The sequence below is a fragment of the Coprobacter fastidiosus genome, from assembly GCF_030296935.1.
Classification (GTDB): domain Bacteria; phylum Bacteroidota; class Bacteroidia; order Bacteroidales; family Coprobacteraceae; genus Coprobacter; species Coprobacter fastidiosus.
This window is the reverse complement of record NZ_AP028032.1, coordinates 2,595,215-2,652,885: the sequence shown is the minus strand read 5'-3', so window position 1 is coordinate 2,652,885 and position 57,671 is coordinate 2,595,215. Positions and strand designations below refer to the sequence as shown.

General features: G+C 40.0%; 38 protein-coding genes and 4 tRNA genes (2 of these 42 running past the window's edge). 12 read left to right on the top strand and 30 right to left on the bottom strand.

Features of this window, described 5'->3' with window-relative positions; genetic code table 11:
* The 4 genes from QUE35_RS10505 to QUE35_RS10490 all read right to left on the bottom strand — a co-directional run.
* Positions 1-195: the beginning of a glycoside hydrolase family 95 protein gene (locus QUE35_RS10505; RefSeq protein WP_432416277.1), read on the bottom strand. 2,211 nt of this gene lie to the left of the window's left edge; only the first 195 of its 2,406 coding nucleotides appear in the window; it begins with the start codon at positions 193-195; the stop codon falls past the left edge of the window.
* 474 nt (positions 196-669) lie between these two features.
* Positions 670-744: transfer RNA gene (locus QUE35_RS10500), tRNA-Val, on the bottom strand.
* A 53-nt stretch (positions 745-797) separates the two neighbouring features.
* A tRNA-Val gene (locus QUE35_RS10495) sits at positions 798-872 on the bottom strand.
* Between the two features lie 62 nt (positions 873-934).
* Positions 935-1,009, bottom strand: a tRNA-Val gene (locus QUE35_RS10490).
* A gap of 147 nt (positions 1,010-1,156) precedes the next feature.
* Here QUE35_RS10490 and purB point away from each other — a divergent pair.
* A complete protein-coding gene (purB, locus tag QUE35_RS10485; RefSeq protein WP_009319157.1) occupies positions 1,157-2,503 on the top strand; it encodes an adenylosuccinate lyase in 1,347 nt (448 codons plus the stop codon).
* Positions 2,504-2,632: 129 nt separating this feature from the next.
* Here the strand turns inward: purB and QUE35_RS10480 are convergent, their stop codons facing one another.
* Both QUE35_RS10480 and QUE35_RS10475 read right to left on the bottom strand, forming a co-directional pair.
* A complete protein-coding gene (locus QUE35_RS10480; protein ID WP_009319158.1) occupies positions 2,633-3,013 on the bottom strand; it encodes a MerR family transcriptional regulator in 381 nt (126 codons plus the stop codon).
* A 10-nt stretch (positions 3,014-3,023) separates the two neighbouring features.
* Complete coding sequence (locus QUE35_RS10475) at positions 3,024-3,995, bottom strand: M23 family metallopeptidase (protein ID WP_009319159.1); 972 nt, start codon at positions 3,993-3,995, stop codon at positions 3,024-3,026.
* 356 nt (positions 3,996-4,351) lie between these two features.
* Between QUE35_RS10475 and alaS the strand changes: the two genes are divergently transcribed.
* Positions 4,352-6,973 (top strand): alanine--tRNA ligase, encoded by a 2,622-nt coding sequence (gene alaS / locus QUE35_RS10470; protein WP_031258358.1) that lies wholly within the window; start codon positions 4,352-4,354, stop codon positions 6,971-6,973.
* Between the two features lie 110 nt (positions 6,974-7,083).
* Here the strand turns inward: alaS and QUE35_RS10465 are convergent, their stop codons facing one another.
* The 7 genes from QUE35_RS10465 to QUE35_RS10435 form a co-directional block, all read right to left on the bottom strand.
* Entirely contained in the window at positions 7,084-7,395 is a 312-nt protein-coding gene (locus QUE35_RS10465; protein WP_009319161.1) for a heavy-metal-associated domain-containing protein, read from the bottom strand.
* Between the two features lie 36 nt (positions 7,396-7,431).
* Complete coding sequence (locus tag QUE35_RS10460; RefSeq protein ID WP_022600672.1) at positions 7,432-9,648, bottom strand: TonB-dependent receptor; 2,217 nt, start codon at positions 9,646-9,648, stop codon at positions 7,432-7,434.
* Positions 9,649-9,858: 210 nt separating this feature from the next.
* Positions 9,859-10,257, bottom strand: coding sequence for a hypothetical protein (locus QUE35_RS10455; RefSeq protein WP_022600671.1), 399 nt, complete (start codon positions 10,255-10,257; stop codon positions 9,859-9,861).
* Between the two features lie 142 nt (positions 10,258-10,399).
* On the bottom strand, positions 10,400-11,170 hold the full coding sequence (gene cdaA, locus QUE35_RS10450; protein ID WP_022390499.1) for a diadenylate cyclase CdaA: 771 nt from the start codon (positions 11,168-11,170) through the stop codon (positions 10,400-10,402).
* 3 nt (positions 11,171-11,173) lie between these two features.
* Positions 11,174-12,034 (bottom strand): dihydropteroate synthase, encoded by an 861-nt coding sequence (gene folP / locus QUE35_RS10445; protein ID WP_022600670.1) that lies wholly within the window; start codon positions 12,032-12,034, stop codon positions 11,174-11,176.
* 158 nt (positions 12,035-12,192) lie between these two features.
* A complete protein-coding gene (locus QUE35_RS10440) occupies positions 12,193-12,528 on the bottom strand; it encodes a hypothetical protein (protein WP_009319167.1) in 336 nt (111 codons plus the stop codon).
* Positions 12,529-13,872 carry a sodium-dependent transporter gene (locus QUE35_RS10435; RefSeq protein WP_022600669.1) on the bottom strand — a complete coding sequence of 448 codons (1,344 nt, stop codon included), beginning with the start codon at positions 13,870-13,872 and terminating at the stop codon, positions 12,529-12,531. It lies immediately after the preceding gene.
* A 365-nt stretch (positions 13,873-14,237) separates the two neighbouring features.
* Between QUE35_RS10435 and QUE35_RS10430 the strand changes: the two genes are divergently transcribed.
* Complete coding sequence (locus QUE35_RS10430) at positions 14,238-14,669, top strand: VanZ family protein (protein WP_081705613.1); 432 nt, start codon at positions 14,238-14,240, stop codon at positions 14,667-14,669.
* A gap of 56 nt (positions 14,670-14,725) precedes the next feature.
* Here the strand turns inward: QUE35_RS10430 and QUE35_RS10425 are convergent, their stop codons facing one another.
* From QUE35_RS10425 to QUE35_RS10405, 5 genes are all read right to left on the bottom strand, one after another.
* The gene (locus tag QUE35_RS10425) at positions 14,726-15,742 is read right to left on the bottom strand and encodes a glycosyl transferase family 90 (RefSeq protein ID WP_432416276.1); all 1,017 of its coding nucleotides are present in this window, start codon (positions 15,740-15,742) and stop codon (positions 14,726-14,728) included.
* 672 nt (positions 15,743-16,414) lie between these two features.
* A tRNA-Leu gene (locus QUE35_RS10420) sits at positions 16,415-16,496 on the bottom strand.
* A gap of 61 nt (positions 16,497-16,557) precedes the next feature.
* A complete protein-coding gene (locus QUE35_RS10415; RefSeq protein ID WP_009319171.1) occupies positions 16,558-17,574 on the bottom strand; it encodes a S41 family peptidase in 1,017 nt (338 codons plus the stop codon).
* A gap of 113 nt (positions 17,575-17,687) precedes the next feature.
* A complete protein-coding gene (locus QUE35_RS10410) occupies positions 17,688-18,566 on the bottom strand; it encodes a DUF3316 domain-containing protein (protein ID WP_022600665.1) in 879 nt (292 codons plus the stop codon).
* Positions 18,567-18,568: 2 nt separating this feature from the next.
* A complete protein-coding gene (locus tag QUE35_RS10405; protein ID WP_022600664.1) occupies positions 18,569-21,262 on the bottom strand; it encodes a DNA gyrase/topoisomerase IV subunit A in 2,694 nt (897 codons plus the stop codon).
* A 232-nt stretch (positions 21,263-21,494) separates the two neighbouring features.
* Here QUE35_RS10405 and QUE35_RS10400 point away from each other — a divergent pair, with 232 nt between their 5' ends.
* Genes QUE35_RS10400 through bamJ form a run of 3 tightly spaced genes read left to right on the top strand, consistent with a single transcriptional unit; the run spans position 21,495 to position 24,219 of the window.
* Positions 21,495-23,045 (top strand): glycine--tRNA ligase, encoded by a 1,551-nt coding sequence (locus QUE35_RS10400; protein WP_009319174.1) that lies wholly within the window; start codon positions 21,495-21,497, stop codon positions 23,043-23,045.
* An 11-nt stretch (positions 23,046-23,056) separates the two neighbouring features.
* Positions 23,057-23,647, top strand: coding sequence for a LemA family protein (locus QUE35_RS10395; protein ID WP_022390492.1), 591 nt, complete (start codon positions 23,057-23,059; stop codon positions 23,645-23,647).
* 26 nt (positions 23,648-23,673) lie between these two features.
* Positions 23,674-24,219 (top strand): BamJ family beta-barrel-assembly machinery protein, encoded by a 546-nt coding sequence (gene bamJ / locus QUE35_RS10390; RefSeq protein WP_022390491.1) that lies wholly within the window; start codon positions 23,674-23,676, stop codon positions 24,217-24,219.
* A 135-nt stretch (positions 24,220-24,354) separates the two neighbouring features.
* Here bamJ and QUE35_RS10385 read toward each other — a convergent pair whose 3' ends face one another.
* From QUE35_RS10385 to QUE35_RS10375, 3 genes are all read right to left on the bottom strand, one after another.
* Positions 24,355-25,956 (bottom strand): DUF4932 domain-containing protein, encoded by a 1,602-nt coding sequence (locus tag QUE35_RS10385; RefSeq protein ID WP_022600663.1) that lies wholly within the window; start codon positions 25,954-25,956, stop codon positions 24,355-24,357.
* 119 nt (positions 25,957-26,075) lie between these two features.
* Positions 26,076-26,276 carry a PG1828 family lipoprotein gene (locus QUE35_RS10380; protein WP_009319178.1) on the bottom strand — a complete coding sequence of 67 codons (201 nt, stop codon included), beginning with the start codon at positions 26,274-26,276 and terminating at the stop codon, positions 26,076-26,078.
* A 130-nt stretch (positions 26,277-26,406) separates the two neighbouring features.
* Complete coding sequence (locus QUE35_RS10375; RefSeq protein WP_022600662.1) at positions 26,407-28,080, bottom strand: AMP-binding protein; 1,674 nt, start codon at positions 28,078-28,080, stop codon at positions 26,407-26,409.
* 148 nt (positions 28,081-28,228) lie between these two features.
* Between QUE35_RS10375 and mtaB the strand changes: the two genes are divergently transcribed.
* The 3 genes from mtaB to QUE35_RS10360 are packed head-to-tail and all read left to right on the top strand — an operon-like array spanning position 28,229 to position 31,494.
* On the top strand, positions 28,229-29,554 hold the full coding sequence (gene mtaB, locus QUE35_RS10370) for a tRNA (N(6)-L-threonylcarbamoyladenosine(37)-C(2))-methylthiotransferase MtaB (RefSeq protein WP_022600661.1): 1,326 nt from the start codon (positions 28,229-28,231) through the stop codon (positions 29,552-29,554).
* 10 nt (positions 29,555-29,564) lie between these two features.
* Positions 29,565-30,461 carry a lysophospholipid acyltransferase family protein gene (locus QUE35_RS10365; protein ID WP_009319181.1) on the top strand — a complete coding sequence of 299 codons (897 nt, stop codon included), beginning with the start codon at positions 29,565-29,567 and terminating at the stop codon, positions 30,459-30,461.
* A gap of 34 nt (positions 30,462-30,495) precedes the next feature.
* The gene (locus tag QUE35_RS10360; protein ID WP_022600660.1) at positions 30,496-31,494 is read left to right on the top strand and encodes a glycosyltransferase family 2 protein; all 999 of its coding nucleotides are present in this window, start codon (positions 30,496-30,498) and stop codon (positions 31,492-31,494) included.
* A gap of 198 nt (positions 31,495-31,692) precedes the next feature.
* Here the strand turns inward: QUE35_RS10360 and QUE35_RS10355 are convergent, their stop codons facing one another.
* The 4 genes from QUE35_RS10355 to QUE35_RS10340 all read right to left on the bottom strand — a co-directional run bounded on the left by QUE35_RS10355 (position 31,693) and on the right by QUE35_RS10340 (position 38,107).
* A complete protein-coding gene (locus QUE35_RS10355; RefSeq protein WP_022600659.1) occupies positions 31,693-32,574 on the bottom strand; it encodes a fimbrillin family protein in 882 nt (293 codons plus the stop codon).
* Positions 32,575-32,593: 19 nt separating this feature from the next.
* A complete protein-coding gene (locus QUE35_RS10350; RefSeq protein WP_081705611.1) occupies positions 32,594-34,423 on the bottom strand; it encodes a fimbrillin family protein in 1,830 nt (609 codons plus the stop codon).
* 218 nt (positions 34,424-34,641) lie between these two features.
* Positions 34,642-37,110 carry a bifunctional UDP-N-acetylmuramoyl-tripeptide:D-alanyl-D-alanine ligase/alanine racemase gene (locus QUE35_RS10345; protein ID WP_022600657.1) on the bottom strand — a complete coding sequence of 823 codons (2,469 nt, stop codon included), beginning with the start codon at positions 37,108-37,110 and terminating at the stop codon, positions 34,642-34,644.
* Between the two features lie 4 nt (positions 37,111-37,114).
* A complete protein-coding gene (locus tag QUE35_RS10340) occupies positions 37,115-38,107 on the bottom strand; it encodes a GSCFA domain-containing protein (protein WP_022600656.1) in 993 nt (330 codons plus the stop codon).
* Between the two features lie 525 nt (positions 38,108-38,632).
* Here QUE35_RS10340 and QUE35_RS10335 point away from each other — a divergent pair.
* Positions 38,633-39,205, top strand: coding sequence for a hypothetical protein (locus tag QUE35_RS10335; RefSeq protein ID WP_009319185.1), 573 nt, complete (start codon positions 38,633-38,635; stop codon positions 39,203-39,205).
* Positions 39,206-39,245: 40 nt separating this feature from the next.
* On the opposite strand, the gene QUE35_RS10330 is transcribed toward QUE35_RS10335, so the two are convergent.
* The 5 genes from QUE35_RS10330 to QUE35_RS10310 all read right to left on the bottom strand — a co-directional run bounded on the left by QUE35_RS10330 (position 39,246) and on the right by QUE35_RS10310 (position 53,665).
* Complete coding sequence (locus tag QUE35_RS10330; RefSeq protein WP_022600654.1) at positions 39,246-41,255, bottom strand: glycoside hydrolase family 97 protein; 2,010 nt, start codon at positions 41,253-41,255, stop codon at positions 39,246-39,248.
* A 135-nt stretch (positions 41,256-41,390) separates the two neighbouring features.
* Positions 41,391-43,694 carry a CotH family protein gene (locus QUE35_RS10325; protein ID WP_122329744.1) on the bottom strand — a complete coding sequence of 768 codons (2,304 nt, stop codon included), beginning with the start codon at positions 43,692-43,694 and terminating at the stop codon, positions 41,391-41,393.
* Between the two features lie 93 nt (positions 43,695-43,787).
* Positions 43,788-48,140 carry an endo-beta-N-acetylglucosaminidase gene (locus QUE35_RS10320; RefSeq protein WP_022600292.1) on the bottom strand — a complete coding sequence of 1,451 codons (4,353 nt, stop codon included), beginning with the start codon at positions 48,138-48,140 and terminating at the stop codon, positions 43,788-43,790.
* A gap of 213 nt (positions 48,141-48,353) precedes the next feature.
* A complete protein-coding gene (locus tag QUE35_RS10315; RefSeq protein ID WP_022389613.1) occupies positions 48,354-50,234 on the bottom strand; it encodes a SusD/RagB family nutrient-binding outer membrane lipoprotein in 1,881 nt (626 codons plus the stop codon).
* 20 nt (positions 50,235-50,254) lie between these two features.
* Positions 50,255-53,665: a SusC/RagA family TonB-linked outer membrane protein gene (locus QUE35_RS10310; protein WP_022600290.1), complete on the bottom strand. Its 3,411-nt coding sequence runs from the start codon at positions 53,663-53,665 to the stop codon at positions 50,255-50,257.
* A gap of 379 nt (positions 53,666-54,044) precedes the next feature.
* On the opposite strand from QUE35_RS10310, the gene QUE35_RS10305 reads away from it, so the two are divergent.
* Together QUE35_RS10305 and QUE35_RS10300 are read left to right on the top strand one after the other, a co-directional pair.
* Positions 54,045-57,287: a SusC/RagA family TonB-linked outer membrane protein gene (locus QUE35_RS10305; RefSeq protein WP_022600288.1), complete on the top strand. Its 3,243-nt coding sequence runs from the start codon at positions 54,045-54,047 to the stop codon at positions 57,285-57,287.
* Between the two features lie 19 nt (positions 57,288-57,306).
* A protein-coding gene (locus tag QUE35_RS10300; RefSeq protein WP_022600284.1) for a SusD/RagB family nutrient-binding outer membrane lipoprotein crosses the window boundary here: on the top strand, positions 57,307-57,671 show its 5' end (the start). Its footprint extends 1,060 nt past the window's final position; only the first 365 of its 1,425 coding nucleotides appear in the window; it begins with the start codon at positions 57,307-57,309; its stop codon lies off the right edge, out of view.

Genomic DNA, 57,671 nt, shown 5'->3' with positions numbered 1-57,671 from the left:
TGTTATACGTTCTGTCTTAACCGATCCCAAAATATTTCCTCCGAAACTGCCATTCCCTATCGGAAAAGATCGCTGTTCCCACGCAAAATCGGGATTAGAGCCAGAGTTCCCGTTACTCACAGTCCAAATTTCTTTCCCCGAAAGATCATTCGGAGTATCGAACCAAACAGATAAACCTTTAGTATAATCGACCATATCGCAAGCGATTGCAACAGAAGTTTGTTCTGCATAACACTCTTCGGCTCTGATATACACACACGATAACCAGAAAATGCATCCAATTGCCACTACAACTCTTCTCATGTATAATTTAGATTTAGTTCAAAGAATAATCATCAACAATATTTAGAGCCTATCTAAATTTTCCGACAAAAAAGACTATCAGGTCATTTTTGTGTTTTCTTCCGGTCTTTTCCCCCGTTTTCCCTCGTCAAATAGCTCGCTATCATCCTCGTAAAAATAGAAAAACATACACGGAAAAAATTCTCAAAACCTGACCCGAGTAAAATTTAAACAGACTCTTATTGTATAGACAATCCATAATTAGAAAAAACGACTTTTTATGAATAGTCTTCTAACATCCGAAAGCTTAACCGATCTTTTTGATTTCCGGACAAACACAAAAAAAGCGAAAGCATGTCTAACTCGACATGCTTTCACTTTAGAAAGTGGGCGTTGACGGATTCGAACCGCCGACCCTCTGCTTGTAAGGCAGATGCTCTGAACCAGCTGAGCTAAACGCCCTCGAAAGAGTTCTCTGAAACGAGAATCGTATTGTGATTGATTTTGTGAAAGAGTGGGCGTTGACGGATTCGAACCGCCGACCCTCTGCTTGTAAGGCAGATGCTCTGAACCAGCTGAGCTAAACGCCCCTTTCTAAAAAAAGAAAATCTCTCTCGATTCTTTTTATCGTACAATTTCAAAAATTTTCCGGTGGGCGTTGACGGATTCGAACCGCCGACCCTCTGCTTGTAAGGCAGATGCTCTGAACCAGCTGAGCTAAACGCCCGGAGGATTGCTTATCAAAAGCGAGGCAAAGGTAAGACATTTTTTTTAACCTCAAAACAAAATCTTCCTTTTTCTGCAAAAAAACGTTTTTTTTTGGGGAAATCAGACAGATAAGTTACTTTTGCAAAAGAAAATGAAAAACCTTCTTATGGAACTGACAACCCTTACTGCAATCTCGCCCATCGACGGGCGTTATCGGGGTAAAACCGCCCCACTTTCCGAATATTTTTCAGAATTTGCCCTTATCCGTTACAGGGTACGTGTAGAAATCGAATATTTCATTGCTCTATGTGAGCTCCCTCTACCGCAGCTGGCAAATATAAACTCTGATATTTTTCCGAAATTAAGAGCGATATACAATGATTTTACAGTAACCGATGCCGAACGAATCAAAGCAATCGAATCGGTCACAAATCATGATGTAAAAGCCGTAGAATATTTTATCAAAGAAAAGTTCGATGCGTTAGGAGGGCTTGAAGCATACAAAGAATTCATACATTTCGGACTGACATCTCAAGACATCAATAACACTTCTGTTCCTCTATCTATAAAAGAAGCTCTGGAACATGTTTATTATCCGATGCTCGAACAAATGATCGGTATGGCAAAAGAGTATGCCGAAGCATGGAAAGATATTCCTATGCTGGCAAAAACTCACGGACAACCGGCATCCCCCACTCGTCTGGGAAAAGAAATGATGGTCTTCGTTTACCGCCTCGAACAACAGCTGAACGCCTTAAAACAGATTCCTATCAGCGGAAAATTCGGAGGGGCCACCGGCAACTTCAACGCCCACCATCTGGCTTATCCGGAATATGATTGGAAAATTTTCGGAGCTCGATTCCTTAAAGAAAAGTTAGGCATCGAACGTGAAGCATGGACTACCCAGATATCCAATTACGACAATTTAGCCGCTTTATTTGACGGAATGCGTCGAATAAACACTATTCTGATCGACCTTGACCGGGATTTCTGGCAATATATTTCTATGGAATATTTCAAACAGAAGATCAAGGAGGGAGAAGTCGGCTCTTCTGCCATGCCGCATAAAGTCAATCCGATCGATTTCGAAAACTCTGAAGGAAATCTCGGAATAGCAAATGCCATACTCGAACATCTTGCTTCAAAATTACCGATCTCACGATTGCAAAGAGACTTGACCGATTCTACCGTACTACGGAATATCGGTGTACCCCTCTCCCACATGCTCATCGCACTGCAAAGCACGATGAAAGGGCTCGGGAAACTGCTTCTTAATGAAAAAGCAATTTACAACGATCTCGACAACATGTGGAGTGTCGTAGCAGAAGGTATTCAAACAGTTCTTCGCCGCGAGGGGTATCCTAAACCTTATGAAGCATTAAAGGCTTTGACCCGCACCAACGGTATCATAAATGAAGAAGCTATACATGCGTTTATCGATACTTTGAATGTTTCGGACAATATCAAGGCCGAATTGAAAACCATCACACCACACTCCTATACAGGGATGTAATATATTTATAAATATAACAAAAGCCACAAGAAATCTCCGACAGAAATTCCTTGTGGCTTTTGTTATCATTCAAAACCGGACCAGTAAAAAATAAAGGAAAACCGCCTGTATAAGTTTTACAATAAAAAATCACAAATCAGCCTCATCCGATTCATTGTGACCGGAAACATCGATTTTTGCCAACTCATTCCGTATTCCGCAAAGCTCTTCACGAACACTCTTTAAACGTGATATGATCTCATTACTCCGGATAACCCCAGATCGGTTTTCTCTTAACTGTTTCTTTGCGCCGGCAAGGGTCAGGCCTTTCTCCTTCAATAGATAATAGACTAACCGGACATTATCAATATCTTCCTGATTATAAAAACGTACACCCCTTGAAGAACGACGAGGTGTAATAATATCAAACTCGTCTTCCCAATACCGGAGAGTAGATTCGTTTACCCCGAAATATTCAGCGACATCTCCGATTGTATAATAAATCCGTTTCTGTTTCTTCTCCGTATCCATTCTTCAAAAATTAATCCATTACCCGTCCTTGATTTTCGGCAATCTGTATCATGCGGTCATAGTCAGCAGGACTCAAATCAAAGAAATAATAGTTAATCGGATTATCATGTTTGCCTTTATAAATTACTTCATAGTGAAGATGAGGGCCTGTCGATTTACCGGTATTTCCCACTAAACCGATCTCCTCTCCCCGAATAACCTTTTGTCCGTTCCGCACAGAAATATGGCTCAAATGAGCATAACGGGTTTTATATCCATACCCATGATTGATGACAATCGTTTTTCCATACCCCTGTTTCCAACCAGTCTCGACAACCGTACCGTTTCCCGTAACATATACCGGAGTTCCGATATCTGCGGCAAAATCCATCCCCTCATGAAATTTACGGGTTTTATAAATAGGGTCTATGCGCAGCCCATATCCCGAAGCCGTTCGCTTCAAATCTTTGTTCGACACAGGCTGAATTGCCGGCAAGCAATTTATCCTATCTTCATTCTGCTGTCCCAATTTCACCAATTCATTAATCGAATTAGTCTGCACATATAACTGTCGGTTAAGCTGTTCAACCTTCTGTGTCGTAGCAACAACCAAATCTGCATCCGAAAGGTTCATCAAATCCTGATAACGGGACACATTATCCGTTCCGGCATTCCAAACTGCCGCACTAATCGGATCTGCTTGCAAAATAACCCGGTACAGATTCGCATCTCTTTCTCTTACATCGGCCATAACATCCAGAGCTTCATCCAAACGACGAGAAAGCAACTTATATTGAGACCGCATCTGCTGATTCTCCCGTTTCAACATTTTCTCACGGGGAGAGTCCACAAAATAGTTCAACACCGAAAACAAAATTCCTCCCAATATAATTCCGCTCAACAAATGACGAAAAACCGTAGCCATACGTTTTCTGAACGATGGATACACCCGTTCATAACTCAACGTATTGGGATTATATACATAAAAGACTTTTTTTCTCATAACATTTTGCTCAATACATTCGGGTCATAATCACTGGCAAGACATACCGTCCCCGTTCTATAAAACGCAAAATACCGATATATTAATACCTGTCTTTCCTGAAAAAACATATTTTTAACAGCAAACTAAAAAACAGGGAAACAGACCGAAAACAAGCCTGAAAAAAAACGACAAAATTACTTTACCGGAATTTTTAAACAGGCTCTTAGTAATTTTTTGCGCAACAATAGCCACAAAAATAATATTTTAGGCTATTTTTGCAAACTGTTTTTCAGAATATTAAATAACAACAGACTTATTTATCGGCTCTACTGAAAAACAACTGCTTAATAAACGTAAACTATAAATCATTAAATATGCTCACAGCTAAGGAAATTCGCGAATCGTTCAAGAGCTTTTTCAACTCCAAGGGACACCAGATCGTTCCTTCCGCTCCCATGGTAATAAAAGATGATCCCACATTGATGTTCACCAATGCAGGAATGAACCAGTTTAAAGATATTATTCTCGGAAATGTTCCGGCACGTTACAAACGGGTCGCCGACTCCCAAAAATGTCTTCGGGTCAGTGGAAAACACAATGATCTCGAAGAAGTAGGATTGGATACATATCACCACACTATGTTCGAAATGCTGGGGAACTGGTCGTTCGGAGATTATTTTAAAAAAGAAGCTATAGACTGGGCTTGGGAATACCTTGTGGATATTCTCAAAATAGATCCGGACAGATTATATGCCACCGTATTCGAAGGTTACGCCCCCGAAGGTCTGGAACGTGACAACGAAGCAGCATCGTATTGGGAAAAACATCTCCCCGCTTCTCATATCATAAACGGAAACCGTAAAGATAATTTTTGGGAAATGGGCGATACCGGCCCTTGCGGTCCTTGTTCCGAAATACACATCGATTTGCGAAGCGATGCAGAGCGGGCTCAAATAGACGGTGTAACGTTGGTAAATGAGAGTCATCCTCAAGTAATAGAGATATGGAATCTCGTATTCATGCAATACAACCGTAAAGCCGACGGATCTCTCGAACCTCTGCCGGCCAAAGTTATCGATACCGGAATGGGATTTGAACGCCTTTGCATGGCTCTACAAGGAAAAACATCGAACTATGACACCGATGTATTCCAGCCGATAATCGGAGCAATCGGGCAACTATGCGGCAAAAAATACGGAGAAGACCGGCAAGCCGATATTGCCATGCGGGTTATTGCCGACCATGTGCGCACCATAGCGTTTTCTATCACCGACGGACAATTACCGTCAAATGCTAAGGCAGGATATGTAATTCGTCGCATCCTTCGCCGTGCCGTACGTTACGGGTACACATTCCTCGGTCAACATCAAGCGTTTATATATACGCTCATACCGACTCTTATCGATACGATGGGAGATGCCTACCCTGAATTAATTTCTCAAAAGATATTGATCGAGAAAGTCATTAAAGAAGAAGAAGAATCTTTCTTACGCACTCTTGCTACCGGAATGAAATTGTTGGATAAAGTAATGGCAGACACCAAAGAAGCCGGAATGGATTGCATCAATGGAAAAGACGCATTTACTCTTTACGACACTTACGGATTCCCGCTCGACCTCACCGAATTGATTCTTAAAGAAAACGGATTATCGGTAGATACAAAAGAATTTGATGCTCAAATGCAACAGCAAAAAGAACGGGCACGAAACGCTGCTGCTATCGAAACCGGAGACTGGGTAGTCGTAAAAGAAGGTGAACCTCGTTTTATCGGATACGATTTTACCGAATGTGATGCAGAAATACTCCGTTATCGTAAAATCAAACAAAAAAATAAAGAATTATATCAAATCGTTCTCGATCAGACCCCGTTCTACGCAGAAAGCGGAGGACAGGTAGGTGATACCGGAACTTTAACCGGCGAAGGCGAAACGATAAAAATAATCAATACGAAAAAAGAAAATAACCTGAGTATTCACATCAGCGAAAAGCTCCCGAAAGACATCACCGCTACACTTCGGGCGGTTATCAATAAAGAAGCCAGACTTGCAACAGCTTGCAATCACTCGGCGACTCATCTGCTGCATGAAGCTCTTCGCACGGTACTCGGCACACATGTAGAACAAAAAGGATCATTGGTAACGCCCGATATACTGCGTTTCGATTTTTCTCATTTCCAAAAAGTAACTGATGAAGAATTGCGATTGGTAGAACAACTTGCTAATCGGAAAGTTCGTCAAGCTATCCCTTTGAACGAGCACCGCAATGTTCCTATTGCAGAAGCAAAACAAATGGGAGCAATGGCGCTATTCGGAGAAAAATACGGAGTTGAGGTTCGAGTTATCCAGTACGGTTCTTCTATCGAACTCTGTGGAGGTACTCACGTTGCAAATACAGGAAATATCGGTATGATCCGTATCATTTCCGAAAGTTCTATCGCTGCCGGCGTACGTCGTATTGAGGCTGTCTCCGCTGCAAAAGCTGAAGAGCTGGTCGATTTCCAACAAGACACATTAAAAACAATCCGACAAATTTTCAACAATGTTCCGGATATTACCGCTGCTATCAGAAAAGCGATAGATGAAAATGCTGATTTGAAAAAACGGACAGAAGAATTTATCAAAGAAAAAGTCGCTTTGATGAAAGAATCTCTACTGAAAAATATGAAAGAACGTTCGGGAATGAAAATCATACTCCTCAAAGCCGCAACTCCGGCAGAGGTAGTAAAAGATATTGCTTTCCAAATACGAGGTGAAGTTCCCGAACACCTTTTATTCGTTGCAGGAACAGTAGATGAGAAAAACAAGCCGTTACTTACCGTAATGTTAAGCGATGACCTTGTTTCTGCAGGGCTTAATGCATCGGCTCTCGTTCGTGAAGGAGCAAAATATATACAAGGAGGTGGTGGTGGACAGCCTCATTTTGCTCAAGCCGGAGGGAGAAATCCGGAAGGAATATCCGTAGCCATAGATAAAATTATTGCACTGGCAGAGAAATAAATTTTAACAGCAAAAAGCCGTCATTTTACGATTAAAATGGCGGCTTTTAGTTTAATGAAAATTTAGAATGGCTCTTTATCGATAGCCATGTTTCATCATATAATACAGCTTTATTTCTTTTTCTCTTTCTTGGTTTCTTTTACAAATTCTGCCTCATAATTGAACTTTTTGAATCCTTCTTTCAATTTTTCAACAGTCGTTTTATCAGCATCATAGGTAATCGAAGCCGTCTTTTCTTTTAAATCGGTAGAGATCTCTTTTACTCCTTTCTCAAAACGGATATTGTCTTTTACTTTCCGTTCACAATTTTCGCAATACATTTGAGGAACTTTAAACACGACTATCCGGAGATCTTTCGCCACAATCACCGTCACACTCAATAATGCCATTACTAAAACGGCTGTAAATCTTTTCGCTTTCATAACTTTATTCCTTTTTTATTAAACATATTGATTTCTCTAATTTCGAGCCCAGTTAAAACGAATTCCTATATAAGCTTTCGCCCCGTGTACAGACCCCCATATCATCGTAGAGTCAAAATTTTCTCCCCACGGATTGGCCGCATCGATAATCGGATTTTTCTGTTTAAAATTCGTCAGGTTCTCTCCGCCCACATAAATAGACCAACGACGGAAGTAACGTGTAATTTGCACACTAAGCTGCTCAAAAGAACCATAGCGGGCACTCCATGAAGGAGTCCCATCTTCCAGAATATACCGACTCGGCATCCGACCGCCTCCGTTCAACTGAAGAGTCGCATCAAATTGCCATATTTCAAGAGGTGTCTTATAGGATGCCGTCACCAGTCCTTTATACCTGCTTGTCAAAGGTCTTTCTTTAAGCTCTCCGTTATAAGTAGTCTTCGCATCTGTAAAACGATAAGCCGCCGTAAGAGTAAAGCCTTTGAAAAGAGGATAATTCGCCTCTACCTGAAAAACATGAGAATAAGAACGTCCGTTCAGATTATAAAATGCTATTTCATGCGGATCTGTATCCATATCTACAACTACTTGCTTCAAAAAATCCGTATAATAATATTCTGCATTAAGGTTCAAGGTCTTACCGAACAAAGGGATATACGACGAAATACTTGCTCCGTAATTCCAAGCCTCTTCTTGATCCAAATCTCCGGCAATTCTTACTTTTCGACTGCTGGCAAGCAAATAATTATTTTCTGCCAACACATGATTGGTTCGATATCCTTTCCCTGCCGAAAGACGGAAATTTACAAACTCATTCGGATTATATTTGACATGTGCCCGAGGGGTAACAAAAAAACCGTGCATACTACTGTAATCTCCTCGTATTCCACCCATAAGTATCAATTTATCTTCCAAATTATAGGTATATTGCACATAAGCTCCCGGAACAGATTCTTTTTCAAAAGATTTAAGACGAGGGAGCTCTACATCGTTCGTCAAACGGTATCGCTGATCATATCCGTCATAATTAAAACTCAAACCGGTAGAAAGACTATGCCGTTTACTAAATTCAGTCTCGAACAACAATGAAGCATACACATTGGTCTGATCCACATCATAAAGTTTATGCCCATAAACGGCATCCTGATTATGAAAAGTTCCTTGGAGAATAAGAGCCAGATTCGTATTCTTTTCTTTATTAAAGATATAAGCGTTTTTGGTAAAAGCTTCATAGCGTCGAGTATCGATTCCGATTTTATACAACTCCTGTCCCGGATTTCCACCATGATTTACCTGACCGCTATTCCGCCATTCAGAAAGAGCTTTAATACCGGCTTGAAAAACATAATGATCCCCCATATACGCCCAACGATTCCAAAGATTATATTGCTCTACTCGAGGAATATCCGCAAAACCGTCATGATTGGCATCATGAGCCATCGTTTCATTTTCATAATGAGCTAAAAGCGAAGTACTCCAACGCTTAGACAGCTTTAATGTAGCATCGGCATTGGCCTCATAACGCCCCGTACTGCTGGCAAACAGATTGGCAGAAACCCAATCAGCTTCCGGTAACTGGGGCTTCTTAAATTCGACATTAATCTGTCCTGTAATAGACTCGTATCCGTTTTTGACAGACGAACTACCTTTACTCACCTGAATACTCTGCATCCACGGTCCGGGAACATATCCCAACCCATAAGGAGCTGCAGCACCTCTGTAATTAGGGATATTCTCGGTCATCATCTGCACGTATGTACCGGACAACCCCAATAATTTAATTTGCTTCGCACCCGTAGCAGCATCTGAATAACTCACATCGACAGATGGATTTGTTACAAAACTTTCACCCAAATTGCAACATGCCGCACGACTTAATTCTGCACTACTGATAATATCGACATTCATGGCACTACTTCTTAATTTTGTAGTTCCGAACCTGCGTCTTACGACATTAACCTCGCCTAAAGACAATCCCTCACGTAAAACTATTTCCAATTTTACATTTTCACTATCGACATGGATCGTATCATTTTCAAACCCTATATAACTAATAACCAACGTTTCGCTATCCTTAGGTTTATCAACAGAAAAGCTTCCGTCTTCGGCAGTAACCGTAAAAATCTTTGTATTGACCCATGCTACATTAGCTCCAGGTAACGGCTCTCCTGCACTATCTTTAACAACACCCCTTACCTTAGCCTGTACCGGGTACAAAAGCAAAGAGAAAAATATCAAAAATATATATTTCATATATGACAGTTTATTTATTACTCAAAAACTCAGTCTTTCCATAACGCCCATAATCACAAAGCCTTTCCCGTTCATTGAGATATGTCCGGCAACTCGACTTGCAATAGGGGAAATACAAAATCACGCATCTTAAAATAACTCAAGACACGCTGCACAGGAACAAGCAGACTCTTCCCAAAGAGACATTTGCTTATCCCCCCACAATAAATTCTAAATAAGAAAAACTGAATAAAGAGCAAGATAATAACGTGTACATACCGGATTAGGAGGAATATCCCGTATCTCGACACGTTCGGAATCAACAGATGAAAGATTTTTTTTCACATCTGGCGACAAATAACAGAGAATTTGCGCAAAAGGAACAGAAACAGAACATCCACAAGACTGTTTCACCAAATCTACCTTATAAACAGTGGCAGAACATCCTTCATCCCCACAAGAGTCATTCGATAAAAAATTTGTATCACGGCATTTTTCACAACCGGCAACACAGCATTTCTGTTCCGCTTCACATCCGGGACAGCAATAGTGCATAATAGAAACCCCTACTCCCGCAAAAACGATCAGCAGAGACAACGAAACAGCCAATATATAACGAAAACTTCTCATAGTACGCTGCAAAAATAAAAAGATTCGTTCGTTATGACCATTTAATTTTCCCTTTTTATTTATTACATTTATTAAATATATAAATATACAATTACTTAATTATCTCACCAAAAATTACGATTCTACGTCCTTGAAATAACAATTATTCTGCAGTTTCGGACAAAAAATGTTCCAAGTCCTTACCAGAAAGACGCAAGTGCAATTTACCATTACGTGCAGCCGAAATGTTTCCGGTTTCTTCCGATACGATAACAGCCGTAGCATCCGACTCTTGAGTAATACCCAATGCCGAACGATGCCTCAATCCCAAAGACTTAGGAATATCGTTATTATGAGACACTGGCAATATGCAGGCAGCCGCCACAATACGATTATCCGCAATAATCATAGCTCCGTCATGCAAAGGACTGTTCTTAAAGAAAATATTTTCTATAAGACGCGAATTGACATCGGCATTTATAATATCTCCCGTCTGCTCATAAGCTGTAAGCGCCATATCTTTCTGTATTACGATAAGAGCACCGGTTTTGGTCTTGGACATATTCATACACGCATACACTAAAGGCATGATATAAGATTGCTGATCTGTATTTTTTTCTTTATCGGGGAGGAATAATCTGAAAAAGAACCGCCATCGTTTATGAGATCCCAATTCGACAAGAAAACGACGGATTTCATCTTGAAACAAAATAACTAAAATCAAGACCCCGACACTTACCAGCTTATCCATTATCGCCCCGAGCAAACGCATATCCAAAATCCGAGTAACAACGACCCAAACTCCGATAAAGGCCATAACACCGGCAAAAATATTGATCGTGCCGGAATCTTTCATCATCTTGTAGATATTATAGAGCAACAAGCCGACAAGCAAAATATCTAAAGCATCTTTTATTCCGAAATGAACAAACATAAACTATCTTGTTGTTAAAGTTTTCGTAACGATCTTCACTGTTTCCACAGCTTCTTTGACATCATGTACACGTAATATATCCGCACCTCCCAACAAAGCAAGAGTATTCAGTACAGTCGTACCGTTCAGGCTCTCTTCCGGAGATGTTCCCAACAATTTATAGATCATGGATTTTCGAGATATTCCTGCCAAGACAGGGAATCCCAACACTTGGAACTCAGACAATCCATTCATCAATAAATAGTTATCATCTAACGTTTTACTAAATCCGAAGCCGGGGTCTATAATAATATCATTCACACCCATCAACCGGAGTTTATCCGTCTTTTCAGAAAAATACATTAACAAATCGGCAATGATGTCACCATAATTCGTATATTCCTGCATGGTTCGGGGAGTTCCGCGCATGTGCATCAATATATACGGTACTCCGAGAGAAGCAACAGTTTCAAACATCTTATCATCCAGTTCTCCTCCCGATATATCATTAATCATCGTCACTCCGAATTCCTCTACACAACGACGGGCTACCTCTGCACGAAAGGTATCTACAGAAATATAAACATCCGGATATACCGACCGAATCAGCGAAAGAGCTCGTGATAAACGGTTCATCTCTTCTTCTTCCGGGACATCCTCTGCCTGAGGTCGAGAAGAGTAAGCCCCTATATCGATAATCGCACCACCCTGTTCGACAATCTTTCTCGCACGAGATATTACAGCAGTTTCGGTATTACAACGACTTCCAGCATAAAACGAATCGGGAGTAACATTTAATATCCCCATTACCAAAGGCGGAGTCAGAGCTACCACATCTCCGTTCAGGTTTATAGTAAATGAAGGTTTGTCGCAAACAACATTCATAAACGATCTTTTTATTTATAATGAACGAAGATAGACCTTTTTATTTAAAAAGTCTATCCGAGACAATGTATATTTTCGTACAAATTACAAAATAGGCTTTCTTCATAATTCGAAATTCTAACTATTTGCTTATTTACGTAAGCACAGAACTCCACTACTCAATTTCCGGAATTCTGATTTTGCACGGTATTCTCTAAAGATTCCCGTTCGACTGGAGCGAACGATTGCTCTTGAGGGCGATATATAGGAGTTACTTTCTTTTTAACGGAATTTTTCTTATGCCGAATAGTATCTTTCTTGATTGAAATTTGCTTCTTAAAGTCCGATATTTCGGTTTCGAACTGCTCGAAATCGGAAGTCTCCGGCTCAGCCTGTCTTGTTGTACCATAAAAACGCACGACAAGAAGTATCGCAATGCTGCATAATAATAAGATTACGGCAAAACGTTCTCCTCGACTGAAATTCCAAAAACGATATTTTTCAGATTCCTTCATCTAAAATAATCCAAGTCCGGATAAAAAAATCAAAAATATAGCTACGGGTGCGACAAAGCGCATACAAAACATCAATATACCAAAATACCATACACGAGAAACCCCGTGATTACTTAATTCTTCTTTTATAAATTGCCGGTCAAGTTTCCATCCGACAAATATAGAGATAAGCATTCCTCCTGCAGGCAACAATATATTCGAAGCTAAAAAGTCACAAAAATTAAATATGGAAAAACCTAAAATATAAAAATCGCTCAACGGGCCGAATGACAATGAACAAAGAGTACTCATCACCAGACAGATAAAAATGAGAATTTGCGATGCTCGACGACGTGTAAAATGAAATTCCTCATGCAAAAAAGCGATAGCGACTTCACACAACGAAATAGTAGAGGTCAGAGCTGCAACCGTAATGAGAACAAAGAATAATACAGACCAGATATAAGCGCCCGGTATTTGTTGAAATACATTCGGCAATGTAATAAAAATCAACTCCGGACCTTGAGAAGGGCTTATTCCAAAAGAAAACACCGCCGGGAAAATAATGACTCCGGCCAATACAGCGACAAAAGTATCTAAAGAAGCTACCGTAACCGCTGTCTTAGGCAACGAAGTTTTATCGGAAAAATAGGAAGCATACGTTATCAGCGTGCCCATTCCTAAACTCAATGAAAAAAATGCCTGCCCCATAGCCCGTAACACTACTCCTGAATCGATCTTCGAAAAATCCGGATGAAACAAGAAAGAAAGCCCTTCCTTTGCTCCGGGCAAGAAGAGCGACCGTACGCAAAAAGCTATCAATATTACAAAAAGTAATGGCATTAAAATATTAGAAGCACGCTCTATCCCGTCACTGACCCCTCTTGAAACAATAAAATAATTCATCCCGAGAAATAGAAATATCCAAAATAACGGACGAATAGGCGATGCCGTAAATTCGGTAAAAGCAGTAGCAAAATATTCGGGGCTTTTCTGACTCATCCCGAAAGTAGCCGCCTGATAAACATAATCTAATGTCCATCCGGCAATCACAGAATAAAAACCCATAATAAACACCGGAGCAAATACCCCCATATACCCGATGATATTCCAATGTGTTCCGGGAGCTAATGTCAAGAACGAACGGTTCACATTTGCCTTGGCACTACGTCCTACGACAAACTCGGCAAGCATGACAGGCAATCCTAAAAACAATACACAAAGAATATACACCAACAGAAATGCAGCACCCCCGTTTTGCCCGGTTTCGTAAGGAAACCTCCAAATATTTCCCAATCCGACAGAAGATCCCACAGTAGCAGCAATAACACCCAATTTTGTAACAAATGTCGCTCGTTTTGCCATAAACTCCCAGTTTAAATTACATTAATACAAAAATAACATTTATATATCTTTTTATCACATTTAACCCCATAAAAATTAATTCTTGCAACAAATCAGAATAAATAAGAAGCAAAAAAGAAGCTAAAGTGCGTAAAAAACAAAATTTGCCATATAAAATATACTATCTTTGCAACATCAGAGTTTGTCTAAATTTTGATCGGTTCAGGCTAAAAAAGTTCTTTCCGGGAATTTCTGTTCTTACGCAAATGATAGCGAGCTATCTGACAAGTGAAAACGGGAAAACAGATCAAAAAAAAACACGAAGATGACCTAACAATATTTCCTTATCGGAAAATTTAGACAGACACTTAATCAATATAACAATTATGAAAGTAATACGGTTTTTATCGAGGTTTATTCCTACAATGCTGGTAGGTATCATTATATTATATCTTTCTCTTTCTCATGTTACCTCTCCATATAATGTACCCAACATACAGAATTTAGACAAAATAGTTCATTTTACAATGTATATGGGATTAGTTTCCGTTTTTTGCTTCGACGTGTATCGTTCCAGTTGGCTTTCACGCTATGACGGATCTATACTGCTATCGGGATGGATACTTGCCGTTTTATGGGGTGGTCTGATGGAACTATTCCAAAAATACTTTACTGAATACCGAACAGCCGACTGGTTCGACTTTTTAGCAAACACGGTGGGCGCTTTCGCAGGGATCTTAATAGGGGTTTTCATTATACGCCCCCTCATTCGACGATACAAAAAAACAAATAAAAGACAAAACGCCCCTATTCTATAACCAAATACTCAGAGCCTGTCCCAAAGCCCTCTTAAACAAAATTTTTCTGATTATTTTCAAAATGTCACCAAATTGGTTTCTTCAAAATATTTTTTCAAAACAAACAAAGAAACAAGTCTTTCTCTTTCCGGATCTTTAAACTGCTCTACATATTCATGTGCATGTCTAATGATCTCTTCTGCTTCTTGAGGATGTGCAATATAGTAATTAAGCCGCTCTTCCAAATCCGAAAAATCAGGCTTGATCTCTACATAATGATAATTCGGGATGAGTCTCCCTTCCATAAACCATGTCTCACATGTAGGTCGAGGCATAACGGCCAATGAATTAGACGACATCACCCATTTCAAATTACTTGCTACATCATTCCCCTCCAAAGACAAGATAAATTTATAATCAAGGTGTTGTCGCAATGTCATTTTTTCCACTATCCACTGCTTATTCGGATGCCGCCCTTTGATCTCCCCCAGATTGCACATAGGGTGTCCCCAATATTTTTCAAGAAATCGATAACGATTTTCTTTAAACCCATTTGTCCCGGGTACTCCGATTTTTCCACGAAAAACCACCATATTTTTCTTTTCTACAAAGCTTTTTTCGTCTTTGATAAAAATAAAATGGCGAACTTTATCCAATTTCATGATAACCGAATTCTCGTTACCCGCTACAAGAGGCCGGCTTTTAACAATAGACGGAATGTTCGGGACAGAAACCAAGTCACCCGGGCATAACTTCCACTTCAAAGATTGAGGAAACCAACGAGTATATTCGAAAGTATCGAAAAAATAAACCTTCTGTTTACACATCGGCTGCCTCCTCAAGGGTATAAGTTCATCCCTCCAACTATCATAAGCCGCAGATAAAGATAAGGAATCTCTATCAAGTTGATTATAATAGTTTACACGCTGCATAATATAGTCTTTATCTGTCGATTTATTTAATTTTTCCAGTTCCTTTTTCAACCGAATTCGAAAAAAGAACTTAGGAATCATCAACCTCAGATAATTAACCCCATAATACACAAATTTGGGATTTTTCCCATTTCGCAATAAATAGGAAAATTTAGAATTTATCATAAAATCCGATTTAGCATTCAAAAAAATATGAATGTGATCCTATTTCCAATAACAGCATCAGTATAAACATACTTACTCAACGACACGATCAACTATCTATATTTTCCATGATCGCAATCAAAACCGCAAAAAAATAGCTTAGATTGCGACGAGGCAAACCTACATCTCCTCTTTTTTACAACAAAGATAGAAATTATCTCTACCTTAACAAACATTTGTATGCATTAGGTTAATATTGTGCTATTCTGCCATATTAGAAGCTGTTCAAATTCTGTATAGGTATTTTTTGAGAATGATTTTTCGAAAGTGTTTTTCATCCGATAAAAAGCGAACAAGCATGTAGGTATACAGAAATTGGAAAACATACCACCGAAAGAGAGATTAATAGAGCACAAATATTCAGGGAATAAAAGCCTGTTTAAATTTTGCCCGGGTCAGGTTTTAAGAATTTCTTCCGAGTATGTTTTTCTGTTTTTAGGAGGATGATAGCAGGCTATCTGACGAGGGAAAACGGGGAAAAAGATCGGAAAAAAACGTAAAATGAGCTGATAGTATTTTTTATTGGAAAATTTAAACAGACGCTAAATACCCAAAATTTCTTTTTAAAGCTTAGCCGGCCCGGACTAACTAAAAAAACAAAAGCCTGCAGAATATTTTCTACAGGCTTTGTGCGGATGAAGGGACTCGAACCCCCACGGCTTTCGCCACTAGATCCTAAGTCTAGCGCGGCTACCAATTACGCCACATCCGCGTTTTGCTCTGCAAAGGTAATCGAAGTTTACGAATTTGCAAACATTATTCGCTTTTTTTCCTCATTTACCTCCAGACATAATCCATTCCTTCGCACGTTCTATGATCGCATCCCGATCTGGAGTATCTGCCATATTCACAAAAATATCGGGAGCAATCCCAAATTCAGTGTGTTCTTTATTAACATTATAAATGGGAGAAGCGGAAAAACGCACCGACCAGCCGTTCGGCAATTCAGAAGATACAGGAAGACCGCTTCCACCTCCGGTATAATCTCCTATAATTTTTACTTGCGGCAACTCTTTCATTACCGATACAAAATTATTCGTTGCACTATAACAACGGCGATTTGTCAGTACGGCAACGGGCTTCAGATAATGTATCCGATCAGAAGGAGCTGTTTCTAACCTGATTTCATGAAAATCGGAGAAGGCATCATGAGCCGGACCGGTTTTATGCCGAATATAACCGCAAATCCGATCTTCTGTAATAAAACGAGAGGCTATACGATTTACTGTCGTCAGTATTCCTCCGCTATTGTCTCTCACATCGATAATAATCCCGTCACAAGACGAAAATGCAGCAAATATCTGATCCAGATTACTCTCTCCCACTCCTGAAGAAAAACTCGCATAATATATATATCCGATGTTCGTATTTGCTAAAATACGATATTTCATACCTCCGGCTATTTGATAATCGGGCTGCTGCAAATAATATTTATTGACAATCTCTTCATTAAAGTTTACCGGATAGTCTTCGAACCATTTCCAATACCGGGCCATATCGAACGAAGAGGATAGGTTCACATGTCCGTCTTGCAACTCCGCCAGCATATCCGCCAATACACCGAACAACTCCTCATCTGTCATATTCTGTGCAATTCGCGACCGATAACGTTGATGAACTTCATTCCAGTCTATATTTTTATAATCGAAAAAACAATATCTTTCGTCCATAATAGACCACAAAGCCTCAAAATTACCTTCTGGATCATCTGTAAAATCCGATTCGGGAATACAAGAAGAAAAAAGAAACAACATCCCGAACGAACAAACCATAAAAATCCGGTTAAGCATTTTACAAACTTTACCTCGCAAAAATACATTAGAGGAAAAATATTCCGCCATATCCCGACATTCGAGAATATATTTAAAAAGTATCCGCCCTTTGACTATCATAGTATACCATATCAATAAAATGCAGAAATCGAAGAAGCTGCCGACATCACTTTTCTACGCTGACTACGTGTTACAAACTCCGTTGCGATTCCGACAGTAAATACATGTGTGTACATTTTATAAACCAAATGATTCTGGTGTGTAGATCGCAGCCGGTTTTTATACCCGATGCGCACGGCACTTCTTCCTACCGGAAAATCGACGGTAAACATATTACTCATATCGAACTGATTATGAAAAGAGCCGAAATGGACAATACCCTTCGTATTCCCGAGACTGAACATCTCATAATAAGTTTGTCCGTACCCGGGACAAAAAAATGTTCCTATAAAAGGTAAAGACATTGAATAACGGAACGTAATCGGATAACCGGATACACGCCACGTATAAACGGCCATACCGGAAACTCCTGCATTGACCGAAGCCTTTGCCGCCGCCGGATTATTAGAATTTCTGAGATTATATATTCCGCCGACATTTGTACTCAACTCCCCGCCTCCCAACAATTTTAACTTACAAGGCAAACGGAAAATCCGATACAACCCGAAAGAATAATCAAACATACCGGTAATCATCATGCCGTTTCCGGGACGATTCCGAGTAGTTGAAAAATCGACTTCGAAAAGATGCCGTGCAGCCAATCGCCCGGCACCGAAAGGAGCTACTCTCATTCTTTCGTGCCCGATGCCCACATTAAGACCGCTATATCGATTGATCGACAAATAAGTGTCGTAAACCTGATTATTTCCGACAGAGAAATAAGTTGAAGCGACAACCGGACGAACAATTTTCACCGAATCCTTATCTCTTTCAACAGCCTGTATGATATTTTTCCCGAATAGGAAAAACATCATTAAAATAAACATGCTTCGGTACTGCCGGATTCCCATTCTTAAAATAATTTCATTTGACCGGTAATTTCATCCAATATATCGCTGTTTCCTTCACTCTGAGAGCCTGTAACCGCATCCGTATCATCCGGTAACTCGGCTTCCGGAACTTCCGGCTGCGGAATCTCCTTACGCAAAGGTTCTAATTCATTGATTGTCTCTACCGTATAGGTAGATATACGCTTACCTTTTGCCTTAAAGCTTTTCACGCCGATAAACTCCTCCGCATCGATTATCAACGGGTCTCGGAATGCATCATTCCCTCCGAACACCACTTCAAAGCGGGGAAACGATTCATCAGTAAGTAAAATCAAAGATGATTTAGGGTTCTCACCCAAAAAATTTTGCTTCTTTTGAGTCGGCTCTAACTTGAATCGTTTCAAATAAGGATATCCTTGATCTGCATCATTTAAAGCCGCAGTCCACGTCTTACCGGAATCATACTTCTCTATAATCATAATATCCGCTTCATAATGGTTAGTCGCATCAAAAGAAGTGGTACAAAAATCTCCGTTCTTCATAATCACAAGAATCTGGTCGTTCCCATGAAATTCACCCAGATACTCTCCCCGCCCATCATAATTAAGACGCAAAATATCCCGATCGAACCAAACCTGTCGTCCTCCTAATGTAGAACCGCCTTTTTCTTTCAAGGAGATTTTATGTATCTCATTTTTAGTTACGATATTCCCCATAGACTGCCGCCCTTTGATCGCAATGTCGCTAAAGTCTTTATCGATGAACAGACACTTAAGTCGAGGTTTGGGTTTAAATGTAATTTTCAATATTTCAGCTTCACCATTCGGATTTGCAGTAAACCAAACAACCCGAGATCCCGGTTTTCCTTGGGTCAAATCATACTCTTTGTCACGAGTCACACCGGTCACAGCAAAACGCTTGATATAATGAAGACCGTCTTTCCCGTCACGATATATGACATTATAGATGGTTCGGGTATCGTTTTTCTTGAATACATTGATATACAACACATTTTTTCCGATAAACATTTTCTCGCTTACCCGAACGACCTTATACTTGCCGTCTTTATAAAAGATAATTATATCATCTATATCCGAACAATTACAAATAAACTCGTCTTTCTTGAGTCCGGTTCCCATAAAGCCCTCCTCACGGTTGATATACAATTTTTCATTTGCTTCGACCACCTTAGTGGCTTCGATCGTATCGAAACTCCGGATTACCGTCCGCCGAGGATAATTCTTTCCATATTTACTCTTCAATGCTTCATACCAGCGAATCGTATAATCTACGATATGAGCCAAATGATTCTCTATCTCTTCGATATCCGTCTTTATCGCAGCAATCTGCTCTTCAGCTTTCTCGGAGTTAAATTTAAGGATACGTCCCATTTTTATCTCCATAAGCTTTAAAATATCCTCTCGGGTAACCTCTCTGACGAACGAAGGTTTAAAAGGCTCTATTCTTTTATCGATATGCGCCACGGCAATATCCATAGAGGTACTGTCCTCAAAAGCTTTATCTTTATAAATCCGCTCTTCGATAAATATCTTTTCCAACGAAGCAAAATGAAGAGTCTCTTCCAACTCGTGTTTTTGAATACTCAACTCTTCGCCCAGCAACCGCACCGTATTATCGACGCTGCGCCGAAGTACATCACTCACCGTCAAAAAATGAGGCTTACTGTCGCAAATCACACAACAATTCGGAGAAATACTCACTTCACAATCGGTAAACGCATACAGAGCATCGATAGCCTTATCTGAAGAAGTCCCCGGGATCAAATGTACCAATATTTCAGCATGCTGAGCCGTATTATCATCTACTTTGCGGATTTTTATTTTACCCTTTTCCAAAGCTTTCAGGATAGAATCGATCAATGTCGACGTCGTTTTTCCGTAAGGAATTTCGGTAATTGCCAAAGTCCGGTTATCCCGTTTTTCGACTTTAGCCCGAACTTTTACAGAACCGCCACGCTCTCCGTCATTATAACGGGTCACATCGATAAATCCGCCCGTCTGAAAATCCGGGAACAGTTCAAAAGGTTCATGCCTCAGATAAGCAATTGCAGCATCCAATATCTCATTAAAATTATGAGGCAATATCTTTGATGACAATCCTACCGCAATCCCTTCGACTCCTTGAGCCAATAATAACGGGAATTTAACCGGAAGCGTTATAGGTTCTTTATTCCGCCCGTCATACGAGGGCTTCCATTGCGTAGTTTTGGGATTAAACACAACATCGAGAGCAAATTTCGATAACCGCGCCTCGATATAACGAGGAGCTGCAGCACTATCTCCTGTCAATATATTCCCCCAATTTCCCTGACAGTCGATCAACAGGTCTTTCTGCCCCAATTGCACCAAAGCATCCCCGATAGAAGCATCTCCGTGAGGATGGAACTGCATTGTATGTCCGACAATATTCGCAACTTTATTATAACGCCCGTCATCCAATCGTTTCATTGAGTGAAGAATACGTCTCTGTACCGGTTTTAAACCGTCCTCCAAATGAGGAACTGCCCGTTCGAGGATTACATACGAAGCATAATCCAGAAACCAGCTTTGGTACATTCCCGTCAATTGATATTTAAAATCCGGCTTATCGCCTCCCGGCACTTTATAAGACGAATGGCTATTCTCTTCCGCCACATCGTTGCTTGACGCATCAAATTGATCATCAGCAGGAATCAGCTCTTTATCTTCTTCACTCATGAATCTAAAATATCTGTGTTTTTAACGCTCGAATCATATCGTCAATTTCCCTGAAGTTTCAAAATCTGCGGTTTTAACATTTTTATCAGCTTAATAACGACATGCTCATGCAAAAATACAAATTAAATCGAAAAAAATCATTTACTTTGCGCTTTATTAGCCTCAGAATCGAGGTTATAAACAATCTTTTTTTAAGTAAACCGACATAAAGATATAAAACATAACTAAAGATATGGCACAACAAGAAGACGTTTTTAAAAAACTGGTATCGCACTGTAAAGAATACGGTTTTGTTTTCCCGTCCAGCGAAATTTATGACGGACTCGCTGCAGTCTATGACTACGGACAAATGGGTGTAGAACTGAAAAACAATATAAAAAAATATTGGTGGGACAGTATGGTATTGCTCCACGAAAATATCGTCGGTATCGACTCTGCTATTTTCATGCATCCGACAATCTGGAAAGCATCAGGACACGTAGATGCATTCAACGACCCACTGATAGACAACAAAGACTCTAAAAAACGTTATCGCGCAGACGTCCTGATCGAAGACCAGTTGGCAAAAATGGACGAGAAGATCGAAAAAGAGGTTGAAAAAGCGGCGAAACGGTTCGGAGAATCGTTTGATGAAGCGTTGTTCAGACAAACCAATCCCCGTGTACAAGAGCATGTAGCAAAACGAGAAGAATTGCACAGTCGTTTCGCCAAAGCAATGAATGACAACAACCTCGAAGAGTTGCGCCAGATCATCCTCGACTATGAAATCGTTTGCCCGATCAGCGGAACAAAAAACTGGACGGATGTACGTCAGTTCAATCTGATGTTCTCCACAGAAATGGGATCTACTTCCGATGGAGCAATGAAGGTATATTTGCGTCCCGAAACTGCTCAAGGGATATTCGTAAACTACCTGAACGTACAAAAAACAGGCCGTATGCGCATTCCTTTCGGAATTGCTCAAATAGGAAAAGCATTCCGCAATGAAATAGTAGCTCGGCAATTTATATTCCGCATGCGTGAATTCGAGCAAATGGAAATGCAATTTTTTGTACGCCCGGGACAAGAGCTCGAATGGTTTAAAACATGGAAAGAAATACGACTCAAATGGCACAAAGCTTTGGGATTAGGAGACCATAAATACCGATTCCATGATCATGACAAGCTGGCACACTATGCAAACGCCGCTACCGACATCGAATTCGAAATGCCTTTCGGATTCAAGGAAGTTGAAGGTATCCACTCCCGTACCAATTTCGATTTGGGAAGTCATGAAAAATATTCAGGGAAAAAACTCCAATATTTTGATCCCGAACTGAACGAGTCTTACACTCCCTATGTTATCGAAACATCCATCGGTGTAGACCGCATGTTCCTCAGTATCATGGCTGCAGCTTATTGCGAAGAAAAACTCGAAAACGGAGAGTCTCGTGTAGTATTGAAATTACCTGCACCTTTAGCTCCGGTAAAACTCGCAGTCTTACCTTTAGTAAAGAAAGACGGACTGCCTGAAAAAGCTCGGGAAATCATCGATACGCTGAAATTCGATTTCAAATGCCAATACGACGAAAAAGATTCTATCGGAAAAAGATATCGACGTCAAGATGCAATCGGAACTCCGTTCTGCGTCACCGTAGATCATGATTCTCTTCAGGACAATATGGTCACGATCCGTCATCGCGATACGATGGAGCAGCAGCGTGTCCCTATCGATCAATTGGCACAAATCATCGGAGAACAGGTTAGTTTAAAGTCTCTGTTAAAAAAAATCGTTGAAAAATAAATAACGGATATATGAAAAAATCTCTTATCGTCTTAATAAGTATCCTTGCCTTGCTGGTAATCATTATCGGCTACGGAATATCGATAAACAACAAAATGGTAAATGCCGATGAAGCCGTAATGTCTCAATGGGCAAAAGTAGAAAATCAGTACCAGCGCCGGGCAGATCTGATCCCGAATCTCGTAAATACAGTCAAAGGGTATGCTTCTCACGAGAAAGAGACTCTCGACGCTGTGGTAAATGCCCGGGCTAAAGCCACACAGGTTACAATCAGCCCCGACAACCTAAACGAAGCTTCTTTGCAAAAATATCAGGCGGCCCAAGGTGAACTGAGCCAAGCTTTAGGGCGGCTGTTAATGGTAACGGAGAATTATCCCGACCTGAAAGCAAACCAAAACTTTCTGGAACTACAAGCACAACTTGAAGGGACAGAAAACCGCATTTCTACCGAACGGACAAGATATACGGACATGGTACGGGACTACAACGCCATGATACGTCGTTTTCCTGCGAGCATTATAGCCGGAATAGGCGGATTTGACAAAAAACCTCAATTTACAGCCGAAGCCGGAGCTGAAAAAGCACCGGAAGTAAAATTTTAATTGATAAATAAAAAGGAATAAAAACGATGAAAAAATTTCCGGGAATTATAATATTACTGATTGTCGTTTTCATAATGTCTTGTAAAGACGATGAAGAAGACACATGGACACAATATCAGAAATGGAGAAATGAAAATGCGGCCTACTTCAATCAGAAAAGGGCAGAAACGGATGAAAACGGGTTTCCGGTTTACACAGAAATTTATCCGGTTTGGGATCCGGGAAGTTTTATTCTGATGAAAACATACAAAAAAGGTGATGGAACAAAACCCGCTCCGCTAAACAACAGCACTGTAAAATTCATGTATAAAGGAATGCTGTATAACGGCACAGCTTTCGACTCGACTTATCTTTATACCGACAGTGCAACCACCGGAAGAGTAGATCAATTCATACAAGGATTTCAGATTGCTCTCACAAGTATGCAACCCGGTGACAGTTGTCAGGTAATTATTCCTCAAAACTTAGGATATGGAGCAGAAATGTCTTCTTCAGTCATATTGCCTTATTCCACCTTGATTTTCGATCTCAAGCTGATAGACGTTCTCGGTTATGAACATCAAGTTCCTTAAAAAAATAAAAAATTACAAATAAGTAAAGAGGGGCAAAATTAAATTGCCCCTCTTTACCATTTTAATAATATATTCTTTATTAAACTTTTATCCCCAATTAATCTTAATCGAGCATAGACTTATAGATAGTACCTTTTATTTAATAAACTTCCACGGAACAGATTTTGTATCATAAAAACCTTCAGACAACACCGTCCGATTACCGCTAAAAATATGATAGCTATAACTTCCATGGGAATAACTGTTTATATCAAGAATATTATCATTCTTAAAAGCCGTATATACAATCATTCCATTTTTATTGTTTTGCGGATTTGGTAAGCAAGTAATAAATCTTAGACTCGGATCATTATATTTCTTATCAGCAAAAAGTTCGCCATTTTTAATCTGAAACGGAAAAGTCTCTTTGTAATGAGACAAAAACAAGTTACTCTCTATCGTTCCATAACATAATATTCCGTATTCATCCAAAGGTTTACTCAAAGCCACACTATCAGATATCACGACACATTCTTTTATTGTACTTTTTTGCTTTATAAAATCAGCTACATAAGCTGTATATTGTTTTATTTTATATATAAGCTCTTGATTGCAATCTGCCGTAGGATAGACAACTGCGATTTTTCCGGTATTAAAAACACGATCTATAATACCGTTAAAAGCAGCAGTATCAAAATTATTAACAGGATTCAAATCGGCCAACATCGACAATAGGTTTGGAAAATATTCAGCAAATGTTACACCATCAGAATCTCGGAGACTTTCAAACCGTTTTAAACTTTCAATAATCGGCTCAATATATACAAAGCCTTGTTTTTTTTCATAAATTACCCATTCCGCTCCGACTTGCTTACCGAACAACATTTCCATCATTCTTGCCGCAACAGCTCTTACAATATGTTCATCTAACGTTATTTTCCACTCACCATACGACTTAGAAGTCATAAATTCTCTTATCGGCTCAAAAAGTTTTTTACTTAACTCAACCTTATCTCTATATTTTTCTGTTAATGGGTTAACAAACGAATGATTAAATTCATGCAAAATAACATTATCAAAAAATCGTTCTCTATACTTCCCCTCCCCACATATCACAGGATAAAGATCATATTTGTCATTACTCGATTTCAATCTCAGACCATAATTATGGTTCCCGTTAAGAGGGCATATAATCATATTATAACTATTGCAACTATCTTTATAATACTCTTCTACTGTTTTGACTAAGTCCCGACCTTGAAACATTTCACGAACTGATGCAAGAATACGCTCATAAAACTCTTTCTTAGATACATAAAAATGTTCAAATCCGGATTTTTTTGCAAAATCGCGAATCGCATCTCTATATACAGAAAGATTGGCTTCTCCTCCAGCACGATTTTTCACATCCTCAGAATAAGGTACGATTCTTTTTAATTGAAGAGGTTGGGACAATCGCAATATAAAATCCACAGGAGCATCATAACTAAAACCATACTCTTGTAAAAGCATTCTCGTCACTTCAACAGCCTTCGAATCTTTCATAGGCTCAAAATATGCTTTTACCTCATTACTATAAGGTGAATTTTTAGTTACGAGTGGATAATCGGCCATAATCTGTATCACCCCTAACAACTCAGTCCTTGGATCAACGGATACATTCAACTTGCCAACACTCGTACGAACCGGTTCTAACTTTTTAGCAGGTAAAGAAAAACAAAAGACTAAAAGAACTAAAAGTAATATTATCTTTTTCATATCATTACAATATTAAATTTCCAATAACATCCACACTTTTTCTACTGCAAAAATAAAAAAAAATAGAGCAGCTCTTCTCAGAACCACTCTATTTACTCCTTTTTGTTCTTATCGCTAAATTATTCAGCAACAACTGCAGCTGAATCAACGATAGCAGCTGAGTCAGCAGCTACAGAATCAACGATTACAGTTTCTTCTACTACAGAAATAGAATCAACCATAGTTGAATCAGCGCTAGTAGCGTCGCTAGTAGTTTTAGAAGAACAAGCTGCAAATGACATTGCAAATGCAACAGCGAAGAACAAGACTAACTTTTTCATTTTCTTTAAATTAAATATAAAACAATAAATTATTGCTTCAAAAACGGTTCAAAGGTATAGATTATTTTCTAATGTTGTATCACTTGAACTCATTTTTTTTCAAAAAAGTCAACTTTTTTCTTCCAAAATACTATATCGGAGAAAAATTTGTATAAAGATACCGTTTTATACTCCGTTTTGGTGTCTTTTCAAATTCAGTCGGATAAAGATGTATTTTAGCGATTTGTTCATACGGAGCAACCTCCTTATTTAAATTTTTCCGAATTTCCTCCATTGCTACCGGCAGATCTTCATTCGCAATTCCATAATCATCAACAGCCTCATAGTCAGGATATACCAAAGCAACCAAACGTCCATCCTTTTCAATAACAAGGCTTTCCATTATAAACGGCATATTATTCAATTTCGACTCGATCTCCTCTGGATAAATATTCTGTCCGTTCGCTCCTAAAATCATTGTTTTGTAACGACCCTTTATAAATATGGTATCATCGTTATTCACCGTGCCCATATCGCCGGTATGCAACCAACCATCCTTATCGATCACCTTTTCGGTCGCTTCCTGATTTTTATAATAACCGGCCATTACGTTCTCACCTCGTACACAAATTTCTCCCGGAATCAGCTCGGGATCAGAAGAGTCGATCTTCACTTGCATATATCCTTCAAGAATTCGTCCAGAAGAACGTGGTATAAATTCAGAATGATGAGTATAACTGATCAAAGGACCGCATTCTGTCATTCCATAACCGACAGTAAACGGAAATTTAATACGATACAGAAAAGCCTCAACTTCGGCATTTAAAGGAGCGCCTCCGACAATTACCTGCTCAAAACGTCCACCGAAAGCATCCACCAGTTTTTTTCGTACCTGCCCATAAATACGGGAGTCGAGCAACGGAACATTAAGAGCCCATTTCAACGGACGTTTATTCAACATCGGCAATATCTGCTTCCGATATATCTTTTCTAATATCAAAGGTACACAAATAATCAAATTAGGTTTCACTTCCTCCAATGCTTTCAACAATATTTTAGGCGAAGGAATTTTCCCCAATAATGTAATGTGCGTACCGACAGCCAAAGGTACTAACAAATCGAATGCACATCCGTAAGCATGTGCCAAAGGTAAAAATGAAAGACATTTACTTCCTGAAAAATGAAGTTTCGAAGATATTCCGAAACACACATTTCCTCCGAGATTATTTCCCGTAAGCATTACCCCTTTACTAAAACCTGTCGTTCCCGAAGTATAATTAATCAAGATTACCTTGTCATTAGTTAATTCGGCAAAACGGACATCGTCTCTCGTAAAACCCTTAGGATATGCTTTTTTAAACAACTTATCCATATCACCCAAACATTGAGTAATACATTCTCCGTCCCGCTGATCAAGACAAGTATAATCCACCAAAGAAATAGTCGCGCGTAATTGGCTCAGTTTATCCACTTCGAGATTTTCCCAAATCAAATCTCCGGCAAAAAGCAAAACAGAATCTGAATGATTAACAATATGCTGAACATCATTTGCATTAAAATCCTGCAATATCGGAACGATAATTGCTCCATAAGAAACCGCAGCCATAAAAGCTATACACCATCGGGGAGTATTACGGCCGACAAGAGCAATCTTGTCCCCACGCCTAATCTGACAATATTTAAATAACAGATGCAAACGGGCTATTTGCTCTGCAACTTCTCCATAAGTAAAAGTTTCTCTCGTATTATAATCGGTCAATGCAGGCAGATCCCAATTTTCCTTAAAACTTTTCTCATAGATTTTGATAAAATTTTCCTCGATCATGGCAAATTAAGTTATGTCGAACTGCAAATTTATAATGAATAGTTGGTATTCTCCCTATAATATAGCTAAGGAATGTTACAGCACCGATGCTTTTTGCCTTAAAATGACTAACTTTGTTTCGTTTTTAATATGTATTACAGTCCCATTAATGATCGATCATACAATTTTTGAAAATAAAACAGCAGTTTATTATACATTAGGGTGTAAACTCAATTTTGCTGAAACTTCCGCGATTGGAAAGATTCTGGAAGAACAGGGAATCCGCAAAGCCAGAAACGGAGAAAAAGCTGACATCTGTATTATCAACACCTGTTCGGTAACAGAATTAGCCGACAAAAAATGTCGGCAAACCATTCGAAAAATCGCCCGACAAAATCCAGGGGCATTTATAGTAGTAACCGGATGTTATGCCCAACTGAAGCCCGAAGAAATAGCACATATTCCCGATGTAGATTTAGTTCTCGGAGCAGAACAAAAACTAAATATATTAGATTATCTGGATGATCTGCATAAACAAAAAGGTAACGGAACGATCATCACCACGCAAAGTCAGGACATACGGACTTTCAGTCCCTCCTGTTCTCGAGGAGACCGAACCCGCTATTTCTTGAAAGTACAGGACGGTTGCGACTATTACTGCACTTATTGCACTATTCCTTTTGCAAGAGGTAGAAGTAGAAACGGATCGATCGCAGAAATGGTAAAGCAAGCTGAAACTGTCGCAGCGTCAGGCGGAAAAGAGATCGTTCTCACCGGAGTCAATATCGGGGACTTCGGAAAATCGACCGGAGAATCATTTTTCGATCTGGTAAAAGCTTTAGATCGGGTAGAAGGTATAGAACGTTACCGGATTTCTTCCATAGAACCTAATTTACTTACCGATGAGATCATCAATTATGTTGCAACGTCCCGCCGTTTCGCTCCTCACTTCCATATACCGTTGCAATCGGGAAGCGACGAGGTACTTAAACTGATGCATCGCCGATACGATACCGCACTCTTCAAGAGCAAGATACAAAAAATCAAATCTGTAATGCCCGATGCATTTATAGGAGTCGATCTCATTGTCGGAGTGAGAGGTGAAACCGAACAATTCTTCAACGATGCTGCTCGATTTGTTTATGGGCTCGATATTTCTCAGTTGCACGTATTTACTTACTCAGAACGGCCCAATACACAAGCTCTTAAAATCGATCATGTAGTAAATCCCCAAGAAAAACACGAACGATGTAAAAAGATGCTTGAGATCTCCGAAAAAAAGACACACGAATTCTATTCATCCCAAATAGGAAAAACGAGACCTGTTTTATTCGAGCACCCCAAAAAAGGAGCGCCTATGCACGGATTCACAGACAACTATATCCGTGTCGAAATGCCTTACGAGAAAAACAGGGTAAACACGACATGCAAAATATTATTAGGAGACTTCAATGAAACAGGAGATGCTCTTACCGTAACACGAATTATCGAATAAACCCGTAGATATGAAAAAAGAAACATCCGAAAATATCCTCTATTTTCCGTTGTATTTCTATTTTTGGCTACATGCTCTGTTACCGCTGAAAATATTATACATATTATCCGATATTCTATTTTTTCCGATGTTCTACATAGTACGTTACCGGAGAAAACTGGTATATCAAAATATGAAAGATTCATTTCCTGAAAAAAGCGAAAAAGAAATCCGTCGGATGGAAAAAGCTTTTTACCATCACTTCTGCGACTATATCGTAGAAACGATCAAATTACTCCATATCTCCGACAAAGAGACTCGAAAAAGGGTAAAATTCCACAATACAGAAGCATTACAGGAAATTGTCGATAACGGAGGTTCATGCCTGATGCTGCTCGGACATTACGGCAACTGGGAATTTGTTCCGTCCGTCACTCTCTGGATGCGTAAAGGAAGCGTAATTTTCGCACAAATATATCGTCCTCTGAAAAACAAATGGTTCGATCGTTTCTTTCTCAAACTTCGGGGGAGATACCATTCCGAATGTATTGCCAAACAAGACACGCTAAGAAGTATTTTACGCTATAAATCCTCAGGCAGACCGTCTATCACCGGATTTATGGCAGACCAAACTCCTTCTCCGGCAAATATACACCATTGGGTAAATTTCTTGAACCACGACACTCCGGTATTTACCGGAGTCGAAAAAATCGCCCACAAAGTCGGCTTCTCCGTTTTTTATTTCGATGTCGAAAAAATAAAAAGAGGATATTATTCCGTAACAATCCGGGAAATATCTAAAAATCCGAAAGAGACCGAAGAATTCGAAATTACGAACAAATATATGGAAATGATGGAAACAACAATACTTCGTGCGCCGGAATATTGGTTATGGACTCATAATCGTTGGAAACATAAACGCTCCTGATAACCGATTTATCAAACTTATAAAAATTTCTCTTTTGAAAAAAGTTGCAGTCATCATATTGAATTGGAACGGATTGGCTCTTCTGGAAAAATTCCTCCCGTCCGTGTGCCGATATACGAATCCCGAATTGGCGGACATTATCATTGCAGACAACGGATCTGACGATAATTCTATCGCATGGATACAGAAAAATCACCCCGAAGTAAAAATCATGGCATTCCCGCAAAATTACGGGTATGCCGAAGGGTATAACAGAGCCATCAAAGCACTCGAATACGAATACGTAGTATTATTGAACTCGGACGTAGAAGCCACACCTGCATGGATAGAACCGCTTGTCGAATACTGTGACAAAAATACAGACGTTGCTGCCTGCCAGCCAAAATTAAAAGCATACCGACAAAAAAATTATTTTGAATATGCCGGTGCGGCCGGAGGATTCCTCGACCGGTACGGCTACGCTTTCTGCCGGGGAAGGATATTCGACACGATAGAAAAAGATTACGGACAATATGATTCGATAACCGATATATTCTGGGCTACCGGAGCGTGTCTATTTATCCGGAGGGCAGAATACTTGAATGCCGGCGGTCTCGATGCCGATTTTTTCGCGCACATGGAAGAAATCGATCTTTGCTGGAGAGTACATCTTATGGGCAAACGAATTGTAATTATCCCGCAAAGTACCGTCTACCATCTGGGAGGAGGAACACTAAACGCCTCGAACCCCCGAAAGACATATCTCAATTTCAGAAATAATCTATTAATGCTTTATAAGAATCTTCCTCTCAAAGAAGGAAAATCTTTATTATTCATCCGCAGACTTATGGACACGGCAGCAATGGGAAAATTTCTTTTATCGGGAGAATGGGGAAATGTAAAAGCCGTATGGAAAGCTCATATAGACTACCGGAAAATGAAAAAACGGTATAACTTCCAGCCGAAAACCAACCTGCTTAAAAGCTTTCCCGAAACTAACCGAAACATTACCGTAGATTATTTCTTAAGAGGGAAAAAAACGTTTGAAGAATAAAATCCCGGATTTTTCAATTCAAAGTGCAGATTTTTAGAAAAAGACAACTGAGTTTAAAGTTCTGTTCTACATCAAAAAAAGGAGTGTCCAAAAGATCGGATACTCCTTTACTTACTATTCCTTACAGTTTAAAATGATATTTTTTAACGGTCTATTGAGAATGAAAATTTTTTATAGATCAAGTAATTTTCATTATAATTATTCGATTGTGATGTCGTCCGACACGCTACCTTGAGTTTCCCAGCCCTGAATGGTAATGCCACTGAGAGTAATGCCGCTCTTGTTGACAGCAAGCACCACTTCCAGTTGCTTACCACCGTCCAAACGAATGATACGCTGTCCTTTATCAGTCGTTTCAGGCAGATCTGCAAGTTCATATATATGAGTCTTTCCACCGATACAGACTTGCAGGGAAACCGAACTTTTTGCTTGCGGAACAACCAGTGTAGAAATTTCCTTGCCAATCTGCGGAATATAGCTTTCGGGTAAAATGTCAATATCAATAACCTCTCCTGTCACCAAATTTATCTTGCACTCAGCAATACCATCAAGAGTGGTTTGAATGGAATTCAATTCTTCATCGGTATAATCAGTGGACTTGTACTTGATAACGAGATTATGCATGGCGTGATAGAACGGCAGGTTAATAGGAGAAGCACTGCCTGTCGCTACCTTAACAGCGGGAGCCAGCAACAGGTCCTTTTCCTCACCTTCGGCATGGTTTACATTAAATACGAAAATACTTCCCATTTCCTCATCATGCTTGGGATAACAACCCGCAAAACAAACTTCTTTTGTAGCATCGGGTAACTTGAGATCTTCCCAGTTGAGTATAGTAGAGGGCATCATATAGTCCTTCATCTCGGTATAAGTACCATTGACTGAAATAGTGAGTGAGAACACATCTCCATCGGCAAACGTGCCGGAGCCATCCGCATCCAAGTGCGGACTACGCGTAAGAGCCTCAATACCCGGACGGAGATCAATACGTCCTGTTTCAACAATCGGAGACTGTTCATCACTGTGATCGCAGCCACTCAGAAGAGCCGCAACCGTTAGAAATAAAAAGAGTTTCTTCATAATTCGATTTATTCTATAATTATCTGTTTAAGCTTTGTTCCCATTTCTCCCATATATCACGGCGCAGGTCAACCGTCCCCACATCAGTGATGGCCACTGTACCAGTGCCCAAAAGAATAGGTTTATAAATATCATCCTGATAGCGGACAATTTTGCGAATACAACGATGATGCTGGTAAGGGATACTATTACCTGAAACTTCGAAGTTGTAATAATCGTTATTATCCACATAGTAGAGGGCTGATACAATGCCTTGTTCATCAAACTCCACTCCCCAGATAGTCATAGCGTGACCACCCGTGCTGTTCACACTAAACGTCAACGATTGTTTATTTTCGAGCGCTCTCTTGATGATATTGTTGAACTTCTCCTTTGTAAGGGGTTTTTCAGTGGTGGCTATCACATCTTCTTTGCTGAATGCATGCCGGAAGAAACCTTTAAAATTATTGGCAACGGACATGTTTTTGTAAGGAATATTTTTGCCATACCCCGTAATGAACCAATTGATACCGAAAGGGGCATAACCTGCTCTATCCTGACAAGTTTCTCGGAAAAAAGTGAATACATCCTCTCCCAGCACACCGTTAAACTCATAAGAGGGCCTGATAAAAGAGGCCATGAGCTCGTCCTCTTCCGGGTACATTTTGTCGTATTCTTCGATATAATCACGGTTGTGGTACATCCACCAATGCAGGCTATTAGAAGCAGAAGCTGCCCAGCACATGTGTCCGTCTTTCGGTCCCTCATGATCTTCTCCCGCTTCCGGATTAAATTTGTCACAGTCGTACCAACCATAATCTTTTTGCCACGACAGGTAACAGGTAGAAAGATCATCGGGTAAGACATGAAACCATTTTCCGACAGGAAATTTCTCAGGAGTCCCAATATAAGCATACTCCGCAGTGTTTTCATCGAAAACCGGCAGGGGATGTCCTTCTCTTTCAACACCCCACAGCCAAAGCTTCTTACCTGCAAAGTCCCCATCTGAAGGTTCACCAGATTGTTCTGTAAACCGAAGTTGAACGTTGGTTTCTTTTCCCGATTCTAAATTCTGCGAATCACCTACTATACCATCCGAGAATTTGTAATTATACGTCTTACCGTTGCACACGATGCGTATTCGATCCTCACCAATGTCAACGGGCTGCGGAGCAATCAGACAGATATATCTACCATCGCCCGTTTTATGTGGGATAATCCATTCCTCCGGAGAGTCTTCGTCCGGCTGCAATGAGCCTTTGGCAGAAATATTAAACAAACCTTGCGTGCGGCCGTACACTTCTAAGGCAAAATCAGAAGCATTTGTATCAAGTCCGGTAAGAGAGATATTCAATCGGTGCATCAGGTGACAAAACGTCATAGAAACCTCTTTATCGGAATTATTCATTATCATTTCATGTTGCGCACCGAGTAAGTCCGACTGTAGATAACCTTCCTCACTGCTTTGATCAGTCTGCACTGCACAGGTAATGACGTGTAACTCCGGTTCAACAGGAGTTTGCGGAGCCGGATAAAAAGCTGTAAGCATGACCTTACTCTTGCCTAAATCCGAAGGTTTGAGAAAAGGTTGCCAATGTCCTCCCTGTAAAGTGAGCTGATGGTAACGATGACTACCGTTTTCATCAGCGTACAGTCCCACCTCATCATTGTTCTCGAAAGTTCCTCTACCCGTCTCTTCGTCAATGATGGCACGAGTCTTCGGCAAGTTAAAGCAGAACTCGACACCTCCGTCTACCGTAGTTTTGCCCAGCAGATTATCATCATCACAGGAAGACAGGCAAGCGTTAAATAGCATAAGAAGACAAATGAAGCCTTTTGCTGTTTGGTAAAATTCGCAAATAGATTTCATATTACATCAATTTCTGAATTGCGTGATTAAAATTTTTATTCTATATATAATACCTTTATTTATCAATGGCGAACATTAGTCAGGAATATACCTGACAATGCATCCCGACTGTTTCTGCATCCTGATTTTCGAAAAAGATAAATATTATCCCAATAAGGATCACCAAACAGATGTCTGAAAATCTATTTACGACATAATATGATGCAAATATATATATTTTATTCTCTATAATATACCCTCTTCACTCGGGAAGAAACCGAGGTCAATATTTCATACGGAATCGTTTGTAGCCATTCTGCAATTTCCGTTACCGGTAACTGTTCCCCGAATATCTCCACACGATCTCCTTCCTTGCAATCGATATCCGTAACATCGATCATACAAACATCCATACATATATTCCCGACAATCGGCGCTCTCTTCCCATTAACGACAACTGCCCCTTTTCGATTACCCAAATGCCGATTCAATCCATCTGCATAACCGATAGGAATAGCGGCAATCCGAGAACGACGTGTAAGTACTCCACGTCGGCTATATCCTACCGTCTGATCCTCTTCCAGTTCTTTAATTTGTAAAATCGTAGTTTTCAACGTCGAAACAGTACGCAAGTCCGTATCCATCCCGCAAGCCGAAATGCCGTAAAGGCCGATACCCAAACGAACGGCCTCCATCTGCTCTTCGGTAAATCGGGTAATTCCGGAAGTGTTCAGAATATGCCGCATTACCGGTTGGGGAGTAGCAGATTGCACCGCAACGGCACACTCCTTAAACAAAGCGATCTGCTGACGTGAAAAAGCATCGAAACGAGGTTCGTCGCTTCCGGCAAAATGAGAAAATACAGATCGTGCCATCACTGTCGTTTGAGATTTCAGCCGCTCCGACAAACGTGGCATATCTTCCAATGTAAATCCGAGTCTATGCATTCCCGAATCTATCTTGACATGTATCGGATAACGCATAATTCCCTGTCGTTCTGCTTCATATATTAAAGCATCCAATAATTTAAAACTATAAACTTCCGGTTCAAGAGAATAGCGGAACAACGTACGGAAACTATTCATTTCAGGATTCATAACCATAATCGGCATCGTTATGCCGGCTTTCCTCAACTCAGCACCTTCGTCCGCCACAGCCACGGCCAGATAATCGCATCCCCGATCCTGCAGAGTTTTAGCCAACTCATACGAACCCGCTCCATAACCGAAAGCTTTCACCATACAAATAATTTTAGTTTCAGGTTTCAGCTTTTGTTTATAATAATTATAATTATCTATAATTGCATCCAGGTTCACTTCCAAAATCGTTTCATGCTGCTTCAATTCCAAAGCCTCCGAAATCTCTTCAAAATGATAATTCCGAGAGCCCTTGATCAAAATAAGCTCATTCGAGAAACACTCTGCCGCCCCTGACGCCAAAAATTCTCCGGTAGTAGAATAAAATTCGGTTTCCATAGGAAAAAGGGATTTATATGACAAAAGCTCCCGGCCTATCCCTATAAACCTGTCGATCTTCTTATGAATGACAATCTCGGCAACACGCCGATACAACTCATCGGGCGACATTCCCGATTGCAATATATCCGACAATATCAACGTACGTCTCATTCCCCGTGCCGCCGAACGCCTGTTCTGAAAATCAAGGGCAATATCCAAAGAATTAATGTCCGAATTATACGAATCATTAATGATAAGACAACCATTACGACCCTCTTTTACCTCCATACGCATAGCGACAGGCTCAAGCTTACACATGCGAGCTGCAATTTCTTCTCCGGTTTTACCCAAGTAAAGCATAACCGCCAGACAATGTATCGCATCTTCTATCGATGCATCTTCTACAAAAGGTATCGTAAATGACGAAGAAAAACGCAAATAATCATAATCGATACGGGTCGAATCTTCTCCTTTTACAATTTTAGAAATATACAAAGCTCTGTCTTTGTCTTTTCTCGACCAAGCTATTTCTCGTGTTCCCATGCACATTTTTTCGGCAGAATCTACAATCAAGGGATCATCTCCATCATAGATAACCGATTCGGAATGCGTAAAAAGAGAAAGTTTCTCAATACATTTCTCCTGCATCGAAGAAAATCCCTCCTGATGGGCATCTCCTAAATAAGTCAAAATACCGAATGTCGGTTTTATTATCGCTTCCAACTTATCCATTTCTCCAGGCTTGGAGATTCCGGCTTCAATAACGGCAAGCTCGGTATTCTCATCGATCTCCCAAACAGAAAGCGGCACTCCGATCTGCGAATTATAACTACGCGGAGAACGCACCATATTATAATCCTCATGCAATAACTGGTAAAGCCACTCTTTTACTACGGTTTTCCCATTACTCCCGGCAACTCCTATCACCGGAATCTTGAAACGTTTCCGATGTGCAGCCGCAAGACTTTGCAAAGCAGACAAGGTATCTTTTACCAAAAGGAAATTGGCATCTGCCATCTGCTTCCGGTCTTCCGGTAAAGAACTCACGACAAAATTACGGACACCTTTTCTATACAAGTCTCCTATATATCGATGAGCATCGTTACGTTTTGTCACCAATGCAAAAAAAAGAGTCTTTTCGGGGAAAGTCAAAGAACGACTATCCGTTAATAAATCCGATACCGTACACTCATGTACTATATCGCACTTTGCCTGTAAAATGCAAACGATATCTGTTATTTTATAATTCATCCGGTTATAATGTTTTTAAAAACAACTCCAGAGAATCTATCTCTTTCGAAAGATCAAAGTAAGAATATTTTTCCCGGATTTTTTTCAGTTTAAACAAATTTTGCACAGTAAAATCCCTGAATGTGTCCTTATCCGGAGTAAGAGGGCGATGATTCAACGCTTTTTCAAGACGTTCCCACTCCCGGTTCAAGGTCCGGGTCTCTTCAGAGAAACACGCCTCGGAAAAACGCTCCCAAATATATCTTATCGCCTGCTCATTCGGATGTGTCATTCCGGCATCATAAAAACGGTAATCCCTCAACTCGTCCATAACGATCTCATAAGAAGGAAAATAGATGCACCTATCAGGATACATCCGACATAACTCGTCCACGAATAAAAGCAAGACAGACTTACTAAGTTGGTTTTCATGCGCACCGTCTCTTAAATGACGAATCGGACTGACCGTAAACATAATTCTTAATTCGGGGTTCGAATCTGACAAACGTTCTATCAAAGGTATCCATCCCCGAAGCATCTCATCTACTCCGACACGACGACGATCGAACAACGAAGCCGGCAATTTATGACAATTAGCAACCACCTTTCCGGTCTCCCGTAAAGAATACACATATGCCGTACCGAAAGTCACCAACAACCAAGACACCCGGTGCAGTTGTTCCGCTCCAGCATTCAACTCCCGATTAATTCCGTTGATACACAGTTCCGGATCTGTATGTGAAAAACGGGAATGATGCCGAAAACTGTGCCAAAGATTACCATCCCGAAAAATATCATTTACTGTATATTGATAACGGTCCGACATCATTTGCAAAGCGTCTGCAATGGAAACCGGATTATACAAAATACCCGTAGGATTAATTTTTACATTAAATTTATGAGCAACCAATAAATGCCCTATATTCTCGGCAAAACAAGAACCCAACAACAAAATCTTATCCCGATGAGAGATCTGATGTTGCAATTTTTCACAAGGTACGATCGTTCTAAATTCCATGTAACAAACATACAAAAAATAATGAAGCTTTTTAGAGCCTATCTAAAATTTACTCGGACAAAGTTTAAGAAAAATCCACATGAACAGGCGGTTTCTCTCTCAATAGCAAAACCATACCGATACCGTCAACATCGTTATAGACCGGGAAAAAAGGTAAAAAACAACCGGAAAATATTTTTTATTAGAGAAATTAAACAAACTTTTGAAATAACAAATCAAAAACTAAAAGATAATTTCCCCACGATATTTAACAAAAAAAATATCTCTCCGACAGATACATACAATAAAGCTTTTTACTACTTTTGTAGCCCGAAATCGATCTTGAAGCGATGGTGACAACTTCAGGATTTTAGTTAAAGAGCTTTAGAGCCTGTCTAAATTTTGGAGAGTTTATTTTGAACGATTTTCTTGAAGATACTATTATGTATTTTACAAAAGGAAGATAATGGATCGACTTGATCGACAACTTCTTGATCGGGAAATTTAAACAAGCTTTTAATTAAATAAAATGATTCATTACGAATTATGAAAAAGCATCTTTTTTCTTTTGTAGTAATTTTTCTTCTCTTAGGATGCAATTCTCCTAAAAACTCAAATGAAGAGGCTCGTCAAGAAAATGAAATCCTACCCGCTGTTATCATCGAAACAAAGCAAGAAACGGATACAGTCAAACCTTCGGATATGTACAGCAACGCTTTAGATCTTCCCGAATTTCAAGATTGTACCGATTTCGGAGGAGCATTAATTTCGGACGATTACGGTGTGCATGTACTGCAAAACGACAAAAAAAGAATTACCTATCTGCTATTTGACGAACTCTCTGCAAGAAACAACAGCGGTATGCCTCTGTGGAAACTTCTCGACACACTTCAGTTGCAAGGAACAGAACTGAATATCGGATGGACAGGAAACGTAATGCTGAACGGTCGAATAGACAATGAACTCATCGTTCTTCTGCCGGATGATATAGATTGGATCGATACCGAAATATTCGATACGGTAAAACAAGCTTGGAGATTTGACCGAATACGAAAAAAAATCATAGAGATACCGGTCAAAGGTATTAGGTGCAAAAACGATATGTACGGCATCGATTGACATACAAAAAATGCGGGATATCCCGCATTTTTTATGTTCATCATTCCGGACGGAAATAAACAGCCTGCCCTCCTCCGTCTGCCAATTTCATATGTAACGTATCGGCAGAAGTCACAATCCTATGTTCTATCTTATAATCCGTAGGATTATCTTTCCAATGTGCATTATCCCCGTCAGCATAAATATCCGCGTGATATTTTATGTCGGGGCTTAAAAAGTCAAGAGGAATGTTTATCGTACGTCCGTTTTCATTCGTAGTCGCTCCAAGGTAAAACCGATCACCGGCTTGACGCACAACCGCGATATACTCTCCCGGTTCACCGACTAAGGCTTCAGAACGGTCGCAATCGGCATCAAAATCAATAAAGAACTGAAATGCCGGATGATTTTCATAATTCTCGATCATATCCGAAGCCATCTGCAACGGACTGTACAAAATTACCCAATTCGCAATTTGTTTGGCAAGAGTCGTGTTTACTCGACTATTCCCTTTATCCAAGTCGTTCCATTTTTTACGTAACGGAGAGTTGCGGGTTTTCTTGAATAAGATATCGAATGTTCCCGGAGTATAATCCATAGGGCCACCCAACAAACGAGTAAAAGGCAATATTTCATGATGAGACGGCGGATTTCCTTCACTCCATGCATTCCATTCCATACCTCGAGCTCCTTCTCGAGACATCATATTCGGCCATGTCCGACGAATACCGGTATCCTTTATCGGTTCATGTGCATTTACGGTTATTCTATATTTTGCCGCAGTTTCCACTACCTTCTGGTAATGCCGAACACCATATTGACTGTGATGCCAATACCCTCCGGGCATAGCTCCGGCATAACCGGTTTTCAGATCGTGTACTCCATAATCGACATACCAACGCAACGCCTTATCCAACTGCCTTTCATAATTCGGGACATTTCCTCCGGTTTCATGATGTCCGATAATACGAACTCCTTTTTCCTGTGCATAAGCAGCAATTTCATCCATATCGAAATCGGCATAAGGCTTCGTATAGTCGAAATTCTGACGGCCGCCCCAACTTTCCCAGCCCTCATTCCAACCTTCAAATAAAACACCTTCGATATTATGGGCTGCCGCAAAATCTATATAGCGTTTAGCATTCTCCGTTGTCGCACCATGACGGTCATTAATAACCCAAGACTCGACACCAAGATGCATCCCCCACCAAACACCAACATACTTCATCGGTTTTATCCAATCTGTAGAATCAAGGACACAAGGATCGTTTAAATTCAAAATAAGAGATGAGTTTATCAAACCTACAGCCTTAGGAGCGATCTGAATCGTGCGCCATGCCGTTTTAAATGCACCCGGGACATGAGCTTTCGTGCCATCGGGCAAAGGAGCTAACTCGGATTTGAATTTCCGCTCTCCGCATTTTTTTAATGTCATCTCCGGGAAATCATATAACGCAGCCTCATGAATGCTTGCATAGATACCGTTATCCGTCCTAAAAGTAATCGGAGTATTAGCGGTCTCCACTTCACTGATTTTTTGTGGAATATATAACAATTCGTAAGTCTCGAAATTTGCAGGAATCGACCAAGACCGGCCATCCTGTGCAAAATCGAATTCGGTCAGTTCATCCATAACGACTAAAGAATCCTTGTCAGGATGCTCATACTCATATCTGAATCCGATACCGTCATCAAAGACCCTGAAACGAATCACCAAAGACACATCTTCTTCGTTCTCCAGACAAACAGACATCTCGTTATAATGATTTCTGTTCTTTTTATTTTCCCCCCACGGTTGAGTCCAAACTTCATCTTTCGAAGAAAATTCGGTCTTACTTATTCTAAACGGCCCTGATATAAGGGAATCTTTAAAAACAAAGCCCAAACGGGAATCCCTTATAAAACTCTCTCCTTCTACATTCACCGAGTAACTAAGATTTCCACCGTCCGGATTATTCAAAACGACCTCAATACGCCCGTCAGGAGACAAGACCCGCTCTTGCAGCGAACTCCGACAACCTGCTAATAAAAACAGAATCGCGACAGTACAACAACATAACTTCTTTCTCATTTTTCTTGGTATTTATCCTTATTAAATAAACGTATATTCTAAGATTTCCACCTACATAAAAAACAGATATTTTTAGAACAAAAATAGGAGAAAGGGTTTTATAAAACAACATTCCCCTATTCTTATCCATTAACCTTATTCAATACATATTTTGTAAGTAATCCGGTCTGTATGATTACTTATAGTCAGTAAATACATCCCCGTAGCCAGATCATTCAAAGCAATTTTCTCACTTTCGGAATTTACAAATATCTTACGAACGACCAGACCTTGCATATTAATTAATTCAACACAAGCATTACCGGCACCATCGATATTCAAAATTCTTTGGTCTTTTATCGGATTAGGATAAACACGGACTGCTATATTTCCGAAAACAGGATCAAGTCCCCCTTCCGGCACATCATGCCCATCTTTCGTAACAGCAAGTACAGTCGGATATTTACTAGACAGATTATTCAAAACCGTTACCGATGATATCAATTTGTTATCGTCTGTTTCTATTTCATTCTCGAACAAACGGAATTGTAAACGCTCATCTATATCATCCGCTTTAAACTGCGAGCCGTTATCTTCACATATAATACGGCCTAATCCATAAACAGCCTCTCCTTGTCCTGAAGATGCACTAAACCAATCTTCGATCGAAACGCTCTTCGAGACAGAAGTTCCGTCTGTATAATTGACCGTCACAGACATAGAAGACTCCCCATTTGCACTAATCGTCAACAAATACAATTTCGAAGTTTTTTGAGGTGTAGAAAATTGAAGAGTCGCAGAAGCATTACGAGACTTTAAAACAGCAGCATTTTTCCCGTCATAAGCCGATAATCGATATTCGATTCCCGAATTCGATATAATAACTCCGTCAGTCGGCAAAGAACCGTTTTCCTGAACCTCCGGTCCGAATAATACCCATCCTTGATCATCCAAAGTCATTGTAGAATGATTAACAGCAGGTTTCTTCTCCGCTATAACATCTGCATTAAATCCCGACACGATACTTAATGGCGTAACCTCAGGCTTAGGAGGTTCTATACCCAACAGCTCCTTATCCATAAAAGTCAAACGATCTTTGATCCACCCTCGCAAATAGGCAATCTCGTCCTCATAAGACTCAGCTATATATTTTACTGGCCAGACATACTTTCCCCAACGCGGCCATGCTTGAAAATTACGCTGTTGTGCTCCGTTTTCATTCAACAGATTTACAAGAGAATCAAGAGTTGCAGTAATATTCTCGTCAGAATAAACTGTTTCCCGATACTCTTTCCAGCGGGCTTTTATCTCTTCTACAAAAACCGGATCGCTCAACAGACGATACCACCAAAAAGGAACGAGCTGATTGTCGTTTCCTTTTACGGCGTCATTAAAATCGTAAGCCCAAGTATCATACCTCCAACCGTCATAATAATCTGCATTTCCAAAACCCAAGTTCATATCCCAAAGAGACATTTTAAATCGAGGATCTTTACTGTCTCGGTATTTATACAAATTCGTACTTAGTCTATACCCATCTACATTATGAGCAAATTCGGTCGAAAGCATATAATCGATAAATGACGTCACATCAATATATTTGCGGTAACCTGTTTTCGGATCGGTATAATCATCAGAAGCTAAAGAATTTTCAAAAGCATCGATATAACTATGAATATAATTTTTCTGAGCCTCAGTAAGCTCTTCATATTCCGGAGCGGTATATTGGAACGATATTTTTTTCCCAAAAATAGGTGTTCCGTCAGAATAAACAGGAATGTGCTTTGAAGTATAAACCGTTTCGTCATCACGATCCACTTCAAGATGATACCCTCCAGTCAGTTCATCCCCCAAATCTCCCGGGTCAGGCAAATCCAGACGGTACTTCCCTTTTCTGACTCTTTCTGAAAAAATATATACTCCGTAATATGTCCCGTCCAAAACAAGTTCACAATGTTTCCCCGAAGGAACGAATTCAAAAAAAGGTCGAGCTAAAGTAAAAGAAAAAACATCTCTTATCAAACTTCGGTCCGAATAAGGAGCTAATAAAGCCCAATCATTATCCTTTCCCATCCCCAGTATAGAGATTTTCTGTTTTTTACCCCCCTCTTCCAATGGTTTGTCTAACGGACGCACGGCGTACGGCTTTTTATCTGAATTCGTAAATGAGGAATTACCCCGATATTTCAAACCGATATAACCTTCATAATCGACTTTCTGGTCGGGATGCGCGAGGGTATCGGCATAATTCAGTTTTCCCTCCCCATTATAAATAATCTTCATACGAGCAGTAATTCTCTCTTCCCGGTCTATTTGACGTCCCCCGACATTTAAGAACACAATCGGCAAATTCGTCTCGGTAAAAGGGACATCGACATTATCGGGTTTATAATTATCCGACTGTTGGGCTGAAACAGAAAATAAAGAGAAAAGAGATAACAATAAAAATAATTTTTTCATGATTCTATTTTTTAAGGTAAAAGAAAAGCGGGCATTTCAACTCCCATGAGGTCAAAATACCCGCTTATCCTAAAAATCAAAACCTATTTTCAATCAACGAACTACAACTTTAGTCGCTTTCACTCCATTTTCCCCTTTAACAAGCAGAATATAAGTACCGGCAGACAAATTATCTACAGATAATTGGGAAACATTTCCTTCGGCCTTTATCTGACGAATTAAAGCTCCTTGTAAAGTAATTAACGAAATAGTTGCATTTGGCTCAGTTTCGACAGTTAAAGTACCGTTCGGATTTACCGGATTCGGGTAAACTTTCAATTCTACATTACCTGTAGTTGGTTCTTTTAATCCCGTATCTACATATTTGCCTTCCTTAGACACAGCAAACACTGTCGGATAAGAACCGGATTTTTTACTCGTTACGGTAACGGAAACTACACTTTTCGTATCATCCACCGGAAGCACTCGTTCGAACAAACGGAATTGTAAACGCTCATCTATATCATCAGCATTGAACTCATACCCGCTCGATTCACGTATAATACGGCTCAATCCGTAAACCGCTTCTCCCAGTCCTGAAGATGTGTTAAACCAGTCATCAACAGTAAATGTTTGTGCTTCAGATGAAGTTCCATCTGAATAATTGGCTTTTACTTCCATTTTAGAAGCGCCATTAGCACTGATAGTCAACAAATAAAGTTTCTCAACACCCAGTTGTGGAGATACAAATTCAAGAGTAGCAGTCGCACCGTTTGTTTTCATAATAGCAGCATTATTCGCCGTAAAATCGGAGAACTGGTATTTCATGCCCGAATTAGAGATTACAACTCCGTCATTAGGAATAGAACCCTCTTCTTGAACCGCAGCACTGAACAACACCCATCCTTGATCATCCAAAGCCATTGTAGAATAATCTTTCGACGGTTTTGCTTCGGCAATAGCATCGGCATTAAATCCTGATTTGATAGCAACCGGCCCTGATACCGGAATTGCCTCTTTTATCTGTTCAAAAGCTTCAATTTCAGCAATAGAAACATATTGGTACGGAGTCACATCAAACTCGAATCCGATATAAGAACATTCTTTATAATCAGGGAATATATATTCGACTTCACCTCCAGGATTCTCGATCGTAGTAACCGGAGTCCAATTCTTTCCATTCGTTCCGACATTGATCGTAACGCTTTTTATAATCGGAGTACTGCCATTCTTATTATCATTCGGGAAATAAACTTTCACTTTAGCCACATTCCATGTCTCATCCGCTTTAAATACAGCCCATGCGTCATTCTTATACGATGATTCGGTTTCAATGACATCAGCACCTTCAGTTTCCTTGTCACCATCGGTCAATTTCCCGGTTTCAAATTTATCGAATTCGGCATCTACATTATAATCAGATTTGTATAATCTCAATTCCGCGGTACGTCCGGCCAAAATATTTTTAGCATCAAGATTATCGACCGTAGCCGCTACCGTTCTTTCTTTATAAGCACCCCCATTATCTACCGTAACGGTCAATTCGGTTGCACCGATAGCATTTCCGCCGATAAGTTCGACTGTAAATTTACTATTATCGATATCTTCCTTGATCTCACCAATCTTCACATAAGATTCATTGGCTGAAACGACATTACAAGTAAACTGACTTGCCCGTTCGTCTCCGTTCAGATCGTATGTTACATCTATCGTTTTTTTCTCTCCGCTCACCAATTCGACCGAAGCCGGAACATCTATCTGCAAATTATTATCTTCTTTACCATATACTTCAAATTCCCAGATACGTATCGTCATCGAATTATCATCATACGGGTTGAATTTTATATAACGGGCTTTTGTAGGTGCGATGTAATCTTCTTTTATCGTCTCTCCACCTACTCCGGTTTCATTCAGCACCAATGTCCAGTTTACTTTGTCGGTACTTACATAAACCCGATAGTTATTAAAATTAGAACCGCTCTCGTTATGCAAACAGTCATAAGTTTTGAATTTATATACTTTATATACACCTTCAAGATCTATAATCGCCCAACTTTCATTTGCTATATTACACCATTTTGAACTGGTATTCCAAGGTTTTAAATCTCCATCAATCAAATTTTTCGGAGATTCAGTCTCATTTGTCGATCCGCTATAACTATCTATCGTTTTATGTAAAGCAACATTTGTCAAAGTTTCTGCCGAATTCACTTCCAACGCTATAACCGAATAATCGGTAGTTCCTATATCATTAGTAACATGAGCTGTTACGACAAACTCTCCCTCTTGCAAACATTTTACCGTTATGGTCTTATTATCTTCCGAAATAGAGGTTTGTTCCAATCCCTTCGGCAAATCCCATGAATAAGAAGTAGGAGCTCCGGTTGCGACAGCCTCGATAGTTACGACATCATTTACCGACGGATAACTATTACTTACTTTATAATATACGACCGGAGGAGTAGGTTCCGGGTATTTTGCTTCATAAACGACTTCTGTCCCCTCTTTTAAATCTTTAGTAATCGGTTTCAGAATAATATTTACCGACCGTTCAGTTCCTTCTCTTTCAATTTTCGGGATATAGAACCCTTCACCACGAGTCTGTCCTACAAGTTTCTTTTCGCTCGGAGTTTGCAGATAAATGTCGATATGATCGAGATTTTCCCATTCCGATTCTGCAACATCCCATACAATACGGAAATCGCCGCCGGTTTCACCCAAGCTGTTTTGCATAGTTACATTAGTAATCTGCGGTGTCGCAGGTGCATAATTTCCCGGAATAATTCCCAATTGACCCAACGATGCAGTATAAGAAGCGACCTCTGTTGCCGACTTAAAATTCAAAGCTATGATATATACAGTTTTACCGGCTAAAGAAGAAAGGTCATACTCGGCAACAGTCCAACCGTTTTGAGTCGTAATCGAAGGATTCGACAATACATTCCACTCGCTATCGACGGCACTGGTTGTTCCGAGTTTCACTTCGATAGAATTTTCCGTATTGGTTTGATATACCAATTGGAACTTATCTCCCGACTCTACAGAAATCATTGTCTTATAAAGACGGGTAAGATGATCTGTATTGGCACTCAACTTTCCGGTAACTTTTAAACTGGTACCAAAATTATAAGCATTATCCCAATCGATATCGATACTCAAATTGTCCGTAGCATTATTTTCAATCCACCAACGCCATGTCGGCATAATATTTTGCATACCGCGATGAGACCAATCTTGAGTTCCCCGATTCTCTCCATTCACAAAACGATGCTTTCCCAATCCTGTAGAAAAAGCTGTTACAAACGGCTTATATTGTATCACCGACCGTTCCAATATACATCCTGAAGCTCCCGGCCAACTATTACGCCCGGAAACATCCGTCGGATCTCCTGCATTATTTACCCAGAAAATATCTTCATTACGGAAAGTTTTTTTCTGAGCTTCATACATTTGCGGACCGGTAGTGATATGTTGACCCTCTACAAGATCTTTAATATTATCTTTCCAAATACGTTCTTCCGGACAGAATAAATCTAACGATCCGCCGTGATCAGTTTCACCGAACACAGAACGCCATTGACTCCCTGTACCGGTCAATCCTCCACTTACACATTGAACTCCGCAATACAGTTTTTGTAACGCTTGTTCTTTTGTAAAACCCTCTTCGACAAGACGATTCACTTGAGATCTCCCGCTCGAAGCACTTCCATATTCGAGGAACTGGGAAGTATTCACATGCGTTTTCATTATCTCGGAAGAATAACTTGTACTAGCGTTATACCACTGTATCTCCATGTGCGTATCTCCGGCATCATCGGCATATTTATTAAAGTCCTTTATAAACGGAGCCCAATCACTCGTTCCCCCGCCTCCCGGAGTTTCCTGATTGATAAACCAGCCGTCAAAACCGCAATATTTGGCGATCTCATACAATTTTCTTGCATATACATAACGACCATCGCCTTCCCTAGATGTCAGCATTTCCTGCGGCCACTCCGATTTTCCGCCATAAGCACTCGGAGGGAAAAATATTTGACCGAGAATCTTAACTCCGTTCATGTGAGCCATATCGATCATAGGAGCTGAAGGAGGACATATAATCCCTTCTCCTGCCGATCCTGCCCAGTAAACGACCTTATCCATATACTGCCAATAAGTAGGATTGTAAAGATAAAAATTTTCAGCATCTTGAGACGGACAAGCACCGCAATCCTTAAACAAAATTGTCGAATTGCAAATTTGCCCTTCATAGAACTGATACTGGTTGGCTTTTATCAAAGAAGGTTCTTTGAAACGTTCTGCCAACTTAACCGTACTTCGGTTGAATTTCGCATCTTGATCGGTTTCGGGACTCCATTCCTTAATATCTTTCGGATGCCAAGATCCCGAATAAGGCTGTTGGGCCTGAGAATACCACGAAAACACAGAAAGCATTGTCGCGGAAACAAGTAATTGTTTTAGATTCATAATTATAGTTGTTTTACAAGATTAAGGTTATTGTGTTTTTCTAAAATCTATAGATGTAGAAATACGCTTCTATTAATATGACACTACAAAATTATCGTACCCTACGTTTTTTGCCATTATATTTTTTCAAAGGCAAAAACCATCGTTTCTAAAAGCCAATCTAAAAAATTTCTTTACAAGAAATAATGGTTTTCACCTGTATTACAAGATATATCAGAATTTCAATTTCGATAAGGTAGCCGACCGAAAGTTATTCGGTTTGTTGCGCTCTCCCGCATCATTATTCGTATCGGCGACATCCCACCATAAGCGTGAACCTTCTGTATCTATCTGAGTAGGTCTCTGTTCCGTCTTATTATTCACTTCACTTAACGGATATAAAAGACGTTTGATATGTTTCCCGTTAGGAACACTTCCCCCCGAATTATTGGTAAGTTGATTTGCCAAACGAGGATAATCCGTACGGCGGAAATCTGCCCAACCTTCATTCCCATTCGGGAAAACAGCCATCCACTTCTGTGTAATAATCTGCTCAAGAATAGCTTCCTTATCTGATCCGGAAAACGGATTTGTCTCTCCCTCTTGATATATTTTCAAACCGTTTATATAAGAAGTCGCCTCTGCTTGTGAAATCTGGTAATAATCCATAGAAGCCTGTATTCCGGCTTTAAAATAACCTTCGACACTATTATTAATTTCTGCTCCCGTCCATCCTCTCAGCACAGCCTCAGCTTTCAGGAACAAAGATTCTGCATATCCCAACCACACGGTAGGGCGAGCATAATTGAACCAATATTTAGGATCTAAGATTTTAGATTCCTGCCTATTCATCTTCGTACGAGTCAAACTATAATCTCCCGAAGCTTGGTTTACATCCTGATATCCTCGTTTACATCCGGTAAAATCATTTTTATCATCTTCAACTCCGTTTTCCAAAGCATTCATAGTACTCGGACGATACCAACAAACTAAACAGCGGGGATCTATAATCTTCGTTATATAATTATTACGTCCGGTACGGATTTGATATTCACCGCCACCGACACTCAAATTTTTATAGAACTGCTCTAAATCCCATGAAAGAACACTCTCTCCGTTATAGGCTACGCTGCACATCGCCAACGGATTCTCACTTCCTCCTTCATCCATGCCACCCATATCTTTCGGTGCAAACTTGGGAACAGTACACATATTATCCTCGTTACTCATCATAAGTCCCAACTCACTATCCCCCGCTTTTTGCGCTGCATTCAATGCGGCCATGCCCTCGGTCCGAGCCCGGTCGGGATCGACATTAGAGATACGCAACGCCATGCGCAAACGGAGAGTATTGGCAAATCTCACCCATTTCTTCGCATCTCCGAAATAACATATATCCTCTGTCCCGAAAGAATACTGATTCGCATCATTCACATCTATACTATCCACAGCTTGCTCCAGCATACGGAACATCATATCATAAACCTGTTCTTGCGTGTTATACGGAATATTATCGGTTTCGGGAACTCTGGCGCGCACATACACGTCAAACGGCATATCTCCGTAAGTATCGGTTTGTGCCAATGCCAGAAAAGCATAATAGATACGGGTCATATAAAACGCATTCTTGTATCTTTCGGGCTCATCATTAAACTTAAAAGCTCGTAATAAACGACGATACTCATTACTACGGTCATTATAAAAATGTTCCCATCTTTTACCCGACCAACCGTCAGTATAATTATAGTCAGGAGAATTTCCTGCATGATTTTTCTGGTTATTAGCAACATAACCGGCATAAATATCATGACTAAGATTGGTCGTAATCTGATAATCATTATAATATCCCTCGTAAATGAAATTCCGGAAAGTCGAAGCTGCAGAAGCCAATTCCGACTGTAATGCGAGCGAATCCTCTTTTGACACTTTAAAGTCGATATTGATATCGGAATACTTCGTTCCGTCATCACCGGTATCTGTGTCATTTCCTCCTACGGTAGCATCTTTAATCTCATAAGGATTTTCATTGAGTTCTCCTAAATCATAACAAGATGTTACCAACCCCAAAAATAAAGGGGCAATCATTATTCTGGTTAAAACTGATTTATATTTCATGATATATTGGCTGTTATAAATTAAAATCCGATATTGACAGAAAATCCGAATGTACGAGTATAAGGTACTGACGTAAAGTCAATTGCTTGAGAAAACATGCTGGTATTATATCCCCCGTCGGGATTTCCCGGAGCATGTTTCATCAAAAAACCGAGATTACGACCTACAAAAGATAAACGTAATGACGTAAAGGGAGTCTTCTTCAACAGTTTTCTCGAAAAATTATATCCGAGAGAAAGTTCTTTAAGTTTAATATACGAAGCGTCATATACAAATTCTTCAGCATTTCCGTTCGTTTTATTAAGACCGATTTTCTGATAGTAAGACTGAGCATTGCACCAAACGTCGTTAGGAGTCCCGTCTTCTTTTACACCGGGCAATAAAATTTTCCAGCCGTTATCTTCCGATCCCCGGTTTTCCGTGCGTTCTGCAGTACCGGCATTTGTCGCCATACCCTCAGAAATAGAGACAATATCTCCTCCGAATTTCATATCGAACATTGCTGACAGCGTAAACCCTTTGTAAGAAAAGGTCGGAGTTACCGACATCAACAGATCCGGTTGTATATTTCCTATCGGATGAGACAAAATATAATTTAAATCCGCTTCATTATTATCTTGAGGAAGGCCGTCTTTCAATATCAATTCACCTTTGTCATTTCTTTTAAGAAGATGACGGGCATATATATCTCCCAATTTGCCTCCGGCAACTGCTCCAACCCATACAGGGAAATTATCGTCTCCGTCAAAGAAAACATAATCTTTGCCCTCATACAATTCTTCTACCGTAGATAAGTTCTTCGACAAGTTTACATTTATATCGAACGTAAAATCTTTTGTCTGCACAGGAGTAGCATAAACCATCAATTCGAATCCTTTATTCGTAATCAAACCGGCATTGATCCATTGTGCCGTCCACGGAGAAGCTGCAGGAATACTCATGATCTGGTTTTTAGTCCGGCTATAATAGTAGGTAAAATCAAATCCCAATCTGTTCTGAAGGAATTTCATCTCTAAACCGCCTTCATAAGAAGAAGATATCTCAGGTTTCAAGTTATCGTTCGCCTTGATCTTTCCCCCGCTTTGATCGAGTACACGAACACCGTTCTCATATTTATATTTCACCGTATTCACCAATTGATAAGGATCTGTATCTTTTCCTACTTGTGCTGCAGAGACACGAACCTTGGCAAAATTGAACCATGCAGGCATTTGGTGACCATCCAATGAATTGACAAAATCAGAAACGACAAAACTTAAGTTGGCAGAAGGATAAAAAAATGAGTTATTACGAACCGGCAATGTAGAAGACCAGTCGTTACGAGCTGTCAAGTCTAACGAAAGATACTCCCTAAAAGCCAACTGCAAAGATCCGAATACCGAATTGGTAGCTCTTTCATAACCGCTATTATCTGCCGTATTCAATAACGCTCCCGTATTGAATATCCATTGATCTTTCGATAACATATTACGTACCCCGACAGAAAGACTCTCATAATTCTGGTACATGAAGTTGGCACCGAGCGTATATCCGATTCTGAAATCCGATCCGATGCGGTTATCTCCATTCAACATAAATTCCGCATTCTGTTCAAAGAAGTTTTCCTCTCCTCGTGACATGCCGTCATTCGTCTGTTGCGTTACAGAAGTTATACCTACCCCATTCCCCAAATCAGAATCATATAAACGGGTACGGTAGTAATCAAAAGCATATTTTGCCGAAAAATGCAACCAATCCGTAAAATTGATCCGGGCGTTATAATACCCGAAAGCACGCCAACGTTCATCCGAATTTTGCAATTGATGACGCACATAATACGGATTAAGGTATTCGAGTGTAGGTCCGTACCAATTTACATGCATTTTCTCGGCTGTCGTATATTGCTGAAGATCAGAAAGACGAATATTGTTCGGGATAGAAAGCAACTGAGCGACTTCTCCACCTAAACCGTAATAAGGTCTGTTTTCTGCTTTCGTACGGGAAACCGAAACTTTTCCTTCCATAGAAAGATACTTGTTCAATTCAGTTCCGGCTTTCATATCCACCGTAATCTTATCCAAAGTCTCACCCTTAAACAATCCGTCATTGCCATTATATCCGAACGAAGCCCGAAAATTGGATTTTTCTGTTACATTCCCTACCGAAACACTATGATTTTGAGCAAAACCTGTATTAAAATAATCTCTCAAAGGATTCCCGTAACGAGTATAGGGCATCTCTTGACCGTTCCATGCCGTCACCATTTGTCCGTTCAACGGTGCACCATAACTAAATGGAGAGTCTTTATATACACCGCCCTCTCCTTGTCCGTACTTATCCTGCATATCGAGGGTTTCGCCCACTACACTCCAAGTAAATGTACCATTATAGCTAACTCCGAATCCATCTTTCTTTGTTCCTTTTTTCGTCGTTACGAGAATCACCCCATTACCGGCACGAGAACCATAAAGAGCCGCAGCATTCGGTCCTTTCAAAACCGAAATAGACTCTATATCATCGGGATTAATATCGATAGATGTTCCTCCTCGGTCGATTCCCCCGTAAAAAGAAGCACCAGAAGTATTGTTATCAGTAAAAGGAACACCATCGACAATCCATAAAGGCTGGTTATTATCTGTCAAAGAAGAGTTTCCTCTTATAGTAATCTTTGTAGAACCGCCAAGACCGGTACTTGAAGTATTCATTTGCAATCCTGCAACTTTTCCCTGCAAGGCACTTGTAACAGAAGCATCTCCAGTCGTGTTCAATTCATCGGCCTTGATGTCCTGTACCGAATAACCCAACATCTTTTTCTCTCTTTTGATACCCAGAGCCGTTACCACAACCTCTGAAAGGACTTTATTATCTTCTTCTAAAGTTACATCGACGGTAGTCTGATCTTTAATTTCAACACTAAACGGACGATAGCCCACATACGTAATTTTCAGTTTTGCACCTACAGGAACGTCTAAAGCATATTTTCCGTCTATATCTGTTGCAGTACCGGTGGTAGTACCTTCTACTACCACGCTGGCACCGATAACAGTTTCCCCTTTCTCATCCTTTACGACTCCGGATATATGACGTTTTGCCGTCTTCGATCCTGAGCTTCTTTTAGAAAGAAGGACTATCTGACGATTCGATATTTCAAAATCCAGATTCGTATCCTTCAAAAGGGCTGTCATGAGACTTTGCATATTTACATCCTTTACATCCAGACTAACCTTTTGATTTACATTTACATTCTTTTCATCATAAAAAAATGTATAATCACTTACCTTTTCTATACGTGAAAGAGCTTCCCGAAGAGGAATATCCGAAAACGAAAGTGTAATCTTTCCGTCTTGTTCGGCAGCATAAATCTGCGAATGAACACCAAATGATAAAATGAAAATAAAGAATGCAAGTCGCCACAACTTACTAATTGATTTTTCTATTTCTCTGTACTTCATGCTGATTAGATTTATAATCTGTTATCTTCTTTTATTTATTGCCGGAATGGCCGGTCCCGGCAAATAATTATTTCAAGTTTATAAGTACCGTAAAATATCAGAATGTTTTTCCGGTACATTCAATTGTATGACACAGGAATCTGTAATAACCCCTATAAGAGAATGCGATTTTTTTACCGTTCTCCCATAAATACCTTTTGATCCTTCAATAGTCCTTCCAAAAATCCGGTCCGATATTTCCCTTATATATCTATCATATAAGATATTACACTTTCCAAAACTTTCTTTTGTAATCTAAAAGCAATATTTTTTTCACAGAAAAGTCATACTATAAAAATATCCGTCAGATACTTTTGACGTATCAAAAAAATACACCATTATGACAAAAAAAGCTTTCATTCTTTTATTGAATTTAATGGCACTGACAGTCCATGCACAGACAGTCATTAAAGGAAAAGTTATCGATAAAAACGATTTACCGCTTACAGGAGTCAACGTTTCGGTAAAAGGAACAAATCAGGGAACGATAACGGATATTGACGGGAATTTTTCTCTAACATGCAAAGGAACACCTAAGAATACTGACATAATTGTATTCAATTTTTTAGGTTATGAAACAAAAAACATTCCATACGAAAAAATGAAACAGAATGGGACGATCCGATTGAAAGAGAAGAATGTCTCTTTGAACGATGTCGTTGTAACAGCTTTAGGCATTAAAAGAAACGAACGTGGATTAGGGTATTCAACCACAAAACTGGAAGGAGATGATATTACCAAAGCCATCTCAACCAACTGGTCACAAGGGTTAGTAGGGAAAGTTGCCGGACTGAGCATTAATGCCCCGTCCGGTCCATTAGGCTCCACAAGAATTTCTTTACGTGGAGACGTTTCTCTGAATCAAGGCGGAAACAATGCCCTGATTGTTGTAGACGGAGTCCCGATGAGTGCTCCTATGCTCAATTCAGGAAACGCCCTTGCTGCCACATCGGAAGCGTCAATCGACTTCGGAAACGGTTTTTCAGATCTGAATCCTGAAGACATAGCCAGTATACAAGTGCTGAAAGGTGCCAGCGCGACTGCGTTATACGGCTCTCGAGCTGCAAACGGTGTCATTATGATCACAACTAAAAACGGTAGCGAACAAGACAAAAAGTTGGGAGTTTCATTCTCTTCGAATACAAGCATCGAGAATGTCTTGATGTGGCCGGATTATCAATATGAATTCGGACAAGGGCAAGCTACCAATATAGGACCGGAAGGCAGTATATATGCCGGACAACACTATTATTCCTACGGTGATGCTCCCGATGGCACATACACCGGAAACGGAGGAACAAGCAGTGCTTTCGGACCTCGGTTCGAAGGACAGTTATTCTATCAATATGATAAAGACAAACAAGACCGGGCCGATGAGCCTACACCATGGAGAGCCTATAAAAACAACCGCAAAGACTTGTTCCGGTTAGGCTATACAACGACCAATTCGCTTTCCATATCAGGGAACAACGATCGGGGATCGGTAAGGGCATCCCTGACACATATGAAAAATAACTGGATATTGCCGAATACCGGTTTTCAACGGGTCACAGCTACATTATCCGGACAGCAACAGGTTTCCAGATTATTAAGTCTTAACTATCGCACCACTTATACTTGGCGTAAAAGCGACAATCTTCCTTCGGTAGGATATAGCAGCAATTCTATTGCCTATTTCCTGATATTCCAAAATCCGAGTATCGATTTAGACTGGTACCGTACCATGTGGATAAAAGGAGAAGAGAACGTCACCCAATCACAACCGTTCAGTAAAAATATAGGTAACCCTTTCCTAACATTGTACGAATGTGTAAACCCGACAGAAAAACACTCCAACATATCAATGCTTTCAGCCAATTTAAAACTCAACAATCATTTTGATTTTATGATTCGCTCGGCTTTTCAAATGGAAAACGATATACGGGAACAACACCGTCCGGTAAGTACCGTCGGATTTGCCAAAGGTTATTTCAAAACACAAAATATTTTCAACTACGAGTTGAACAGCGATGTTTTACTGACATACCACAACAGCTTTTCCAACGGACTCACATTAAATGCTGCTGCGGGTGGAAATATGATGGTGTATAAAGTAAATATGCTGTCTAATGCAGCCAATGGATTGATTACTCCCGGAGTTTATAAACTGGCAAATGCGATATCTTCTATCGAATGGGATCAGAAAATTCTTAACAAACGTGTGAACAGCATTTACTTTACTGCAAACTTAGCATATAAAAATAAATTATTTTTGGATATAACTGGACGCAATGACTGGTCTTCTACTTTACCGAAAAAAAATAATTCGTTCTTTTATCCTTCTGTCTCGGTAAGCACACTGTTGAATGAATGGATAATGATGCCGGATAAAATCAATCTGCTCAAACTACGGGCATCATGGGCCCAAGTCGGGAACGATACCGACCCATATAAAACTTCGCAATATTACGAAACGACCAATTTCGCAGGTTCTGTAAAATTGCCATCGACACTATTTAACGCTGACTTCAAACCTGAAATTTCAACCAACTACGAAGTAGGAATGGATTTCAGGACTTTCAATAACCGTTTAGGTATAGATTTCTCATATTATCTCAATAGAACAAAAAATCAAATTCTGGATGCTCCGATGGATCCCACAACCGGATATTCCAAAGCAACCATCAATTCAGGGGAAGTGCAGAATATGGGGTATGAAATAGAATTAAACGCCATGCCGGTAATAACAAATGATTTCAGATGGACAACCCGATTCAACTGGTCAAAAAACAAAAATAAGATACTGTCTCTATCGGAAACTGCCGATGAAAACCAGTTGATCAGTAAAATCGGTCCTGCTTCTATCATAGGTAGAGTCGGCGGCACGGTCGGAGATATTTGGGGATACAAATTTAAACGGACAGAAGACGGACAAATGATCATAGACGAATCGGGATTACCGGTATTGACCGATGAAATAGAATATGCCGGGAGTGCTTATCCTGCATGGAAAGCCGGGTGGTACAATGAGTTTAAATATAAAAACTTCACATTAGGCATACTCATTGACGGACAATACGGCGGAAAAATATTCTCCGCAACCAATATGAGATTGGGTATTCAAGGAAAAATTAAGGCTACACTAAACGGCCGGTTACCGGGAACTCCCCTTTATATTGCAGGAGACGATCCCCGCATAGCTGATGCAGGATTATCCCCGATAGGAGGATTATATGTTGTTGCCCCGGGAGTCGTAGAAAACGCAGATGGCTCTTATAACCCGAACACAAAACTCGTCACAGCTCAAGTTTACTACAAAGAATATTATGATCAAAACGTAGAAGCAAGTTTATTCGATGCGTCGTTCTTAAAAATACGGGAAATACGTATAGAATACGAATTCGATAAAAAATTACTCCGCAAAACTCCTTTAAGCCAAGCTTCTATTGCTTTATACGGAAGAAACCTCTTCTGCTTTACGGATTATCCGGTTTTTGATCCTGAAACGGCGGCATTGGATGGAGGTAATATCGTTGTCGGAATCGAAGCCGGCTCATTACCTTCGACTCGTTCTTTCGGCGTGAATTTAAATGTGAGTTTTTAATTGATCAAAAAATATCTATATGAAAAAAAGCATTAAAAACATTTTATTAGGAGGGACTATTGTCGGCTGTCTGCTATCGGGATGCACGCCGTTTGACGAATTGAATGCAGACCCTACCCGACTCAATGAAGCCAATCCGGGCTCTTTCTTAGACCCGATACTATACAATATATCTATTTTCGGGTGGAAACGGTTCAACGACTATACTTATGAATTGATGGGAAATGTCATCGACTATCGGGGAACGAACGGTCTGGGATGGTGGTATGTCTCCGACAGTGAAGGAGATAATACGTGGAGCACCTACTATCAATGGCTGGCAAATGCTAAAGCCATGGAAAAAGAGGCTGTAACATTAAATGAGCCGAACTATCAAGCGGTATC

What these genes read in the sequence shown, in the direction of transcription:
- QUE35_RS10435 (WP_022600669.1), bottom strand. Translation starts at nt 13,872, where the DNA reads ATGGCAAAACGAGCGACATTTGTTACAAAATTGGGTGTTATTGCTGCT.
- QUE35_RS10455 (WP_022600671.1), bottom strand. Translation starts at nt 10,257, where the DNA reads ATGAGAAGTTTTCGTTATATATTGGCTGTTTCGTTGTCTCTGCTGATC.
- purB (WP_009319157.1), top strand. Translation starts at nt 1,157, where the DNA reads ATGGAACTGACAACCCTTACTGCAATCTCGCCCATCGACGGGCGTTAT.
- cdaA (WP_022390499.1), bottom strand. Translation starts at nt 11,170, where the DNA reads ATGTTTGTTCATTTCGGAATAAAAGATGCTTTAGATATTTTGCTTGTC.
- QUE35_RS10385 (WP_022600663.1), bottom strand. Translation starts at nt 25,956, where the DNA reads ATGAAAAAGATAATATTACTTTTAGTTCTTTTAGTCTTTTGTTTTTCT.
- QUE35_RS10325 (WP_122329744.1), bottom strand. Translation starts at nt 43,694, where the DNA reads ATGAAAAAATTATTTTTATTGTTATCTCTTTTCTCTTTATTTTCTGTT.
- QUE35_RS10480 (WP_009319158.1), bottom strand. Translation starts at nt 3,013, where the DNA reads ATGGATACGGAGAAGAAACAGAAACGGATTTATTATACAATCGGAGAT.
- QUE35_RS10465 (WP_009319161.1), bottom strand. Translation starts at nt 7,395, where the DNA reads ATGAAAGCGAAAAGATTTACAGCCGTTTTAGTAATGGCATTATTGAGT.
- QUE35_RS10365 (WP_009319181.1), top strand. Translation starts at nt 29,565, where the DNA reads ATGAAAAAAGAAACATCCGAAAATATCCTCTATTTTCCGTTGTATTTC.
- folP (WP_022600670.1), bottom strand. Translation starts at nt 12,034, where the DNA reads ATGAATGTTGTTTGCGACAAACCTTCATTTACTATAAACCTGAACGGA.
- QUE35_RS10310 (WP_022600290.1), bottom strand. Translation starts at nt 53,665, where the DNA reads ATGAAGTACAGAGAAATAGAAAAATCAATTAGTAAGTTGTGGCGACTT.
- QUE35_RS10410 (WP_022600665.1), bottom strand. Translation starts at nt 18,566, where the DNA reads ATGGGAATCCGGCAGTACCGAAGCATGTTTATTTTAATGATGTTTTTC.
- QUE35_RS10415 (WP_009319171.1), bottom strand. Translation starts at nt 17,574, where the DNA reads ATGCTTAACCGGATTTTTATGGTTTGTTCGTTCGGGATGTTGTTTCTT.
- QUE35_RS10430 (WP_081705613.1), top strand. Translation starts at nt 14,238, where the DNA reads ATGAAAGTAATACGGTTTTTATCGAGGTTTATTCCTACAATGCTGGTA.
- QUE35_RS10380 (WP_009319178.1), bottom strand. Translation starts at nt 26,276, where the DNA reads ATGAAAAAGTTAGTCTTGTTCTTCGCTGTTGCATTTGCAATGTCATTT.
- alaS (WP_031258358.1), top strand. Translation starts at nt 4,352, where the DNA reads ATGCTCACAGCTAAGGAAATTCGCGAATCGTTCAAGAGCTTTTTCAAC.
- QUE35_RS10345 (WP_022600657.1), bottom strand. Translation starts at nt 37,110, where the DNA reads ATGAATTATAAAATAACAGATATCGTTTGCATTTTACAGGCAAAGTGC.
- QUE35_RS10400 (WP_009319174.1), top strand. Translation starts at nt 21,495, where the DNA reads ATGGCACAACAAGAAGACGTTTTTAAAAAACTGGTATCGCACTGTAAA.
- QUE35_RS10395 (WP_022390492.1), top strand. Translation starts at nt 23,057, where the DNA reads ATGAAAAAATCTCTTATCGTCTTAATAAGTATCCTTGCCTTGCTGGTA.
- QUE35_RS10475 (WP_009319159.1), bottom strand. Translation starts at nt 3,995, where the DNA reads ATGAGAAAAAAAGTCTTTTATGTATATAATCCCAATACGTTGAGTTAT.
- QUE35_RS10305 (WP_022600288.1), top strand. Translation starts at nt 54,045, where the DNA reads ATGACAAAAAAAGCTTTCATTCTTTTATTGAATTTAATGGCACTGACA.
- QUE35_RS10405 (WP_022600664.1), bottom strand. Translation starts at nt 21,262, where the DNA reads ATGAGTGAAGAAGATAAAGAGCTGATTCCTGCTGATGATCAATTTGAT.
- bamJ (WP_022390491.1), top strand. Translation starts at nt 23,674, where the DNA reads ATGAAAAAATTTCCGGGAATTATAATATTACTGATTGTCGTTTTCATA.
- QUE35_RS10355 (WP_022600659.1), bottom strand. Translation starts at nt 32,574, where the DNA reads ATGAAGAAACTCTTTTTATTTCTAACGGTTGCGGCTCTTCTGAGTGGC.
- mtaB (WP_022600661.1), top strand. Translation starts at nt 28,229, where the DNA reads ATGATCGATCATACAATTTTTGAAAATAAAACAGCAGTTTATTATACA.
- QUE35_RS10330 (WP_022600654.1), bottom strand. Translation starts at nt 41,255, where the DNA reads ATGAGAAAGAAGTTATGTTGTTGTACTGTCGCGATTCTGTTTTTATTA.
- QUE35_RS10460 (WP_022600672.1), bottom strand. Translation starts at nt 9,648, where the DNA reads ATGAAATATATATTTTTGATATTTTTCTCTTTGCTTTTGTACCCGGTA.
- QUE35_RS10340 (WP_022600656.1), bottom strand. Translation starts at nt 38,107, where the DNA reads ATGGAATTTAGAACGATCGTACCTTGTGAAAAATTGCAACATCAGATC.
- QUE35_RS10320 (WP_022600292.1), bottom strand. Translation starts at nt 48,140, where the DNA reads ATGAATCTAAAACAATTACTTGTTTCCGCGACAATGCTTTCTGTGTTT.
- QUE35_RS10335 (WP_009319185.1), top strand. Translation starts at nt 38,633, where the DNA reads ATGAAAAAGCATCTTTTTTCTTTTGTAGTAATTTTTCTTCTCTTAGGA.
- QUE35_RS10350 (WP_081705611.1), bottom strand. Translation starts at nt 34,423, where the DNA reads ATGAAATCTATTTGCGAATTTTACCAAACAGCAAAAGGCTTCATTTGT.
- QUE35_RS10315 (WP_022389613.1), bottom strand. Translation starts at nt 50,234, where the DNA reads ATGAAATATAAATCAGTTTTAACCAGAATAATGATTGCCCCTTTATTT.
- QUE35_RS10440 (WP_009319167.1), bottom strand. Translation starts at nt 12,528, where the DNA reads ATGAAGGAATCTGAAAAATATCGTTTTTGGAATTTCAGTCGAGGAGAA.
- QUE35_RS10375 (WP_022600662.1), bottom strand. Translation starts at nt 28,080, where the DNA reads ATGATCGAGGAAAATTTTATCAAAATCTATGAGAAAAGTTTTAAGGAA.